49 protein-coding genes, 3 tRNA genes and 1 pseudogene (2 of these 53 running past the window's edge) are annotated in these 57,671 nt (G+C 61.4%); 29 read left to right on the top strand and 24 right to left on the bottom strand.

Annotated elements, in window-relative coordinates; translation table 11 throughout:
• The 8 genes from CFK21_RS11150 to CFK21_RS11120 all read left to right on the top strand — a co-directional run.
• A protein-coding gene (locus tag CFK21_RS11150; protein WP_096366726.1) for a (Fe-S)-binding protein crosses the window boundary here: on the top strand, window positions 1–529 show its end. Its footprint begins 737 nt before the window's first position; 529 of the gene's 1,266 nt are visible here — the last part of the coding sequence; its start codon lies off the left edge, out of view; its stop codon occupies window positions 527–529.
• Window positions 530–730: 201 nt separating this feature from the next.
• Entirely contained in the window at window positions 731–2,503 is a 1,773-nt protein-coding gene (locus CFK21_RS11145) for a nickel-dependent hydrogenase large subunit (protein WP_096366725.1), read from the top strand.
• A gap of 210 nt (window positions 2,504–2,713) precedes the next feature.
• A complete protein-coding gene (locus CFK21_RS15290; RefSeq protein WP_157745630.1) occupies window positions 2,714–2,926 on the top strand; it encodes a hypothetical protein in 213 nt (70 codons plus the stop codon).
• A gap of 6 nt (window positions 2,927–2,932) precedes the next feature.
• On the top strand, window positions 2,933–4,060 hold the full coding sequence (locus tag CFK21_RS11140) for a 4Fe-4S dicluster domain-containing protein (protein WP_096366724.1): 1,128 nt from the start codon (window positions 2,933–2,935) through the stop codon (window positions 4,058–4,060).
• Window positions 4,057–4,893: an FAD/NAD(P)-binding protein gene (locus tag CFK21_RS11135; protein WP_096366723.1), complete on the top strand. Its 837-nt coding sequence runs from the start codon at window positions 4,057–4,059 to the stop codon at window positions 4,891–4,893. Before CFK21_RS11140 ends, CFK21_RS11135 begins: the two co-directional genes overlap by 4 nt.
• 164 nt (window positions 4,894–5,057) lie before the next feature.
• On the top strand, window positions 5,058–5,840 hold the full coding sequence (locus tag CFK21_RS11130) for a sulfhydrogenase subunit delta (RefSeq protein WP_096366722.1): 783 nt from the start codon (window positions 5,058–5,060) through the stop codon (window positions 5,838–5,840).
• Window positions 5,837–7,132 (top strand): Ni/Fe hydrogenase subunit alpha, encoded by a 1,296-nt coding sequence (locus CFK21_RS11125; protein ID WP_096366721.1) that lies wholly within the window; start codon window positions 5,837–5,839, stop codon window positions 7,130–7,132. The genes CFK21_RS11130 and CFK21_RS11125 overlap by 4 nt, the downstream gene beginning before the upstream one ends.
• A 17-nt stretch (window positions 7,133–7,149) precedes the next feature.
• Window positions 7,150–8,127: a patatin-like phospholipase family protein gene (locus CFK21_RS11120; RefSeq protein WP_096366720.1), complete on the top strand. Its 978-nt coding sequence runs from the start codon at window positions 7,150–7,152 to the stop codon at window positions 8,125–8,127.
• A 13-nt stretch (window positions 8,128–8,140) separates the two neighbouring features.
• Here CFK21_RS11120 and CFK21_RS11115 read toward each other — a convergent pair whose 3' ends face one another.
• Window positions 8,141–8,326 carry a PLDc N-terminal domain-containing protein gene (locus CFK21_RS11115; protein WP_096366719.1) on the bottom strand — a complete coding sequence of 62 codons (186 nt, stop codon included), beginning with the start codon at window positions 8,324–8,326 and terminating at the stop codon, window positions 8,141–8,143.
• Between the two features lie 63 nt (window positions 8,327–8,389).
• A complete protein-coding gene (locus CFK21_RS11110) occupies window positions 8,390–9,985 on the bottom strand; it encodes a bifunctional aminoglycoside phosphotransferase/ATP-binding protein (RefSeq protein ID WP_231971501.1) in 1,596 nt (531 codons plus the stop codon).
• Window positions 9,986–10,098: 113 nt separating this feature from the next.
• On the opposite strand from CFK21_RS11110, the gene CFK21_RS11105 reads away from it, so the two are divergent.
• The gene (locus CFK21_RS11105; RefSeq protein ID WP_096366717.1) at window positions 10,099–10,578 is read left to right on the top strand and encodes a hypothetical protein; all 480 of its coding nucleotides are present in this window, start codon (window positions 10,099–10,101) and stop codon (window positions 10,576–10,578) included.
• A gap of 172 nt (window positions 10,579–10,750) precedes the next feature.
• Here the strand turns inward: CFK21_RS11105 and hypE are convergent, their stop codons facing one another.
• From hypE to CFK21_RS11055, 10 genes are all read right to left on the bottom strand, one after another.
• Window positions 10,751–11,758 carry a hydrogenase expression/formation protein HypE gene (hypE, locus tag CFK21_RS11100; RefSeq protein WP_096366716.1) on the bottom strand — a complete coding sequence of 336 codons (1,008 nt, stop codon included), beginning with the start codon at window positions 11,756–11,758 and terminating at the stop codon, window positions 10,751–10,753.
• 100 nt (window positions 11,759–11,858) lie between these two features.
• Window positions 11,859–14,117, bottom strand: coding sequence for a carbamoyltransferase HypF (gene hypF / locus CFK21_RS11095; protein ID WP_096366715.1), 2,259 nt, complete (start codon window positions 14,115–14,117; stop codon window positions 11,859–11,861).
• 146 nt (window positions 14,118–14,263) lie between these two features.
• Complete coding sequence (locus CFK21_RS11090) at window positions 14,264–14,572, bottom strand: hypothetical protein (protein ID WP_096366714.1); 309 nt, start codon at window positions 14,570–14,572, stop codon at window positions 14,264–14,266.
• 239 nt (window positions 14,573–14,811) lie between these two features.
• Entirely contained in the window at window positions 14,812–15,312 is a 501-nt protein-coding gene (locus CFK21_RS11085) for a TlpA disulfide reductase family protein (protein ID WP_096366713.1), read from the bottom strand.
• The gene (locus CFK21_RS11080; RefSeq protein ID WP_096366712.1) at window positions 15,309–16,070 is read right to left on the bottom strand and encodes a hypothetical protein; all 762 of its coding nucleotides are present in this window, start codon (window positions 16,068–16,070) and stop codon (window positions 15,309–15,311) included. The genes CFK21_RS11085 and CFK21_RS11080 overlap by 4 nt, the downstream gene beginning before the upstream one ends.
• Before the next feature lie 175 nt (window positions 16,071–16,245).
• Entirely contained in the window at window positions 16,246–19,146 is a 2,901-nt protein-coding gene (locus CFK21_RS11075) for a bifunctional diguanylate cyclase/phosphodiesterase (protein ID WP_096366711.1), read from the bottom strand.
• A gap of 281 nt (window positions 19,147–19,427) precedes the next feature.
• Entirely contained in the window at window positions 19,428–20,279 is an 852-nt protein-coding gene (locus CFK21_RS11070; protein WP_096366710.1) for a sulfurtransferase, read from the bottom strand.
• 44 nt (window positions 20,280–20,323) lie between these two features.
• A complete protein-coding gene (locus CFK21_RS11065) occupies window positions 20,324–20,860 on the bottom strand; it encodes a hypothetical protein (RefSeq protein ID WP_157745628.1) in 537 nt (178 codons plus the stop codon).
• Window positions 20,857–21,510 carry a hypothetical protein gene (locus CFK21_RS11060; RefSeq protein WP_096366708.1) on the bottom strand — a complete coding sequence of 218 codons (654 nt, stop codon included), beginning with the start codon at window positions 21,508–21,510 and terminating at the stop codon, window positions 20,857–20,859. The genes CFK21_RS11065 and CFK21_RS11060 overlap by 4 nt, the downstream gene beginning before the upstream one ends.
• On the bottom strand, window positions 21,507–22,115 hold the full coding sequence (locus CFK21_RS11055; protein ID WP_157745626.1) for a MotA/TolQ/ExbB proton channel family protein: 609 nt from the start codon (window positions 22,113–22,115) through the stop codon (window positions 21,507–21,509). The genes CFK21_RS11060 and CFK21_RS11055 overlap by 4 nt, the downstream gene beginning before the upstream one ends.
• Before the next feature lie 62 nt (window positions 22,116–22,177).
• Here CFK21_RS11055 and CFK21_RS11050 point away from each other — a divergent pair, with 62 nt between their 5' ends.
• The 3 genes from CFK21_RS11050 to CFK21_RS11040 all read left to right on the top strand — a co-directional run bounded on the left by CFK21_RS11050 (window position 22,178) and on the right by CFK21_RS11040 (window position 25,424).
• Window positions 22,178–23,101 (top strand): zinc-dependent peptidase, encoded by a 924-nt coding sequence (locus CFK21_RS11050; protein WP_369801268.1) that lies wholly within the window; start codon window positions 22,178–22,180, stop codon window positions 23,099–23,101.
• 209 nt (window positions 23,102–23,310) lie between these two features.
• On the top strand, window positions 23,311–23,739 hold the full coding sequence (locus CFK21_RS11045) for a universal stress protein (protein WP_096366705.1): 429 nt from the start codon (window positions 23,311–23,313) through the stop codon (window positions 23,737–23,739).
• 26 nt (window positions 23,740–23,765) lie between these two features.
• Complete coding sequence (locus tag CFK21_RS11040) at window positions 23,766–25,424, top strand: BCCT family transporter (protein WP_096366704.1); 1,659 nt, start codon at window positions 23,766–23,768, stop codon at window positions 25,422–25,424.
• 83 nt (window positions 25,425–25,507) lie between these two features.
• On the opposite strand, the gene CFK21_RS11035 is transcribed toward CFK21_RS11040, so the two are convergent.
• The 3 genes from CFK21_RS11035 to CFK21_RS11025 form a co-directional block, all read right to left on the bottom strand.
• Window positions 25,508–26,230, bottom strand: coding sequence for a 3'-5' exonuclease (locus CFK21_RS11035; protein ID WP_096367594.1), 723 nt, complete (start codon window positions 26,228–26,230; stop codon window positions 25,508–25,510).
• Window positions 26,231–26,235: 5 nt separating this feature from the next.
• Window positions 26,236–28,137 carry a DUF294 nucleotidyltransferase-like domain-containing protein gene (locus tag CFK21_RS11030; protein WP_096366703.1) on the bottom strand — a complete coding sequence of 634 codons (1,902 nt, stop codon included), beginning with the start codon at window positions 28,135–28,137 and terminating at the stop codon, window positions 26,236–26,238.
• Window positions 28,138–28,269: 132 nt separating this feature from the next.
• A tRNA-Val gene (locus tag CFK21_RS11025) sits at window positions 28,270–28,344 on the bottom strand.
• A gap of 202 nt (window positions 28,345–28,546) precedes the next feature.
• Between CFK21_RS11025 and gltX the strand changes: the two genes are divergently transcribed.
• From gltX to CFK21_RS11010, 3 genes are all read left to right on the top strand, one after another.
• Window positions 28,547–29,959: a glutamate--tRNA ligase gene (gene gltX / locus CFK21_RS11020; RefSeq protein WP_096366702.1), complete on the top strand. Its 1,413-nt coding sequence runs from the start codon at window positions 28,547–28,549 to the stop codon at window positions 29,957–29,959.
• 239 nt (window positions 29,960–30,198) lie between these two features.
• Window positions 30,199–30,636 carry a host attachment protein gene (locus CFK21_RS11015; RefSeq protein ID WP_096366701.1) on the top strand — a complete coding sequence of 146 codons (438 nt, stop codon included), beginning with the start codon at window positions 30,199–30,201 and terminating at the stop codon, window positions 30,634–30,636.
• 245 nt (window positions 30,637–30,881) lie between these two features.
• Window positions 30,882–32,060, top strand: coding sequence for a ketose-bisphosphate aldolase (locus CFK21_RS11010; RefSeq protein ID WP_096366700.1), 1,179 nt, complete (start codon window positions 30,882–30,884; stop codon window positions 32,058–32,060).
• 133 nt (window positions 32,061–32,193) lie between these two features.
• Here CFK21_RS11010 and polX read toward each other — a convergent pair whose 3' ends face one another.
• From polX to CFK21_RS10990, 4 genes are all read right to left on the bottom strand, one after another.
• The gene (gene polX / locus CFK21_RS11005) at window positions 32,194–33,921 is read right to left on the bottom strand and encodes a DNA polymerase/3'-5' exonuclease PolX (protein WP_096366699.1); all 1,728 of its coding nucleotides are present in this window, start codon (window positions 33,919–33,921) and stop codon (window positions 32,194–32,196) included.
• A 197-nt stretch (window positions 33,922–34,118) separates the two neighbouring features.
• The gene (locus CFK21_RS11000) at window positions 34,119–35,549 is read right to left on the bottom strand and encodes an RtcB family protein (RefSeq protein ID WP_096366698.1); all 1,431 of its coding nucleotides are present in this window, start codon (window positions 35,547–35,549) and stop codon (window positions 34,119–34,121) included.
• 181 nt (window positions 35,550–35,730) lie between these two features.
• Window positions 35,731–36,168 carry an archease gene (locus CFK21_RS10995; protein ID WP_096366697.1) on the bottom strand — a complete coding sequence of 146 codons (438 nt, stop codon included), beginning with the start codon at window positions 36,166–36,168 and terminating at the stop codon, window positions 35,731–35,733.
• The gene (locus CFK21_RS10990; protein WP_096366696.1) at window positions 36,161–36,862 is read right to left on the bottom strand and encodes a protein-L-isoaspartate(D-aspartate) O-methyltransferase; all 702 of its coding nucleotides are present in this window, start codon (window positions 36,860–36,862) and stop codon (window positions 36,161–36,163) included. Before CFK21_RS10990 ends, CFK21_RS10995 begins: the two co-directional genes overlap by 8 nt.
• Before the next feature lie 143 nt (window positions 36,863–37,005).
• Between CFK21_RS10990 and CFK21_RS10985 the strand changes: the two genes are divergently transcribed.
• The 5 genes from CFK21_RS10985 (at window position 37,006) to CFK21_RS15415 (ending at window position 40,695) form a co-directional block, all read left to right on the top strand.
• Window positions 37,006–39,447 carry a Lon protease family protein gene (locus CFK21_RS10985; protein ID WP_096366695.1) on the top strand — a complete coding sequence of 814 codons (2,442 nt, stop codon included), beginning with the start codon at window positions 37,006–37,008 and terminating at the stop codon, window positions 39,445–39,447.
• Window positions 39,448–39,712: 265 nt separating this feature from the next.
• Window positions 39,713–39,788, top strand: a tRNA-Ala gene (locus CFK21_RS10980).
• A gap of 18 nt (window positions 39,789–39,806) precedes the next feature.
• Window positions 39,807–40,004, top strand: coding sequence for a hypothetical protein (locus CFK21_RS10975; RefSeq protein WP_096366694.1), 198 nt, complete (start codon window positions 39,807–39,809; stop codon window positions 40,002–40,004).
• A 14-nt stretch (window positions 40,005–40,018) separates the two neighbouring features.
• Window positions 40,019–40,094: transfer RNA gene (locus CFK21_RS10970), tRNA-Glu, on the top strand.
• A gap of 295 nt (window positions 40,095–40,389) precedes the next feature.
• On the top strand, window positions 40,390–40,695 hold the full coding sequence (locus tag CFK21_RS15415; RefSeq protein WP_157745624.1) for a hypothetical protein: 306 nt from the start codon (window positions 40,390–40,392) through the stop codon (window positions 40,693–40,695).
• A 111-nt stretch (window positions 40,696–40,806) separates the two neighbouring features.
• On the opposite strand, the pseudogene CFK21_RS15660 reads toward CFK21_RS15415, so the two are convergent.
• Window positions 40,807–41,598, bottom strand: a pseudogene (locus CFK21_RS15660) (recombinase family protein); the annotation flags it as partial.
• Complete coding sequence (locus CFK21_RS15275) at window positions 41,591–41,761, bottom strand: hypothetical protein (protein WP_157745622.1); 171 nt, start codon at window positions 41,759–41,761, stop codon at window positions 41,591–41,593. The pseudogene CFK21_RS15660 and the gene CFK21_RS15275, both read right to left, overlap by 8 nt.
• Window positions 41,762–42,175: 414 nt before the next feature.
• Between CFK21_RS15275 and CFK21_RS15270 the strand changes: the two genes are divergently transcribed.
• Entirely contained in the window at window positions 42,176–42,415 is a 240-nt protein-coding gene (locus CFK21_RS15270; RefSeq protein ID WP_157745620.1) for a hypothetical protein, read from the top strand.
• 18 nt (window positions 42,416–42,433) lie between these two features.
• On the opposite strand, the gene CFK21_RS10960 is transcribed toward CFK21_RS15270, so the two are convergent.
• Window positions 42,434–43,521, bottom strand: a protein-coding gene (locus tag CFK21_RS10960; RefSeq protein WP_369801203.1) for an IS3 family transposase whose coding sequence is annotated in 2 segments (ribosomal slippage) — window positions 42,434–43,272 and window positions 43,272–43,521 — 1,089 coding nt in all. Because the reading frame shifts where the segments join, the coding sequence is not laid out codon by codon here.
• Between the two features lie 356 nt (window positions 43,522–43,877).
• Between CFK21_RS10960 and CFK21_RS10955 the strand changes: the two genes are divergently transcribed.
• From CFK21_RS10955 to CFK21_RS10940, 3 genes are all read left to right on the top strand, one after another.
• Window positions 43,878–44,300 (top strand): helix-turn-helix domain-containing protein, encoded by a 423-nt coding sequence (locus CFK21_RS10955; protein ID WP_096366692.1) that lies wholly within the window; start codon window positions 43,878–43,880, stop codon window positions 44,298–44,300.
• 2,054 nt (window positions 44,301–46,354) lie between these two features.
• Window positions 46,355–47,023 carry a DNA-binding protein gene (locus CFK21_RS10945; protein WP_096366690.1) on the top strand — a complete coding sequence of 223 codons (669 nt, stop codon included), beginning with the start codon at window positions 46,355–46,357 and terminating at the stop codon, window positions 47,021–47,023.
• 184 nt (window positions 47,024–47,207) lie between these two features.
• Window positions 47,208–47,672, top strand: a complete 465-nt coding sequence (locus CFK21_RS10940; protein WP_157745618.1) for a hypothetical protein — start codon at window positions 47,208–47,210, stop codon at window positions 47,670–47,672.
• Between the two features lie 248 nt (window positions 47,673–47,920).
• On the opposite strand, the gene CFK21_RS10935 is transcribed toward CFK21_RS10940, so the two are convergent.
• Together CFK21_RS10935 and CFK21_RS10930 are read right to left on the bottom strand one after the other, a co-directional pair.
• Window positions 47,921–49,195: a three-Cys-motif partner protein TcmP gene (locus CFK21_RS10935; RefSeq protein ID WP_096366688.1), complete on the bottom strand. Its 1,275-nt coding sequence runs from the start codon at window positions 49,193–49,195 to the stop codon at window positions 47,921–47,923.
• A 30-nt stretch (window positions 49,196–49,225) separates the two neighbouring features.
• Window positions 49,226–49,960, bottom strand: a complete 735-nt coding sequence (locus CFK21_RS10930; protein ID WP_096366687.1) for a DUF5131 family protein — start codon at window positions 49,958–49,960, stop codon at window positions 49,226–49,228.
• A 274-nt stretch (window positions 49,961–50,234) separates the two neighbouring features.
• Between CFK21_RS10930 and CFK21_RS10925 the strand changes: the two genes are divergently transcribed.
• The 5 genes in view from CFK21_RS10925 to CFK21_RS10905 are tightly spaced (at most 58 nt apart) and all read left to right on the top strand, a layout consistent with a single transcriptional unit that may run on beyond the window.
• On the top strand, window positions 50,235–50,456 hold the full coding sequence (locus CFK21_RS10925; protein WP_096366686.1) for a helix-turn-helix domain-containing protein: 222 nt from the start codon (window positions 50,235–50,237) through the stop codon (window positions 50,454–50,456).
• Window positions 50,457–50,490: 34 nt separating this feature from the next.
• On the top strand, window positions 50,491–52,842 hold the full coding sequence (hsdR, locus tag CFK21_RS10920) for an EcoAI/FtnUII family type I restriction enzme subunit R (protein WP_096366685.1): 2,352 nt from the start codon (window positions 50,491–50,493) through the stop codon (window positions 52,840–52,842).
• Between the two features lie 26 nt (window positions 52,843–52,868).
• Entirely contained in the window at window positions 52,869–54,347 is a 1,479-nt protein-coding gene (locus CFK21_RS10915; RefSeq protein ID WP_096366684.1) for a type I restriction-modification system subunit M, read from the top strand.
• A complete protein-coding gene (locus CFK21_RS10910) occupies window positions 54,344–56,098 on the top strand; it encodes a restriction endonuclease subunit S (RefSeq protein WP_096366683.1) in 1,755 nt (584 codons plus the stop codon). The genes CFK21_RS10915 and CFK21_RS10910 overlap by 4 nt, the downstream gene beginning before the upstream one ends.
• A 58-nt stretch (window positions 56,099–56,156) precedes the next feature.
• Window positions 56,157–57,671 carry the start of a reverse transcriptase domain-containing protein gene (locus tag CFK21_RS10905; RefSeq protein WP_096366682.1) on the top strand. It continues 2,196 nt past the right edge of the window, so 1,515 of the gene's 3,711 nt are visible here — the first part of the coding sequence; its start codon is at window positions 56,157–56,159; the stop codon falls past the right edge of the window.

The raw sequence follows: 57,671 nt of genomic DNA, 5'->3' as shown, positions 1-57,671 counted from the left end.
GGTCAGGACCGTTATCAGCCCCGAGTGCGGCCACGCCTACACCGCCCTGCGCTGGGAGGGGCCCAACCTCATCGGGCGCAGCTACCCGTTCGAGGTCAAGCATATCCTGGAGGTGCTGGATGAACTGCGCGCCGAGGGCCGGCTGCAGACCAGCGGCAGGGAATCGGCGCGGGTGACCTTCCACGACCCCTGCCAGCTGGTACGCCGCGGCGGCGTGGTGCAGCAGCCGCGCAGTCTGCTCAACATGGTGGCGGAGGACTTCGTCGAGATGCCCGATGCCGGGGTGATGAACTGGTGCTGCGGCGGCGGCGGCGGCGTGAGCGCCAACGAGCGCGCCAACCCGCTGCGGGCCCAGGTGTTCAGCCGCAAGAAGAAGCAACTCGACGGTCTGCAGGTGGAGAAGTTGGTCACGGCCTGTTCCAACTGCCGCAACATGCTCGAGGAAGGCCTGGAGGAGAACCGCATGGAGGATATCGAGGTGGTGGGCCTGACCGAGATGCTGGCGGAGTTTCTGCCGGAGAAGACGTGAAAATCATTAGCCACGGAAAACACGGAAAGCACGGACAATACCCAATACAAATGGGGCACAAACCGGAATCTACCCCGTCATCCCGGCCTGCGCCGGAATGACGGGAAATTCGTCAAGTAGCCAATTAAACCCCAATTCCCCATATGTCCGTGCTTTCCGTGTATTCCATGGCCATTATTCACCAGATAAAAGGACCCTGACATGACAGCAGAACGCGTCGTCGTCGATCCCATCACCCGCATCGAGGGGCATCTGCGCATCGAGGCCGAAACCGATGCTGACGGCAGCATCACCCAGGCCTACAGTTCCGGTACCATGGTGCGTGGCATCGAGATCATCCTGCGCGGGCGCGATCCACGCGATGCTTGGGCCTTCGCCCAGCGCATCTGCGGTGTGTGCACCCTGGTGCACGGCATCGCCTCGGTGCGGGCAGTGGAGGATGCGCTGGATTACAGCATTCCGCCCAATGCCCAGCTGATCCGCAACCTGATGATCGCCGCCCAGTACGTGCACGACCATGTCATGCATTTCTACCACCTGCATGCCCTGGACTGGGTGGACGTGGTCTCCGCACTCAAGGCCGATCCCAGGGCGACCTCGGAACTGGCGCAGTCGATCAGCAACTACGCCAAATCCTCACCCGGCTATTTCAGCGACATCCAGAAGCGGGTGAAGACCTTCGTCGAGTCCGGCCAGCTCGGCATCTTCGCCAACGGCTACTGGGGCCATCCGGCCTACAAACTGCCGCCCGAGGCCAACCTGATGGCGGTGGCGCATTATCTGGAGGCGCTGGAATGGCAGCGTGACGTGGCGCGGCTGCATGCCATCTTCGGCGGCAAGAATCCGCATCCCAATTTCCTGGTCGGTGGCACGCCTTCCGCCATCGCCATCAGCGCCGGCGGCGACGGTGCCGGCCGCCAGCGCCGCTTCCGCGGCGGCGCCGAGGGCACGGCCATCAACACCGTCGGCCTGCAGAAGGTAAAGACCATCATCGAGCGCATGCGCGATTTCGTCGATCAGGTCTACGTGCCCGATACCCTGGCCATCGCCGGTTTCTACAAGGACTGGGCCTTCCAGGGCGAGGGCATCGGCAATTTCATGACCTACGGTGACTTCCCGGAACAGGGCATGGACGATCCCTCCAGCTATCTGATTCCCTCCGGGGTGATCCTGGACCGCGATCTGTCGCGCGTCTACGAGGTGGACCTCAACGCCGAGGACCAGATCCAGGAGTTCGTCTCCCATTCCTGGTACAAATACCGGGACGGCAAGGACGTCGGCCTGCATCCCTACCAGGGCGAAACCGAGCTCGATTACACCGGTCCCAAGCCGCCCTACGACCAGCTCGATGTGGAACAGGACTATTCCTGGATGAAATCCCCCCGCTGGCGCGGCAAGCCGGTGGAGGTCGGGCCGCTGGCCCGGGTGCTGATGCTCTATGCCCGCGGTCATGAGCAGACAAAGGATCTGGTGCACATGACGCTGAACAAGCTGGACCTGCCGGTCGAAGGCCTGTACTCCACCCTCGGCCGCACCGCTGCCCGCACCCTGGAGACCAAGATCATCGCCGATGCCATGGGCACCTGGTACGACAACCTGATCGCCAACATCAAGGCCGGTGACGTGAAGACCTTCAACGAGACCAAATGGGAGCCCTCCACCTGGCCGAAGAAGGCGCAGGGCGTGGGTTTCATGGAGGCGCCGCGCGGGGCGCTGGCGCACTGGATCGTGATCGAGGACGAGAAGATCGCCAACTATCAGGCTGTGGTGCCCAGCACCTGGAACGCCGGCCCGCGTGATGCCGAGGGCAACGACGGTCCCTACGAGGCCGCCCTGGCTGGGCACAAGCTGCATGATCCCAAGCAGCCGATCGAGATCCTGCGCACCATCCACAGCTTCGACCCCTGCATCGCCTGCGCGGTGCATGTCACCGATCCGGAGGGGGAGGAACTGGTCAAGGTGAAAGTAAGGTGACGGCCGGGGGCGGGCGAATGGCCCATACCGGCCGTCATTGCGAGGAACGAAGTGACGCGGCAATCTCCATCAGGTTGCTTCTGCGGTACGAGATTGCCACGCTACGCTCGCAATGACGTGGTTTTATCCAACCCCGGCAGAAACAGGGTTGCAGGCACTGGAATTGCCCGCTATCCCTGTACTGGAATTTTCACGCAACGAGGTGAAACGATGACACGCTCCACGACGCAATGGCTGATCGCGATACTGTCACTGGCAACGGTTACGGGCGCTCATGCCCATGAAGGCCATGCCGTGACGACCACGCCGGGTGACAGCCTGCTGCACTGGCTGACGCATCCGGATCATATCCTGCCCCTGGTCGCTGGCGTTGCCCTGGTGGTCGTTCTGGGCGGTCTGCTGGTCAGGCACTTCAGACGCTAGACGCGGGTGGCTGTCAACGCTACGTCTCCGGTCCGACGCGGCTTCCTGCCACGGGAGGCGTTCGATACGCTGCTGCGGGCCCTCGATGGCGCCGGTTATGACTGCATCGGACCGCGGGTCGACGCTGACGCCATCCTGTATCGCGAGGTGAGCGCCGGCGCCGATCTGCCACAGGGGATGGAGGAGACCCAGGCACCGGGCCAGTATCGCCTCCGGGAAACCGGCACGCCGCGCTGTTTCGCCTGGGCCTGCGGACCGCAGGCGCTCAAGCCGCACCTGTTTGCCCCGCGCGAGCCCTTGTGGCGAAGCGAGCGCGACAGCGAGGGCCGTTTGCAGTTCCGGTCCACCGCGCCCGAGCCGCGGCCGCTGGCCGTGATCGGTGTGCGCGCCTGCGATCTGGCCGCGCTGGCGCTGCAGGACCAGCACTTTCTCCGGGCGGGCAGTACGGACCCTTACTATGCGCGCCGTCGCGAGGGCCTGTTCCTGGTGGCGGTCAATTGCACCCATCCCGCGGCGACCTGTTTCTGCGTATCCACCGGCGACGGCCCTCAGGCCGGCGATGACTGCGACCTGGTGCTGGACGAACTGGATGATGGCTATGCCGTACGCGCCGCCAGCAGTAAAGGCGAGACCATCGCGCAGCAACTGCCGCTGCAGGCAGTGACCGAGGCGCAGCAGGCGCAGATCGACCGCGAGCGCGAGGCGGCCAGCACCGCCCAGTCGCGCGCCATGCCCGCCGGCAATCTGCGCGAGCATCTGTTCAACGCCTGGGAGCATCCGCGCTGGGCGCAGGTGGCCGAACGCTGCCTGAGTTGCGGCAACTGCACCTCGGTGTGTCCCACCTGTTTCTGCCATCAGCAGGTCGACGTCCCGACGCTGGACGGCAGCAGCGCCACCCACTATCGGGAATGGGACTCCTGCTTCACGCAGAATCACAGCTACATCCACGGCATCACCCTGCGGCCGGACACCCGCTCGCGCTACCGCCAGTGGCTGACCCACAAGCTGGGCAGCTGGCATGACCAGTACGGGCGCAGCGGCTGCGTGGGTTGCGGCCGCTGCCTCACCTGGTGCCCGGTGGGCATCGACATCACCGAAGAGGTGAGCGCGCTGTTGAAGGAGGCCGGCACATGAACGCCTCCCTGCAGGTGCCCTGGCAGGCCGAGGTGGTCAGCCGGGTGCAGGAGACCCCCAGCGTATTCACCCTGGGGCTGAAGCTGGATGACCCGGCCGCGCCCGCGCCCTACCGCTTCGCGCCGGGGCAGTTCAACATGCTCTATCTTTACGGGGTGGGCGAGGTGCCTGTCTCGGTGGTCTCCGATCCCGAGCACGACGATGAGATCCAGCACACCGTGCGCGCCGTCGGCCGCGTCACCCACGGACTGGAGGCGCTGCGTCCCGGCGACCGGATCGGCCTGCGCGGACCGTTCGGCCGCGGCTGGCCGCTGGAGGCGGCCGCCGGCCGTGATCTGCTGCTGGTCACCGGCGGACTGGGCTGCGCGCCGGTGGTCTCGGTGATCAATTACGTCATGCAGCGCCGCGAGCGCTTCGGCCGCCTGGCCATCGTCCAGGGCGTGAAGCATATGGACGACCTGATCTGGCGCGAGCGCTACGAGGCCTGGAGCGGCCGGCCGGACACCGAGGTCCAACTCGCGGCCGATGTCGCCGGCAGCGGCTGGAACTGGCACGTCGGCCTGGTCACCGACCTGTTCGACCGGCTCACCATGCCGATCGATCAGGCCCTGGTCATGCTGTGCGGGCCCGAGCCCATGATGATCGCCGCCATCCGCCGGCTGCTGGAACTGGGTGTGACGCCCGAGTCGATCTGGCTCAGCATGGAGCGCAACATGCAGTGCGCCGTGGGCCTGTGCGGCCACTGTCAGTACGGCAAGGATTTCCTCTGTCGCCAGGGACCGGTGTTCAACTACCCCGAGATCAGCGGCCGGCTGGGAGTGAAGGGGTTTTGACAACCGAGTTCAAGAGCGCCACGGAATACACGGAAGACACGGAATGTCTGGGATTGCCATTGCCGTGGCGCTGCGCGCCCGGCAATGGCGACTCGGGTTTCACATGCATATTTTCCGTGCTTTCCGTGTATTCCGTGGCGCTCTTATAAAAAAGGCGTATCGCTATGGATGAATCAACCGCCAAACCGAAAGTCGCCGTGCACAAGTTCAGCTCCTGCGACGGCTGTCAGCTGGCCTTCCTGGACATGGGCGAGGACCTGCTCACTCTGTCCGCCATGGTCGATATCGTCCATTTCGCCGAGGCCGGCATGCTGGACGAGAACACGCCGGTGGATGTCGCCTTCGTCGAGGGCAGCCTCAATACCCGCCATGACCTGGAACGCATCCAGGCCATACGCAAGAACAGCCGCTTCCTCGTCACCATCGGCGCCTGCGCCACCGCCGGCGGGCTGCAGGCGCTGCGCAACTTCACCGACGCCGATGCCTGGCACAGTGCGGTCTACGCCACGCCCGAATACCTGGACAGCCTGACCACGGCCAGCCCGATCAGGTCCGCCGTGCACGTGGATCTGGAATTGTGGGGCTGTCCGGTCAACACCCGCCAGGTGACCGCTGCCGTGCGCGCGCTGCTGAGCGGCGTCACCCCGGCGGCGGAGCAGGACAAGGTATGCATGGAGTGCAAGCGTCGTCAGGCCGTGTGCGTCATGGTGGCGCACGGCACGCCCTGCATGGGCCCGGTGACGCGCACCGGCTGCGGCGCCCTGTGCCCGAGCTTCGAGCGCGGCTGCTATGCCTGCTACGGCCCGGCCGAGAATCCCAATACCGATGCCCTGTCGCACTGGTTCGAGGGGCTCGGGCTGCTGCCCGAACAGCTGCGCGAGCAGTATCACGGCATCAACAGCCAGGCCGAACCCTTCACCGCGGCCGGCAACAGGTACCGCAAATGACAGAATCGAAAAAAATCGCGGTGAAGGTGCCGGTGCTGGCCCGGGTGGAGGGCGAGGGCGCGCTGGATCTGGCCATCGAGAACGGGGCCATCACCGAACTGAAGCTGGAGATCTACGAGCCGCCGCGCCTGTTCGAGAAATTCCTGGAGGGCTGCGAGGCCCAGTCAGTGATAGACCGGGTGGCGCGCATCTGCGGCATCTGTCCGGTGGCCTACCAGATGAGCGCGGTGCACGCCTACGAGAAGGCCTGGGGGGTGGAGGTCGCGCCCTGGGTGCGCGACATGCGCCGGGTGCTGTACTGCGGCGAATGGATCCAGAGCCATGCCCTGCATATTCATTTACTGGCCGCGCCGGATTTCCTCGGCTTCGAGTCGGCCACCGCCATGGCCCGCGACTATCCCGAGCAGGTGCGCCGCGGCCTGCGGCTGCAGGGGCTGGGCAACGAGCTGATCGCCCTGTTCGGCGGCCGTGCCGTGCATCCCATCGGGGTCAGGGTGGGCGGTTTCCACCACGCCCCCGAAGCGCACAAGGTCGCGGCCATGGTCGGTGAGCTGACCGCGGCCCGCGTCGAGGCCGAGGCGCTGCTGGACTGGCTGTTCACCCTGGAACTGCCGGCGGACGAACAGGACTTCGTCAATGTCGCCATGCGCCATCCGCAGGAATACCCGATGAACGCCGGACGCATCGTCTCCAGCGCCCGCCACGACCTGGACCCGGAGGACTTCGAACGGCACTTCCGCGAATTCCAGGCGCCGCATTCCACCGCCCTGCATGCCCACCTGGACGGCCGGCCCTACCTGGTCGGGCCGCTGGCGCGGCTGAACCTCAATGCCGACCAGCTGCCGGGCGAACTCACCCAGCGCCTGGCCGCCGCCGGCATCGAACTGCCCAGCCGCAACATGTATCACAGCATCATCGCCCGCGCGGTGGAACTGCTGTATGCCATCGACGAGGCCCTGCGGCTGCTGCGCGACTACCATCGCCCGGACAAGGCGTATGTGGAATCCACCCCGGGCCCGGGAACGGCGGCCTGGGTGACCGAGGCGCCGCGCGGCATTCTCTGGCACCGCTACCGCCTCGACGACCGGGGCCGGGTGCAGGCCGTTACCATCGTCCCGCCCACCAGCCAGAACCAGGCCCGTATCGAGGAGGACCTGCGGCTGGGCCTGACCCGCGCCGGCCTGGACCGCGACGAGGAGGCCCTGCGACGCCAGGGCGAGATGATCATCCGCAACTATGATCCCTGCATCTCCTGTGCGACCCATTTCCTGCGCCTGAGTGTGCGGCGCTGAGGCGCCGCGCCCTGCCCATGTACCGGTTTGCGCCCGCAACAGTTTCGGGTCGTGCGGTCCGAAGCACCGATCTGTGTTTCGCCCTGTTGTTCGCCTCGGTACTGCTGACCGCTCCCGGGCAGGTGGTGGGTGCGGTCAATGACGCCCCGCCGCCGCCCTGGCCGTCCATCGGCCTGGCGCTGGGATCGGGTGGGGCAGGAGGACTGGCGCACATCGCCATGCTGCAGGTCTTCGATGATCTGTCGATCCGCCCTGATCGCATTGCCGGCACCAGCATCGGGGCGGTGATCGGTGCCCTCTATGCCGCGGGCCTGAGTGCGCAGCAGATCCGTGACATCTTCGCCGAGTTCGGCGGTTCCAGCCTGGATGCCCTGTCCCGGCTGGCCGACCCGGATGCCGGGCTGACATTCGCCGACTTCGTCGAGATCGATATCGACAACGGCGGGCTGATCGACTCAGGCGGCTTTCTCGACTTCCTGGCAGAGAAGATCGAGGCGCGAACCTTTGCGGAGTTGGAAATCCCGCTGGAGATCGTCGCCACGGATTACTGGAGCGGCCAGACGGTGGTGCTGAAGGAGGGTGATCTGTTTGCTGCAATCGGGGCGAGCATGGCGGTGCCCGGCCTGTTTGCGCCGGTGCCGCGTGGCGAGCAGCTGCTGATCGACGGCGGGACCTCGGATCCGCTGCCGTTCGATCTGCTGGAAGGTCGGCATGCCCTGATCGTCGCAATCGATGTCTCCGGTTCACGCCGGGACGGCGGACAGGATGAGGTGGAATGGAATCGCCTGGTCTTCAGTACCTTCGAAATCATGCAGCAGTCCATCATCGCGGCGCGGATGCGTGCCTGGAAGCCGGATATCTACATCAAGCCGGATACGAGTGGCGTGCGGCTGCTGCACTTCAATCGCATCGACAGGATTCTCGAGCAGGCCGGACCGGCAGCGCGCACGTTGAAGCAGCAGCTGCTGGAAGCCCGGAAAGCAATGACTGAATAAACGCCGCCGGGTTCTATCTGGCCGATTTGGGGCCGACCAGCAGCCAGACGATGAAGCCGACCAGCGGCAGGATGAGCAGCACCAGGATCCAGGCCACCTTGGCGCCGGTGGAGGCGGTGCTCTGGACTGTACTGACAATGGCCCAGATGATCAGGATGAGAAGGATCAGGCCAAGCAGGCCGCCGACTTCGATGCCCATGTGAGTTCCCCGCTGGTGGTTGCTGTTTTCCAGACCGCAGGATAACAGGAATCCGGCGCGGTCTCAGCCGGACGGCCGGATCCGGGCCCGCTGCAGGATCTCGCTGACCAGCCGCTCCAGATCCACCTCGGTCGAGGTGTCCACGACTATGCTGATCCGGCGTTCGTCCCCGGTCAGCGGTTCCTGGTGTTCCAGCTGTTGATCGAGTACCGCGAGATCGGCCTCGGAGGGATCGCCGCCGCTGCGGGCGCGGGCCTGGATGCGCTGGCGCAGTACGGGTTCGGGCGCGGCCACGTCGAGGATCACCAGCGGGATGCCGGCCACCTGGGCCAGGCGCTGGAAATTCTGCCGTTGCTCGCGCATGAGGAAGGTGGCGTCGACGAACACCGGCAGGCCGGCGTCGACGATGCCATAGGCCAGTGCCTGGAGGCGCTGGTAGGTCTTGCGCGTGAGCGAGGGGCTGTAGGCGTCGGCGCCCTGCGCATGGGTGGAGTCCAGCGGTGACAGGCCCAGCAGACGCTTGCGTTCCACATCGGAGCGGATGCGGATGCAGTTGCAGGTCTCGGCCAGCTGCTGGGCCAGCCGGCTCTTGCCGGAACCCGACAGCCCGTGCATGAGCACGATGGGGGTGGCGCCGTGGTTCTGGGTATAGGCCCGCGCCAGCTTCAAATGGCGGACTAGCTGGTGACGGGCCGCTTCGGCGCGCTCGGTATCGTCCCGGTGCTGCTCGCACTCGATGGCCGCGACCTTGGCCCGCACCATGGCGCGGTAGACGCGGTAGTCGTTCAGCAGCGACAGCCCCATGTAGTCGTTGGCGTATTCCAGGTATTCGTTCAGAAAGCGCCAGGCCAGGTTATGCTGCCCCTGATAGTCGAGGTCCATCAGCAGGAAGGCGATCTCGCTCAGGGTGTCGATCCAGCGCAGGTCGGGGGAGAACTCCAGACAGTCGAAGATCTCCACCCCGCCGTCGATGTCGACCATGTTGGCCAGGTGCAGGTCGCCGTGGCATTCCCGGATCCAGCCCTCGCGCCGGCGCTGCTCCATGTCGTCCTGATGCTGCTCTAGCTGGGTTTCGGACCATTCCCGCAGCGGTTCAAGCTCGGCCAGCAGGGCCGGTTCATCGATGCGGGCGTCGATCTGATTGAAGTTCTCGCGGATGCGTTCGGCGATGCCCTCGAAGCTGCCGTAGCCGCTGTCCGGCGGCGCCGGCGGCAGGCTGCGGTGAAAGGCCGCCAGGGTCGCGGCCAGCTGGTCGATGTGGTCGGTAGTGAGTTCTTCCCTGGCGGCGAGCCGGTCCAGACGACGCGTATCGTCGAACTGCTTCATCTTGAGCGCATATTCGATCGGCTCCCCGGTGCCGCCGAGTTGCGGGTCTTCCGGTGTGCCGGTCACCGCGACCACATCGAGATACAGCGCCGGGGCCAGGCGACGGTTGAGTTCCAGTTCAACCTCACAGTCCTCGCGGCGTTGTTCGAGGGTGCTGAAATCGAGAAATCCGAGGTCGACCGGCTTCTTGAACTTGTAGGCGATGCCGCCGGTGAGCAGAATATATGAGATATGGGTTTCGATCACGCGGAAGTCGCCGACCGGATGCGGAAAGCGCTCGGCTGACTGCAACGCAGTTATGATAGTCTCCAGTCTGGATGCGGTAGCGCTCATGCAGCGGTCCGGCCCGGCGCCCATGTGCGGACGCGAATATGTGTGTCAACGCTGTTTCTGATATCCAGACATCCTACGTCGCGGCCGGGAGGCCGCATTGACCGGAGTCAAGCTTGGCGCATTTACAGGAGCAGGCAGGGGTTTTCGGCGTCGGTTCCGCCCAGGGCGTGGATGCCCTGGGCTGGGCCGCGATTGATTATCTGCGCACCGCCCTGTCCGGGCATCCGGCCGTCGAGTCTGTCCGCTGGCATGTCTGCCGCACGCCGGCGGACATGCTGCCGCACTGGGACGCTCTGGACCGGGTCATCCTGCTGGATGCCATGCCGGTGACAGGCCCGGACGCCGGCCCGCGCTGGGTGACACTGCAGGCACTGGAAGCGGCCGGCGGCCTTTCCTCACATGGCCTGGGTATCCGCGAGGTGGTCGAACTGGCGGCGGCGCTGGAGTTGCGGCCGCGGCTGTCCATCCTCGGGCTGGTGGTGGATCCGCAGGCCGGTCAGACGCCGGCCGACTGGCTGGCGCAACAGGGGCCGGCGCTGACGCGGATGGTGGCGGCACGGTTGCAGGGTATGGAGTCAGACGAAGCCTTGTAGGTTGGGTTAGCCCGCAGGGCGTAAGCCAACGTTCAGGCCTGTTCGTTGGGTTATGGCGCTGTCGCGCCTAACCCAACCTACGGTGTTCCAGACCTCCTCGTTCCCTGGATGTCAGGCCGGGTTAAGCGCAGCGTTCCCCGCACGCTTCCGGGTATGGCGGTGCAATGAAAAGTCAGCAGATCCGCGGCAGCGGATCGTCCTCGAGCTCCTCCAGCAGCCGTTCGCCGCCGATGCCGGTCTCCAGCAACACCCGGTCGGCGCCGGCCTCCAGGGTGCCGATCAGGCAGGCCTCGCTGCCCTCGGGCAGGGCCTGCCAGCGCGCCAGCAGGGCCTCGGCCTGCGCCGGCGCGACCACCGCCACCACCCGGCCCTCGCAGGCCAGGTACAGCGGGTCATAGCCTAACATTTCGCACACCGACCGTACCGGATCGCGCACCGGCAGCGCGGCCTCACGCAGACGCACACCCAGGCCGGTGGCGCGGCTGATCTCGTGACAGACGCTGGCCAGCCCGCCGCGGGTGGGGTCGCGCATGAAGCGCAGTCCGTCCAGATCACGCGCGGCGCGGGTGAGCGGCAGCACGCTGGCGGCATCCGAGCGCAGATCGCCGCGCAGGCCGAACTGCTCGCGTGCCAGCATGACCGCAATGCCGTGATCGCCCACCGGGCCGCTGACCAGGACCGCATCGCCGGGCCGGATCCGGTCCAGCCCGAGTACCGGGCCGGGCAGGGCCAGGCCGATGCCGGTGGTGGCCAGGTACAGGCCGCCGCCCTCGCCACGACGCAGCACCTTGGTGTCGCCGGCCACCACCTGTACCCCGATGTCCCGCGCCGCCGCGGCCAGGCTGGCGATCAGTCGGTCCAGCAGCGCCAGTTCCAGCCCCTCCTCGATGAAGGCGTTGAGGCTGAGGTACTTCGGTTCGGCGCCGGCCACGGCCAGATCGTTGGTGGTGCCGTGCACGGCCAGGGAGCCGATGTCACCGCCGGGGAATTCCAGCGGCTGGACGGTGAAACCGTCGGTGGTGAACAGGCAGTGCGCATCACCCAGTTGCAGCCTCACGGCATCGGCCTGCACGTCCAGGGCCGGGTTGCCGAGATGACGCTGGAACACGGATTCGATCAGTTCGCGCATGAAGCGGCCGCCGTTGCCGTGGGCCAGAGAGATGTAGGTATCGTCGTTCATAACCCTGTTGGGGAAACGCTGATCAGAAGACCGGAGATATGGCGACGCTGGTACAGCGTCATTCCCGCTTTCGCCGCATGACGGATGGGTCAGGGCGTCCTCAATCTTCTCCGCACCGACTCCCGAGGTAATCATACACCTGTCCCGCACTGATGCCGGCATCATTGCAGGGCAGCTGCCTGCAGAGCAAGACCTGAAAGCCTGCGTCCTGCAACTGGCGTTGCGCCAGCTCGGTCAGCAGACGGTTCTGGAACACCCCGCCGGTGAGACCGACACGGGTGAAGGCATGCACCCCGGCCGCGCGCCGGGCAAGGTCACGGATGGCGGCAGCCAGGCTGGCGTGAAAGTCGGCGGCGCGCTGTGCCGCCGGCCGGCCGGCGTCGCGCAGACGGGGCAGCAGGGGCGCCCAGTCGAGCTGCCAGGGCAGGCTGTCGGTGTTCAGCGGCAGCGCCAGCGCCTCGCCCGGGCAGTTCGCAGCCGCCTGTTCCAGCCACATCGGCCCCTGGCCCTCATAGCTGGCCGTCTCCAGCAGTCCGGTCAGACTGGCGGCGGCATCGAACAAGCGACCGGCGGCGCTGGTGGCCGGTGCGTTCAGGCCGCGCTGCCAGGCCTGGCGCAGCAGATCCGGTGCCGGCACCGGTGGGGTGTAGCCGACGCCGCTTTCCCAGCACAGGGCCGCCGCCGCCCGCCAGGGCTCGCGTCCGCCGCGGTCGCCCCCGGGCAGACGGAACGGGCGCAACCGGGCCAGATGCCGCCAGTCGCCGGGCCGGCCGTAGAGGGCCTCGCCGCCCCACAGGCTGCCGTCGGCGCCGTAGCCGGTGCCGTCCCAGGTAAAGACCAGGCAGGGCTCGTCGATGCCGTGTTCGCCGCACAGGGCGCTGGCATGGGCATGATGATGGAACACCGGCGTGACCGGCAGCTGCGTCTCACAAGCCCAGCGGTGGGTGGTGTAATCGGGATGGGCGTCGCACAGCAGTCGTGCGGCGCGCACGCCATAGAGTGCCTGCAGGTCCGTGACCAGCTGTTCGAACACGCTCAGACTGCGCCGACCACCCATATCGCCGATGTGGGGTGAGACAATCAGGCGCCGGTCCCAGGCCAGCGCCAGGGTGTTTTTCATGTGGGCGCCCACGGCGAGCAGCGGTTCGGGCACGGGCCGGGGGAGTTCCAACTCCAGCGGCGCGTCGCCGCGGCCCAGTCGCAGCGGGCGCACGGCACCGGCGATGGGCCGCTGCACGCTGTCATCGGCCGGGCGCTGGATGGGCCGGTTGTGATGCAGAAAGCCGTCCGCGATCCCGGACAGCCGGGTATCCGCCTCGGCGTTGTCGGTGAGCACCGGCTCGCCGCTGAGATTGCCCGAGGTGGCCACCAGCGGGGCGCCGACCGCCTCCAGCAGCAGGCTGTGCAGCGGCGAGCAGGGCAGCATGACCCCCAGTTCGCGCAGCCCGGGCGCCAGTGCCTCCGGCAGAGTGGCCTGCGGCGCGCGCGGCAGCAGCAGGATCGGCCGCTGCGGGCTGCGCAGACGGGCCAGGGTCTCCCGGCTGCAGCTGACCTCCTGCTGCAACAGGGTGTCGTCATCCGGAAACAGCACGGCCAGCGGTTTGTGCAGCCGCGGTTTGCGCGCCCGCAACCGTTCGATGGCGGCCGGGTCGGCGGCGGCGCACATCAGGTGATAACCGCCGATCCCCTTGACTGCCAGCACGGCGCCGTCGCGCAGCGCGGCTGCCGCGGCCGTCAGCGCCGCTTCACCTTCGGCGGTTGCGGCCGTGGCCATGCCAGGCCGGTAGCTCAGCCAGGGGCCGCAGACGGGACAGGCGATGGGTTCGGCATGAAAGCGCCGGTCGGCCGGCTCGCGGTACTCGGCTGCACAGGCCGGGCACAGGTCGAAGCCGGCCATGGTGGTGTTGGGCCGGTCATAGGGCAGGGTGCGGATGAGGGTGTAGCGCGGCCCGCACTGGGTGCAGTTGTTGAACGGATAGTGGTAGCGGCGGTCGGCCGGATTGCGGATCTCGGCCAGGCACTCGGGGCAGGCGAAGTGATCAGGCGGGATATGGATCCAGGGCCGGGCGTCGGACCGGCTGGGCTTGATGCGGAAGTTCTCCAGCCGCTGCCAGGCAAGCGACTCGCGCGCGGCGATGCGCGGTGCGGCGGCAGGCGGGGCCTGGGCAGTCAGCGCCTGTTCGAACCGGGCCAGCCGACCGGACTCGCCCTGGCCCAGGATCTCGACCTGGCCGGAGCGGTTGCGGATCCAGCCGTGGATGCCGTGTTCGAGCGCCAGACGATAGACGAAGGGACGGAAGCCCACGCCCTGGACGCGACCGGTGAGCAACCAGCGAAGGGTCTGAAGGGATGGGGACACGGGCGATAGTCGCGGCGACCTGCCTCGATCAGTGGCAACCCTGCAACCTTCGCATCGATCAATGCGCCGCGCAAGCGGCGGCCGGAAACGAAAACGCCCCGGCCTGGACCGGGGCGCCACGGTTCTGTCTGCAGACAGCCGCCGTATCAGAGACTGCGGTCCGTCTCCTGCTCCAGCCGGTACTGCTTGACGGCCAACTCGGCCTGTTCGCGGGCCTTGGTGGCCAGCTTCATGGCCTCGTCCTTGTTGCCCTTCTTGGCGGCTTCCTGAGCCTCATTGAAGAATTTCTCGGTATCGCGCCAGATCCAGTCGTTGGACTTGGCCTCGGCGATGGCGGTCGCGGCCTGATCCAGGGCCTTGTCGACCGAGCCGGCGACGGCGGTGAGCGGCAGGGCACTGCCCAGGGCCAGGCCGGCGGCGAGGGCGAAAGCAGAGGTGCTGTGGGTCATGCGCATAGTGTCAACTCCTTGTATTGCTGGTGGTTTTGTGGTGCGTATTGTTGTGGTGCGCGGTGGCGGGCGAGCGCTGCATACCGCGCGGCTTGTAAGGTAGAGACGAATCAGCGGCGGCAGGTATTCCCGCCTCTGTTTCAATCGGGGATGGCGCTGAGACTGCGGCCGCGAATCCCCGGGGCGCCGCCTGCCCGTCTGATTATAGAGCCCGGGCGGCGCTTCATCAGCCCCGCCGGCCCGGCTCAGCGCATCAGCCCGCTCAGGGTGTCGACGATCTCGGGCTTGTCCCACTCCAGGCCGCCGAACAGGCCGTAGCGGATCCTGCCCTCGGGATCGAGAATGAAGGTGGTCGGCACGGCCGTGATCATCCATTGCGAGACCACTGTGCCGTCCGGGTCGAGCAGCACGGGGAAACTGACGTCGATATCGTGCTTGTGCAGAAAGCCCTCGACCTCGTCGCGCGGCTCGGCCATGTTCACCGCCAGGATGGCAAACCGCTCCTCGCCGAGCTTGTCGCTGAGCCGCTGCATGGAAGGCATTTCCTTGATGCAGGGCGGGCAGTAGGTGGCCCAGAAGTTCACCATCACCACCTTGCCCCGGTAGTCCTCCAGGCTGTGGCTATTCCCCTCCAGGTCCTGCAGTGCGAAGGCGGGCAGCGGCTCGCCGCGGTATTCCATCAGTTCGTCGGCCGACAACGGCGGGGCGGTCAGTGCCAGTATCAGGAGGAACAATCGCAGCATCATGGGGCCTCCATCTGCTTGAGTTGTTGCAACGCCTGTTCCACCAGTTCGGGCAGGCGCCGGGCCATGGCGCGTTCCGCCTCGGTGGCGTCCTCGCGGTCGTAGAAGTGACCGCGCACGCCCGGCAGCAGTTCCACCCGCACCCGGCTGCCGCCCTGTGCCAGCGTCTGCCTGAGCTTGTCGACCCAGAAGCGGGCCGGGGTGTTGGTCGGTTGCATGATCACGATCGGCAGCCGGGTCTGATGCACCACCGGCAGGTAGTCCATGGGCTGGCCGGGTTGGGGGTTGCTTGCATTGAGCATCGGGTAGAACAGGATGGCGCCGCCCAGTCGGGTGTCCTCCGGGCGCTCGGCCTGCCAGATGCGCGCGCCGCGCAGCGCCGGCACGGCACCATAGCCGCTGGCGATCAGGATGATGCGTTTGTCGGTGGTTTCCACCGCATGCCGGATCAGCCGGGCCACCTCGCGGCCTTCCAGGCTGCGCATGCTGCTGGGCGCGATGGGCAGGAAATGCGCCCCCAGCAGGTCGGCCATCCAGACCTCGATCCCGCGCCGCGACAGCACCTCACCGGCCTGCGCCTCGGCCCGGCCCAGGCCCAGATCGCAGGGGAAGCCCAGCAGCAGGGTGTCGCCCCCGGCGCTGAAACGGCGCAGGTCCATGTCGATGCCGTCGCCGAGCCGGATGCGCTCGATTTCGGCCTCCGCGTACACCGCGGGTGCGAGCAGGAACAGAGACAACAGCAGGACGAGGCGGCGAAGCAAGACAGACTCCCAATCGCTTGCAGACTGGAGAGCAATATCCTAGCACAACGGTCGCGCACCACGGCGCAATCCGCCCTGAACCGTATTGAGCATGCGAACCATTATCACCACTGCCATCGATCGGCGGTTGATCCGCTGCCGCCCCGGCGGGGATGGCGGCGTCGACCTGACTGCCTCAGGCGTCCCCGGTGTCGGGGCCGTAATGCTGATAGGGGCTGGTATCCAGCCAGGCATCGAATTGATCGGCGGGCAGCGGCCGGCTGATGTAATAGCCCTGGGCAACGTCGCAGTCCAGCCGCTCGAGCTGCTGCAGCATCGCCTGTGACTCAACCCCTTCGGCCACCACCGTCAGGCCCAGATCATGGGCCAGCGCAATGGTGGATCTGACGATGGTCAGGGATTCGCAGCCGTCCAGCATTGCCTGGACGAAGCTCTTGTCGATCTTGAGCGCGCTGACGGGCATCCTCTGCAGATAGCTCAGGGATGAATAGCCGGTACCGAAATCGTCGATCAGCAGCGAGAAGCCTTGTTCATGCAGCTGTCTTAGGGTGTTCAGCGATTTGTCGGGATTGAGCATCAGGGCGCTCTCGGTCAACTCCAGCTTTATCAGATCGACATCGGTATCGCAGGTATTCAGCATCTGTTCGATCTTTTCCAGTAATCTCCCGTCGTGCAGGTTGTTGGCGGAGAGGTTGACCGAGATCGGTACCGGACGGTTCCGGCTGCGCCAGCGGGTGGCCTGACACATGGCCGCGCTCAGCACCCAGTCCGTCAGGGGCTTGATCAGGCCGGTATCCTCGGCCAGCGATATGAACTCACCGGGTGGAATCATGCCGTCGCGGGGATGGTTCCAGCGCACCAGGGCCTCCACGCCCCACAGCCTGTGCGTGCGCAGATCGATCTTGGGCTGGTAATGGAGTACCAGTTCATCCCGGTCGATGGCGTCGCGCAGCTGCCCGGCCAGCGACAGGCGCCGGTGCGCCCGGGCCTCGTCTTCCGGGACATACAGCGCATAATGCGTGCCGGCGCGGCGGGCCTGGCGGACCGCCGAGCCCGCCCGCCGGATCAGTTCCGGGGCCTCCTCGCCATGCTCGGGGAACAGGCTGATGCCGATGGTGACGCTCACGTACAGGCTCAGCCCCTCGATGGTAAAGGGGGCTTCCAGCGTGGTTATGATATCCCGGGCGCATGCCAGCGCCGACTCGGGCCGGTTGTCCGGCAGCAGTATGCCGAATTCCTTGCCGCGCATGCGTGTCAGGATCGCGGTATCGGGCAGGCACTGGCCGAGGCGCGCCCCGATATCATTGAGCAGACTGTCTCCGTGATGAAAGCCGAGCGTTTCGTTGATGGTGTGGAAGCGCTCGACCTCGATCAGCAGCAGGGCCGTGGCCGAGGCTGCCTCCAGGCGTTCATGCAGGCTTTCATCGAAGCTGGCATGATTGGGCAGTTCAGTCAGGGCATCGTAGTATGCCATGTGGGCGATGGTGGCGTGCGCCTGTTCGTGTGCCGCCGATACGCGCAGGGCGCGAACACCGTACACCAGGTCCTCCGCCGCCTCGCCGAGCAGGGCGATTTCGTGGCTGTCGAAGGCGTCCTTCTCGGTGGCATAGATACCCATAACGCCGATAAGACGGTGGTTGAGCTGTAACGGCAGCAGGGCCGCGGCGCGAATCGACTGCTGCCGTGCCGCCTCGGCCCATGTCGCCATCGCTGGATCCGAACATGTATCCCGGCAGATGAAGGTCTCGCCCAGTTCGATGACGTCCCGCAGGGGATGGTTGTCTCCCTGCATGTCCAGCAGTCCCAACGGCTCCCTGTCTGCGGGCGTGTCGGTTTCCTGCATTGCGATTGATTTCAGATGCAGTCGTTCGGGTTCGGTTTCGTCCCTGAAGGCGACCCAGGCGGCGTGGTGGCCGCCGAAGGCGACGATGTTGTCGCATACCCCGCGCAGCAGTTCCGCTTCGCTGGTGGCGCGTACGACGGCGTGATTGCACGCGCTCAGGGTGTGCAGGGCGCGGTTGCTGCGCTGCAGCGAGGCGGCCATGTCATCGAAGGCGCCGGCCAGCTGACCCAGTTCATCGCTGCCACGTGTCAGTCCGGTCCGGCGGGCCAGGTTGCCTCCGGCCAGTTCCCCTGCCGTATCCTTCAGGGCGTTGACCCGCCGCAGTACCAGGATGTCGCTCCCGAACCAGGCGGCGGCGAACACCAGCAGGGAGACGAGCGCCAGCAGGGAGCCGGTGCGATAGAGATAATGGTTGACCTCGGCAAATGCCACCTGCGCGGGGATGCCCAGGCTGACGTAGATGCGTTCGTTGGCGTCGCCGTGCAGCGATTCGAAGGCATACAGTGTCGGTTTCCCGTATGCATCCTTCAGGGTGACCACTGTTCCGTCCGTATGCTGTCCGATGGCCTCGAACAAAGGCTGCTCGCTGATCGAGTCGCCTGCATGGAAGGGGGAATCCGCAGAACGCGCCAGTATCGTACCCCCGCTGTCCATGACCATCAGGCTTGATCCCGGCTGCAGCTCCAGGCCGGACATGAGATCTTCCAGCCAGGACAGGCCGAGGGCGGCGAACACCACTGCGGTGATCCCACCGTTGCTGTCCAGTACCGGATAGCCGAAAACGATGACCGGGGCGCCGGTGATGCGCCCGGACTGGTATTCACCGATACCCAGCCCGCGGTTGCGCACGGCGCGCTGGAAATAACTGCGATCGGCAATGTTCACCGCCCGATCGAAGGGCTGGGCGCTGCAGAATATGTTGCCATCCGGCGTGGCCACGCCGAGGTTGAGATAGGACGGGTTTGGCCGGCGCAGCATGGCCAGGATCTCGTTGCACGCCTGCCTGCGGTCGCTGTCCGGACGCGCGGCCGGCAGCTGTGCCATGCTCATCAGCAACTGTCGGGTCGAGCTTATCAGTTGACGCTCTTCATGGATCGCGGCCTGAACGATGTGCAGTGCCTGTGCCTCGACCGCGGCTTCCACTCCCTGGCGCTGCAGATGTGCGCTGTAGCCGATCAGGGCAAAGGCCGGCATCACGGCCAGCAGCACCAGCAGCAGCAGACGGCTTCGCAATCCCGCTATGGCCTTTCTCACAGTGATTCACCCGACGGTTCTGAGTGTGTTCGCATGGAGCTCGACACCGTGCCCATGCAAATGAGGATAACAGCTTATGTCTGCCTTGCACTTTAGCGGCCGGGCAGGCGTTATCCTGATGCCGGATGGACGGTGACCGGGGGTGGATTCGGGTGGTGGACAGCCGGGCATGCGGGGGAGGAGGGTGGCGCCGGGTTCCAAAAAAAACGGTGGCCACGTGGGCCACCGCCAAGCCGTCGCTGTAGGACATGCGACGACCCTCAGCCGAACACCTCTTCGTTGGCGGGCAGCTGGGGATCGCGCGACCATTCGTTCCAGGAACCGAAATAGTTGCGTACCTTCTGGAAACCGGCTTCCTTCAGTGCCACATAGGTGTTGGAGGCGCGTGCGCCCTTGAAGCAATAGATGATGATGTTGTCCTCGGGGTAGAGTCCGTACTCGGCGCACAGGGCCCGGATCCTGTCGGGCGACTTGAAATACGGGATCTGGCCGTCGCGCTCGAGGAAGCTGTACCACTCCATCCAGCGCGCGCCCGGCAGGCGGCCCTTGCGGGGGGCGAAATCCACGCCATAGGGTGAGGAACTCTTTGCATCCCATTCCACCCGGTCGCGGATGTCCAGGAGCTTGACGTCCGGCTTGTCCAGGCAGTTCAGCACCTCGTCACGCGTCGCCAGCATCTCCGGCTGCGGGTCGATGGCGAATTCGACCGGCGTGGTCGGCACCGGCTCGGCATCGGCGGGCAGGCCTTCCTCCAGCCAGGCGCTGAAGCCGCCGTCCAGCACGCCGGTGCGGGCATGGCCCAGGTAGCGCAGCAGCCAGTAGCCGCGGCAGGAGCCGCCGTAGCGGCTGTCGTAGGCATCCTCGTAGACGATGGCGGTGGTGTCCGGGGTCAGTCCGATCGCGGAGAGCTGCTGGCGGAAATGCTCGTGCAGCTTCTCCAGTCCTTCCGGCGTGGTCTCGGCCAGGTAATAGAAAATGTCCGGAAGATTGACTGCGCCCTGGATGTGGCTCTCGGCATAGTCGTCGCTGTCCCGGATATCGATCAGCATGACCTTGTCCGTTTTCATCAGTTCCATGGCCTCGCCCGGGGTATACAGGATCTTGTCTTTCATTGTTTTCCTCCAGTGTGGTTTGGTCTGATACTGCGCATGGATATTCACTGCGGCCGCTCGAACCGCTGCGCGGCAGGCGCACCGCTGGTCTCGCCTTCCTTCAGCGGCGGACGCGGCGGCACTGCGGGAAAGAAGATGCGCTCCTCTTCCTCGGCCCGCAGGCCATGGCGACGGTCCTGGTTGAAGGGCCCGTTCATCACCACTCTGCCGCCGTGTTCGCGCGCCTCGCGCTGCGAGATTTCCAGTTCCTCGGCGGCCTGACCGGACCAGGGCATGACGTAGTAGGCCGGCTGCGGGCTGCCCGGCAGCTGCAGCCAGAGATAGATGGCCTCGCCGCTGCGCGGGTGGGTGGCCAGCACCACGGCCTCCTCGGCGTTGTTGAAGAATTCCTGGCTGAGTGGGCGGGGCTGCGACAGCAGCTGGTTGTAGAGATACAGCGCCAGGCCGACCGAGACGCCCAGGTACATCAGGCTGATTCCCCGAAACAGTGAGCTGCGCGTGGTCTTGAGCGAGAACAGGGCATAGCCCAGGCACAGCAGCAGGTAGGCGACGAGCAGGGCAGTGAGGTGAGAATTCATCATTGTTTGTAGGCATCGAAGTTGTAGCCGCCGGTGGGCGCGGTGACCAGTTTTCTCGGTGCTGAACCGACGCTTCCGTCCACCAGTTCGCCGTCCGCATCCAGCTGAAAGTTGAACACCGTCAACTCTTCGCCCAGCCGACGCAACTCCACCTCGCTGACCAGGATCTGGCGGGTGGTACGGGTGGTGCCGGAGGGTTTCACTGTCGAGACCAGCACCGTGACCGGAACCGGCCAGCTGTCGGCGCGGTTGAAGTACATGTGCAGGTTGACCGTGTATTCGCCCTCCACGATGCCGCGCGAGTAGGCGTTTTCGTAATTCAGCTGCGAGACGTCATTGCGAAAGCCGATGTCGTCGCGCAGCAGGTTGAAGACCTCCCCGGCCAGGTTGGAGTAACCGACGGGCCGGTCCTGCGGGCCCTGCACCCAGAGATCGACATCGGCGTCGATGTCGTCATCCCAGCGGGCCTCGATCATCACGTTGCCGGGGGCGGCCACCTCCTGCTCCGTGCGTTTCTTCTCCGGCGGGTTGATGTGCGGCAGGAGGATGATCACCAGGGCGATGAAACCCAGCAGGGCCAGGGTGATGACATCACGGAAGACGACGTCGGAATCGTCCTCGGCCTCGGCGGCGAAGGAGAAGTGCTTGCTCATGCGGCTGCTTCCGGCTCGGCCGACTCCAGGATGGCCGCGATCAGGTTGATGACGCCGGTGCGCAGCATGGTGTAGTTGGCGTTCAGCCACAGATTGGTCACCGCGCCGACCAGGGTGGTATACAGCGCCACGCCCATGCCGTTGGTGAGCACCGCCACCAGCTTGCCCACCTGGGAACTGTCGCCCACGGCGTTGGCCGGCACCTGGGTCAGGACCAGGATGAAGCCGATGACCGTGCCCAGCAGGCCCAGCGTCACCAGGCTGGTGGCGATGTACTTGACGAAGGCGATGCGCGCGAGCAACTTGATTTCGAAGGCCTCCTTCACGCTTTCGCGGTCGGTATGCGCGCTGAGGTCGATGAAATCGCGCAGCTTGCCCTTGCCGCCCTGCTTGACGGCGTCGATCTCGCGGCTGGTCTTCCATACCCGGTAGCCGCACAGCACCATGCCGTAGACGAACAGGGCGGCGATGACATAGGTCAGGCGGGAACTGTCGGAACTGAATACCGGCGCCACCAGGCCCTGCACGCTGAACACCAGCAGCAGCGCGGCCCCGACCAGATTGAAGGCAATCCAGCGGTAAAACAGCAGATGGTTCCAGGCCATGGGTCCCCCTTGCCGATGGCCATGCATCGGTAGTCGTTGTTGTGTCGAATACAAAGCTCCCGATGCCAGGGCAAGGCCCGTGCCAGCCGATTATCCAGTTGATAATCAAGAGAGGAGAGGACACAATCGAACGGCTCGCGGTGTTTGTGTTCCGAACCGGAACAGGGGCTGTAACATTTTGGAAAGGCGGGTGGATGCTGCAGCAATTGAAAAGCTGGAGGCGCCGGCGGGTCCTCCGGCGTCATGCGATCGCGGATCCGCTATGGGATGAGCTCGCCGCTGCGCTGCCCGTGCTGCAGGGACTGGACGCCGGCGAGCGGGAGAGGCTGCGCGAACTGACCACCCTGTTCCTGCATGACAAGGAGTTCTATGGCGCCCGCGGTTTCGAGGTGACGCCGGCCATGGCATTGCACGTCGCGGTACAGGCCTGCCTGCTGATCCTGAATCTGGAACTGGATCTGTATCGTGACTGGTCCACCGTCATCCTCTATCCCGATACCTTCGTTGCCCCGCGCGAGGAGACGGATGAGGCCGGGCTGGTGCACAGCAGCCGGCATGAACTGGCGGGCGAGTCCTGGGACGGCGGTCCGGTCGTGCTGTCCTGGGCGGATGCCGCGCCGGGGGCTTCGCCCCACGGCCCCGGCACCAATGTCGTCATCCATGAGTTTGCGCACAAGCTGGATATGCGGACCGGAAGCGCCAACGGACTGCCGCCGCTGCATCGCGGTATGGCCGTGGAGGCATGGTCGGAAATCTTCACAGCGGCTTTCGAGCAGCTGCTGCGCCAGGTCGGGCAGGGACGGGAGACGCTTGTCGACCCCTATGCGGCGGAGGACCCGGCGGAGTTCTTCGCCGTTGCCAGTGAGTATTTCTTCGAGGCCCCGGCTGTTTTGCGACATGAATTCCCACAGGTGTATCGGCAACTCGCGCTCTACTACCGGCAGGATCCGGCGCTCAGGGCTGAGCCGCCCGAGGGGGCGGCGTGATCCCGACCGACCTACCGGCACCCGGTACGTACTGTTGACCGGCTGCTGAAGAATATTTATGTTTCGGGATCACCTGCTACACTTTCGATCAATAACAATCGTTAAACTGCGATTTGCAATCTCTCGAACGCGTCCATGCTGGCAGGTTTCAAGGGAGAGCCGTCCGGCCGACAATTCATAACCTGAATAACTGCAAGAGGAGCCCCTTCATGTTCAACAGGATCATGGTGCCGGTGGATCTTGCGCATCTGAATGCGTTGGAAAAATCACTGACTGTCGCCGCCGATCTGGCGCGGCACTACCAGGCGGCGCTCAGCTATGTCGGCGTGACGACCTCCCAGCCCAGTTCGGTGGCGCGCACTCCCGATGAATACGAGCAGAAGCTCAGGGAGTTCGCCCACCAGCATGCCCCGGACAACGGGCATGAGCCCAGCGCCCGCGTTTACAACAGCCACGATCCGGTGACCGATCTGGACGATATTCTGATCCAGGCGATCGGGGATACCGGTGCCGACCTTGTGGTCATGGCCACGCACCTGCCCAGGCATCTCGATGCGATCATGCCGGCCAACGGCAGCAAGATCGCTGCACATACCCAGGCATCCGTGTTTCTCGTCCGGCCGGATGCAGTGGAATAACAAACCGATATTCAAGGGAGAGTTCCGTGGCCAATACACCCGAAGAATCCCCGGAGAAGCTGAGCGAATCCACCGGCGTACCCGCCCCCGAGGGCGCGGCCAACCTGATCGACACCGATTACCAGATCGGTCAGGACAACTACCAGGCCAGCCCGCTCGGGGTGAACATCGACATCCACGGTGCGGTCTTCGCCGTCTCCTCGCTGGTGATCCTCGCCTTCGTCGTGCTCACCCTGGCCCTGCCCGAGCAGTCGACCACGGTCTTCGACGGGATCAAGAACTGGATCAACAGTCACATGACCTGGTTGTTCCTGCTCGCCGGCAATATCTTCGTGCTCCTGTGCCTGGGCCTGATCCTGTCGCCACTGGGCAGCATCCGCATCGGCGGGGCGAAGGCGACCCCGGATTTCTCCCGGCCGTCCTGGTTCGCCATGCTGTTCGCCGCGGGCATGGGTATCGGCCTGATGTTCTACGGCGTGTCCGAACCGCTCAGTCATTACGGCACCGCGTTCGGCGGCATCAGCGTCGGCGAGGACGGCGTGCGTACCGATTGGGCCCCGCTGGGGGCGGCGGCCGATGACCCGGCCGGTTCCACCCGGCTGGCGATGGCCGCCACCATCTTCCACTGGGGTCTGCATCCGTGGGCGATCTACGCCATCGTGGCGCTGTCGTTGTCGATCTTCGCCTACAACAAGGGCCTGCCGCTGACTGTGCGTTCCATCTTCTATCCGCTGCTGGGCGAGCGCATCTGGGGCTGGCCGGGGCATGTCATCGATATCCTGGCGGTGTTCGCCACCCTGTTCGGGCTGGCCACCTCGCTGGGGATCGGCGCCCAGCAGGCCGCCTCCGGGCTGAATCATCTGTTCGGGTTCGGCAGCGGCGACACCGTGCTGGTGCTGCTGATCACGGGGATTACCGCCATCGCGGTCTTCTCCATCGTGGCCGGCGTGGACAAGGGCGTGAAGCGCCTGTCCGAGATCAACATGGTCCTGGCCTTCCTGCTGCTGATGTTCGTGGTCTTAGTCGGACCGACGCTCATGATCGCCACCGGCTTCTTCGCCAATCTGGGCAGTTACCTGATGGAGTTGCCGTTTCTGGCCAATCCCTTCGGTCGGGAGGATGCCAATTTCAGCCAGGGCTGGACCACCTTCTACTGGGCCTGGTGGATCAGCTGGTCGCCCTTCGTGGGCATGTTCATCGCCCGCGTGAGCCGGGGGCGCACGGTGCGCGAATTTCTGGTGTCGGTGCTGCTGATACCGTCGATCGTGTCGGTGTTCTGGATGACGGCCTTCGGTACTACGGCAATCAAGCAGCTCCAGGAAGGTTTCGAGGGCGCCGTAAATGCGGAGTTGCAGCTGCAGCTGTTCATGATGCTCGAGCAGCTGCCGCTGGCGGATATCACCTCCTTCATCGGCATCGTGCTGGTGATCGTGTTCTTCGTCACCTCCTCGGACTCGGGATCGCTGGTGATCGATACCATCACGGCCGGCGGCAAGATCGATGCACCCAAGCCGCAGCGTGTGTTCTGGGGCGTGATCGAGGGCGCCATCGCCATCGCGCTGCTGCTCGGCGGTGGACTGGCGGCGCTGCAGGCCGCCGCAGTCTCCGCCGGACTTCCCTTCACCCTGGTGCTGCTGGTGGGCTGCTTTGCCATCGTCATGGGGCTGAGAAGCGAGCCGCGCTAGCGATGCGCATGCGCGGGTATTCCTGACCCGGTGAAAAAAGGCGGCCGCGGCCGCCTTTTTCATGTCCCTCCGGTTGTCAGGGGCTACAGCCAGAGTTCGGAGACCGGCGTGTCCGGCGAGTAGTGGCGCGCGATCTGGGCCTGGAACAGTTCGGCCGTGGCCATCGCATCCACCTTGGCATGATGGGAGGAGTAGGCCGGCAGACCATAGCGTTCGCGGCTGTCGGCCAGGCGGATGGAGGTGGGCTGAACGCCGAGGAAGCGTTTGAGGCGCCGCCAGCGGTCGATGCGTTCGTGCCGGGCCTCGAGCGCCATGGTATCGATGAGCGGGAACAGGCAGTGTTCGCCGAGTGCGGCCATCACTGCGGCATCCAGGAACGGGCGTTCGATGTTGCGGTAATGCACGACCACCAGATGTCCGGCAAGGCTGGCCAGAATGTCGTCGAGCACGGCCTCGAAGGGCGGGGCGTGCTCGACTTCCGAGTGCGTAATGCGATGGAAGGCGATGGATTCCTCCCGCAACGGCCGCTGCGGCTTGATGACCCAGTAGCGCCCTGCGGCCGGGCGGATGCTGCGCAGATTGAACGGCACCATGCCGATGCTGACGATGGCGTGCCGATGGGGATCCAGTCCGGTGGTCTCGAAATCCAGTGCCAGCAGGGAGGCGTTGGCGATCGGGGTATCTGCAGCCGGTAGTCCGGCAGCGTAAAAGCGTTTGAGCGCAGGGGTTCTGCAGGCCTGTGTCTGGCGGGCGAAATACTCGGGCCAACTCGGTGCTTCGCCCTGACCCCGGGCGTCATCCGACATGGCGATCACCGCCCGGGACTGGGATAGCGGAAGCGCAGAAACTTCTGGGCGTTGCTCAGTACCTGGAAAGCCTCCTTGAGATTGTGGCGGTCGACATCCGAGACCTGCTCCGGATCGATGGAATTGTCGGGCGGGTGCTCGTGCTTGATCTCATGGGCCTGGTGGCGCAGGCGTACGCTGGAAAGAAACTCCAGTGCATAGCGCAGCTTCTCAGTCTGCCCGGAGGGCAGGGCGCCGGCCTGTTCGATGTCATCGAGCCGTTCAAAGCAGTTCTGGGAGCGTGAGCCCACACCCAGCGCATGTACCCGGATCACGTCGTTCATCGGTGCCACGCCCCGGCGCTTGATGTTGATGGAATTGTTGTGCTTGCCGTCCTGTTCCAGCACGAAGGTGCGGAACAGTCCCAGCGGCGGGGTGCGGCTGAGTGCGTTGCGCGCCAGCGCGGCGAGGAACAGCGGACTGGCCTGGGCGCGGGTGGCAATCAGATCCTGGAGTTCCTCGACGAAACGCTCCTCGCCATAGACGGCATCCAGATCGAAGAAGATCGAACTGTGCAGCAGCCGTTGCGGGTCGGGTTTGGCGATCCAGGTCTCGAAGTAGCGCTTCCACTGTGACAGCGGCTGGCGCCACTGCTCGTTGGTGGCCATGATCCCGCCCTTGCAGTAGGGGTAGCCGCAGGCATCGAGTCCGTCGCTGACGCGTTGGGCGAGTTCCCTGAAATAGGCATCGTGCTGCTCCGGATTGAAGGAGTCGTGCAGCACCATCGCATTGTCCTGATCGGTGGTGATGGACTGGTCATTGCGCGCCAGCGAGCCATGCACCATGAAGCAGTAGGGAATGGGTGGCTCCCCGAGTTCGGTCTCGGCGAGTTCGATCAGGCGCCGCATCAGGCTGCGGCCCACACTCGACATGGCGATGCCGATCATCTGCGAGGTCGCGCCTTCATCCACCAGCCGCACGAAGGCGGCCCGGATCTCCGGGGTAAGGCGCGCCAGGGCGTTGACCGAACTCCGGTTGAAGATGTTGCTGACCAGGTAGGCGCTGTTGTTGGTCTCGTAGCGCACGATGTCGGACAGGTGCACCACGCCCACCGGGCGCCGCCGGTGCAGGATGGGAAGGCGCTGGATATTGTTGCGCAGCATCACCAGCATCGCTTCATTCACCGATTCATCGGACTGGACCGTGATCAGCCGGCCATGGGTGATGGCAGACAGCGGGGTCCGGGCCGGGGCGCCTTCGGCGAGAACGCGCACACGCAGATCCTTGTCCGTCACCATGCCGGCCAGGCGCCATTGCCGGTTTTCGGTATCGGTGAATACCCGGTCGGAATCCTCATCGTTGCCCGGTGCCAGCACCAGGACCGAGGAGACGTCATGTTCGGTCATCAGCCGTGCGGCGTCCTGCACGGAGGCGGATTCCTCGATCATGACCGGCATGCGGGTGATGAGCCGGCGCACGCGCGTGGCGATCATGTCGTTGTCGCGCAGCCTCTGTTCCACCGTGCTCTTCAGACGGGAGCCCGTGAGTTCGACGAAGTCCGCGAAGTTCTCGTCCTCTTCGCACAGGTGCTCGAACACGGGTTCGGGAATCAGGTACAGCAGGGTGTCCTCGATGGCCTTGACCGGAAAGCGCGCACGATGATTACGCAACAGTCCGAACTGGCCGAAGATGTCGCCCTCGCCCAGCTGGTTGTACAGTTGGCCGTTGTGCAGATAGACCTCGACGGCACCGCTGCGAATGTAATAAAGCGTATGGGTCGGCGCGTCGCGCTCGAGGATGGTGGTGCCGGCCTTGAAGTAGCTGATCTCGACTGAGCCGGCCACCTGGTCGAGCAATCCATCGCTCAGGTTGTCAAAGGGGGGATACTGGGCGAAGTGATCACGGATTTCCCTGAGTTCCGCTTCCATGTCAGTCCCTGCAAAATCAACCGGATGGGGATGCGGCCAAGTTCAGCATGGAACCGGCCGGGATTGCAACGCGCAGACCGGGGGCAGAAATAGAAAAGGACCTGACCGGTTCCGGTCAAGTCCTTGATTTCATGGTGGGCGGTACTGGGATTGAACCAGTGACCCCTGCCGTGTGAAGGCAGTGCTCTCCCGCTGAGCTAACCGCCCGGGAAGGCGGCAAATAGTAGCGGAGTCAGGGATATAAAATCAACTGCACCAGCCGCGACCCTCCCCGGTCCCGCCTTGCGACTGACTAAGCCTCTGTATTCAGGGCGGATGCTGCGCATCCGGCCGTGGCGTACCGGCATCGCGCCGTCCGGGCGCGATTTGCTAGAATGCGCGCCTGCTTACCTCACTGGGTGGGATATCCATGACCGTACGTACCCGTTTCGCCCCCAGCCCGACCGGCTATCTGCACATCGGCGGCGCCCGCACGGCGCTCTTTTCCTGGCTCTACGCCCGCAAGCACGGCGGCAGCTTCGTGCTGCGCATCGAGGATACCGACCTCGAGCGCTCCACCCGCGAGTCGGTCAACGCCATCCTCGAGGGCATGACCTGGCTGGGGCTGGAGTACGACGAGGGGCCCTTCTATCAGACCGAGCGCTTCGACCGTTACAAGGTCATTGTCGATCAGCTGCTGGAATCCGGCCACGCCTATAAATGTTATTGCAGCAAGGAGCGCCTGGAGAAGCTGCGTGAAGAGCAGATGGCGCGCAAGGAGAAGCCGCGCTACGACGGTCATTGCCGCGCGCTCACCGCGCCGCCGTCGCCGGATGCGCCCCATGTGATCCGTTTCCGCAACCCGCAGGATGGCCAGGTGGTGGTCGATGACCTGATCCGCGGCCGGGTGGTGTTCAACAACAGCGAACTGGACGATCTGATCATCGCCCGCACCGACGGCTCGCCGACCTACAATCTGACCGTGGTGGTGGATGACTCCGACATGGATATCACCCATGTCATTCGCGGCGACGATCACCTGAACAACACGCCGCGCCAGATCAACATCCTGCGCGCGCTCGGGGTGGAGCCGCCGGTCTATGCCCATGTGCCCATGATCCTGGGTCACGACGGCAAGCGTCTGTCCAAGCGTCATGGCGCGGTGAGCGTGATGCAGTACCGGGAAGAGGGCTACTTGCCCGAGGCGCTGATCAACTACCTGGTGCGTCTGGGCTGGTCCCACGGCGACCAGGAGATCTTTTCCGTGGAGGAGATGATCGAGCTGTTTGACGTTCCTGACATCAACAAGGCCGCCTCCAGCTTCAATCCGGACAAGCTGCTGTGGCTGAATCAGCACTACATCAAGAGCAGCGAGCCGCAGCACGTGGCGCGCCACCTGAGTTATCACTTCAGCAAGCTGGATGTGGACCCGGCGCCGGCGCCGGAGCTGAGCGAGGTGGTGGTGGCCCAGCAGGAACGGGCCCGGACCCTGGTGGAAATGGCGCAAAACAGCGTCTTCTTCTACCGCGACATCGAGGGTTACGACGAGAAGGCGGCGAAGAAGAACCTCAAGGCCGAGGCCCGGGAGCCGCTGGCGCAGCTGCGTCAGCGCCTGGCGGCGCTGGAACCCTGGGAGCAGGAGACGATCCATCAGGCAGTGAGCGAAGTGGGCGAGGCGCTGGACCTGAAGCTGGGCAAGGTGGCCCAGCCGCTGCGCGTGGCCGTCTCCGGCGGGCCGGTCTCGCCGCCCATCGATGTCACCCTCTACCTGCTCGGCCGCGAGCGTACCCTTGCGCGCATCGACCGGGCGCTGGAATACATCGATACCCACGACGTTAGCTGATCCAGATCATGACGGCCGGCGCCGGCCTGTTCTATAAAGGGATGAAGGGAGGGTGTTGCTTGGTTAGCCTGCATTCTTCCGTCATTGCGCGGAACGAAGTGACGCGGCAATCTCCCAATACCTGGTCTGCGGTACGAGATTGCCGCGCTTTCTCATAGAATCCCTTCGGGTCAGGGCATCGCAATGACGGTTAACCAAGTGCCATCTGGAGCAGGGAACAAAGACGGGAGGGCAGGAGCATGAGTCGAACCTGGATAGTGGTGGCCGAGAGCAGCCGGGCGAAGATCTACGAGGCCGCGAACGCGGGGGCGGATCTGGTCGAGCGCGAGGACCTGGTGCATCCGGAAGGCCGGCTGCATGAACGCGATCTGGTGAGCGACCGGCCCGGCCATGACAGCGGTACGGCCGGCAGTGGACCGCATGTGCTGGACGAGTCCACATCGGCGCATGTCGAGGAGATGCAGAAGTTCGCCCGCGAGATCGCCGCCAGGCTGGAGCAGGGTCTGAACGACAAGGCCTATGACCGGCTGGTGCTGGTCGCACCGCCGAAGTTCCTCGGCGTACTGCGGGATGTACTCGCACAGGGCGTAGCGGCTACCGTAGCCGAGACCCTGCACAAGAATCTGGTGCAGCATGGCGCCGAAGAGGTGCGTGAGCACGTCCAGGCACTACTGTAAGGATAAGCTTCCAGTCATTCCCGCGCAGGCGGGAATCCAGTGACCGCGTGGTATCTGGATCCCCGCCTGCGCGGGGATGACGATGGCGGTTATAGTAACCGCAATCTATGTAATGATGGTGACTTATCCATTCCATAAGTTAAAGCTTATGGCCCATATCTCGGATATTTATTTATTCTGATCGTTCACCTGGGGCAGAATAGCGGACTGAGTTTTCCGTCAAGCCGCTACAGGAGGGTGCCTCCATGGCCCTGGTGAACATGAAAGACATGCTCGTGCATGCCCACCGCAACGGCTATGCCGTCGGTGCCTTCGACCTGGTCAGCCTGGACTTTCTGCAGGGGATCCTCGACGGGGCCGAGCGCTGCGAGGCCCCGGTGATCCTGAGCCTGGCCGAATCCCACTTCGAGTATTTCGACTTCGAGATCATCATGCCCGCGGTCGAGGCCGCGGCGCGGCGCGCCAACGTGCCCGTGGCCATCCATCTGGATCACGGCGCCTCGCTGGAGAGCGCCATTGCCGGCATCCGCCTGGGCTGCAACGGCGTCATGGTGGATGCCTCCACCCAGCCGTTCGAGGACAACGTCAACTATACCCGCCGGATCGTCGACATGGCGCACGGTTGCGGGGTGCCGGTGGAGGGCGAACTGGGCTATGTCGCCGGGGTGGAAGGCGAGGACGCCGAGCGCCACCCGGGCGAGGTGATCTACACCTCGGTGGAGGAGGCCAGCGAATACGTCGAGCGCAGCGGGGTGGACTTCCTGGCCGTGTCCATCGGCACCGTGCACGGCCGCATGCGCGGCGAGCCGCAGCTGGACATCGAGCGTCTGGGCCGGATCAATCAGGCCCTGGGCATCCCCCTGGTGATCCACGGCGGCACCGGGCTGAGCGACGCCCAGTTCACTGCCCTGATCGAGAACGGTGTGACCAAGATCAATTATTACACTGCCCTGTCCGATGCCGCCGCCCGCCGCATCCGCGCCAATGCCGATGCCGACAGTGGCTGCGGCTACACCGGTCTGGTCAAGGGGGCGGCCGCGGCCATCCAGGAGGAGGTCGAGCGCTGCATCCGGCTGTGGGGCAGCGCCGGCCGCGCCGAGGCCGTGCTGGCCGAGGCCGCCCCCTGGCAGGAGGTCGAGCATGTGATCGTGTACAACACCGAGGGTGCCGATGCCCAGCAGGTCGATGAACTGATGGCCATCGGCCGCGACACCCTGGGGCAGATTCCCGGTGTGCGGCGGGTGTTCACCGGCCACGCCCTGGCCGAGGACGCGAAATACCGCCACTGCTGGGTGGTGCGTTTCGCCCATGCCGAGGTGGTGGACAGCTACAGGCACCACCCCGACCACCAGGCCTATGCCGACACCCATTTCCGCCCCGTGGCGGGCGACCGCATCAGCATCGATTTCGAGGATGCGGGCTGAGGTTCAGGAGCGCCACGGAATACACGGAAGGCACGGACGATATAACGCAGTTGTAGGATGGGTGGAGCGCAGCGCAACCCATCGTCGCGTCCGGGGCATGATGGGTTACGGCGCCGGGGCGCCTGCCCCCATCCTACTGTCTGGTTTGTTTGAGCAGCTTGCGCAATGCGGTCAATGACCGGGTGTTGAGCACGTCGTCCTTCTCCAGCCAGCCGCGCCGGGCCTGGCCGATGCCGAAGCGCAGGTGCTCGAAGGCCGCCGGGCTGTGCGCGTCCGAGTTGATGCTCACCAGCACCCCTTCCTCCTTCGCCAGCCGGCAGTGGCTGTCGAGCAGATCCAACCGGTCCGGGTTGGCATTCAGTTCCAGGTAGCAGCCGCGCTGGGCGGCCTGGTGGATGATGCGTTCCATGTCCACGGCGTAGGGTTCGCGTTTGTCGATCAGCCGGCCGCTGGGGTGCGCGAGCAGGGTGAAGTGCGGGCTGTCCATGGCGCGCAGGATGCGTTCGGTCTGTTGTTTCCGGCTCAGGTTGAACTGGCTGTGCACGGCACCGATCACCAGATCCAGTCTGTCCAGTACCTCATCCGGCAGGTCCAGGCTGCCGTCCTCCAGGATGTCCACCTCGATGCCGCTGAGCAGGGTGATGCCGTCGAGGATGTCGTTCAACTCGGCGATGGCGTCGACCTGTTTCAGCAGCCGGTCGCTGTCCAGGCCATGGGCGACGGCGAGGTGCTTGGAGTGCTCGGTGATGGCCAGGTAGTCCAGGCCCCGGTCGCGTGCGGCCTCGGCCATGGCCCTGAGCGAGCCCTGACCGTCGCTGGCGCGGGTGTGACAGTGCAGGTCGCCGCGCAGGTCGGTGAGTTTGATCAGCTTCGGTAATTTATCCTCGCGCGCGGCCTCGATCTCGCCGCGGTTCTCGCGCAGTTCGGGCTCGATATACGCCAGCCCCAGCTGCTTGAACAGACTGGCCTCGGTTTCACCGGCGATGCGTTTGTCGCCCTCGTACAGGCCGTATTCGTTGATCTTCCAACCCTTCTTCTGGGCGATGCGCCGCACGGCGATGTTGTGCGCCTTGCTGCCGGTGAAGTAGTGCAGGGCCGCGCCGTAGCTGACCTTCGGCACCACCCGCAGGTCCACCTGCAGGCCGTTGCTGAGAATGACGGTGGCGCGGGTGCTGCCGCTGGAGACGACGGTGTCGACATCCTCATAGTGGGTGAAGTGCTGAATGGCCTGCCTGCCGTCGCGGGCGATCACCAGGATATCCAGATCGCCGACCGTCTCCTTCGCCCGCCGGTAGCTGCCGGCGATGACCACCTGCTCGATGTTCTTGCCACCCTCCAGCCAGGCCTGGAGCGGTTCGGCGTAACGCGCCGCCTCGGCCAGCTTGAAGCGGCGTTCGCTGTCGCGGTGCTTTTCCACCGCCTCCAGGAGGCGCGCCTCGGTCTTGGGGCCGAAGCCCGACAATTCGCGGATCTCGCCGTCACGGGCGGCGCGCTGCAGCTGCTCCAGGTTCTGGATATCGAGCTCGTGGTACAGGGCATGGACCCGCTTCGGACCGATACCGGGCAGGCGCAGCAACTCACCCAGATCGGGCGGCACCTTCCTGCGCAGCTTCTCCAGGGCGCGGCAGCGGCCGGTGTCCAGGATCTCCTCGATCTTGGCGGCCAGGTCCTTGCCGATGCCGGGGAAGTCGGTCAGGTCCTCGCCGGCCTCGCGCATCCGGCGCACGTCCTTGTTCAGCGCGCGCAGGTTGCGGGCGGCAGTGCGGTAGGCGCGGATACGGAAGGGGTTGTCGCCCTCGATCTCCAGCAGGTCGGCGATTTCGTCGAAGATTTCCGCGATCTGTTCGTTGTCGGAGGGCATGTATCACCTTTGTAAAGAGCGCCACGGAATACACGGAAAACACGGACAAAATCATATTGTAATAAAACGGCCAATCACCCGTTACCGTTACCCGTCATTCCCGCGAAGGCGGGAATGACGATGAAAATTTCATTCATCCACCTAACACAACATATGTTGTCCGTGCCTTCCGTGTATTCCGTGGCGCTCTTGATCTTCTAGCCCTTGATACAGATCAACGGCCGCAGCCGTGCCACCTTGCGTGCCAGGCCGGCCTGCTCGGCGGCCTCGACCACGGCGCTGACATCCTTGTAGGCGCCCGGGGCCTCCTCGGCCACGCCGCGGTAGGAGTGGCTGCGAATGATAATCCCCCGGCCGGCCAGTTCGTCGATCAGGTCTTCGCCGCGCCAGCGCTTGGTGGCCTGGTGCCGACTCATGGCGCGGCCGGCGCCGTGGCAGGCGGAGGCGAAGGACCTGCCCTCGCTGGTCGCCATGCCGGCCAGTACATAGGAGGCGGTGCCCATGGAGCCGCCGATCAGCACCGGCTGGCCGCTGTCCAGAAACGCCTCCGGCAGGTCGGGGTGACCGGGCCCCAGCGCCCGGGTCGCGCCCTTGCGGTGCACGAACAGGCGGCGCTTTTCACCGCCGACCGTGTGCGTCTCCTCCTTGCAGGTATTGTGGGAGACGTCATAGATCAGCTGCAGATCGGCCTCGGGCAGCACGTGCGCGAACACGTCGCGGGTGAGGTGGGTGAGTATCTGGCGGTTGGCCAGGGCGCAGTTGATGCCGGCGCGCATCGCGCCCAGGTAGCGTTCCCCCAGCGGCGAGTTCAGCGGGGCGCAGGCTAGTTCCCGGTCGGGCAGGCGGATGTGATACTGCTGGGCGCTCAAGGCCATTTCACGCAGGAACTCGGTGCCGATCTGGTGGCCCAGCCCGCGCGAGCCGCAGTGGATGCTGACCACCACGGCATCAGGCTGCAGCCCGAAGGCCGTGGCCGCCTCGGGGTCGTAGATCTCACTCACCGCCTGCACTTCCAGGTAGTGATTGCCCGAGCCCAGGGTGCCCATCTCGTCGCGCTGGCGCTTGCGGGCGCGTTCGGAGACGGCCTCGGGCACGGCGCCGGCCATGCGGCCGTGTTCCTCTATCCGCTCCAGGTCCTCGCGCCGGCCGTAGCCCTGGCGTACCGCCCAGTCGGCGCCGCCTTCGAGCATGGCGGTCATCTCCGCGTCCTTGAGCCGGATGCGGCCGGTGCTGCCCACGCCGGCGGGGATGCGGTAGAGCAGGAAGTCGGCCAGGGTCTCGCGGTGCGGCTGCAGTTCGTCCACGCTCAGGCCGGTGGTCAGGGTGCGCACGCCGCAGGAGATGTCGAAGCCCACGCCGCCGGCCGAGACCACGCCGCCCTGGTCGGGATCGAAGGCGGCCACGCCGCCGATGGGAAAGCCGTAGCCCCAGTGCGCGTCCGGCATGGCGTAGGCGGCCTGCACGATGCCGGGCAGGGCGGCGACATTGGTCAGCTGTTCCCAGACCTTGGCGTCCATGTCGCTGATGAGCTGCCGGTCGGCATACAGAATGCCCGGCACCCGCATGTTGCCCTGCTGCGGGATCTGCCAGGTGGTGGCGTCGAGTTGGGTGAAGCGGTCGGGGTCCATGGCGTCGGTTTCTCTTGAGCCATTCACATTCTTCGTCATTGCGAGGCGCGTAGCGCCGCGGCAATCTTTAACAGGCAGGATATGCGTTACGGGATTGCCACGCTACGCTCGCAATGACGTGGGGACACGGGGTCACTGGAATTTTTCCCCTACTGGTTCATGCGCATCTTACTGACCAAGCCTAGACATCCACCACGCACTGCGCCAGCCAGCGGCCGTCGGCAAGCTGCCGCACCTCCAGCGCGGTCAGGGTCGCGCCCTTGACCTCCACCGCGGGCTGGTGCCGGGCCCGGTCCACCGGCTCGCCCCAGGCCGTGGCCTGCAGCCTGCCGTTGTCGATGGCGACCTCGTAGCGGGCGAACAGCAGCCCTTCGGTGGCCATGGCATAGACCAGGGCGTTGATCCAGTCCAGGAACAGAAAGTCCAGGTCCGGGGCCTGGCAGGCGAGGGTGAGTGACTGCCTCGCCTGCACGGTTTCGGGCCGGGTGATCACGGCGGTCAGGGCGAGCCCCGCCATGCTGAAGGCCGCGGCCGGGGTGGCGCCGACGCCGCGGATGCCGATGTCGGCGCCATGCTGGAAATGTTCCCAGGCGGCGTCGACAGTGCTGCTGTCAGTCATCGGCAGCCGCCCCCTGCGGTTCGCCGCCATCCCGGTCGACCAGCGGCACGAACATCACCGGCAGCAGGTCCTCGCTGCTGATCCGGCCATCGGCGGCCTTCCGATAGAGCATCAGTTCCTGGCTGAAGGTCCCGCCTATCGGCGCAATCAGGCGTCCCGCCGGGGCCAGCTGTTCCAGCAGGGCAGGCGGCACGCGCTCGCAGGCGGCGGTGATCATGACGCCGTCGAAGGGCGCGGCCTCCGGCCAGCCCAGACGGCCGTTGCCGATGCGGGTGTGCACATTGTCCAGGCCGAGCGCCTGCAGTCGCTCCTGTGCCAGGCGGCCGAGCGCGGCGACCGTCTCCACGCTGTACACCTGCGCGGCCAGCCGGGCCAGGATGGCGGCCTGGTAGCCGGAGCCGGTGCCGATCTCCAGCACCCGGGAGTGCGGCGTCAGGGCCAGGCACTGACTCATCAGGGCGACGATGTAGGGCTGGGAAATGGTCTGGCCGTCGCCGATCGGCAGCGGGTGGTTGCCGTAGGCCTGGTGGCGCAGGTGGGCGGGGATGAAATGTTCGCGCGGCACCGCCTCCAGCGCGGCCCGCACCCGCGGGTCCAGCTGCGGGCAGCCGGTCATTGCGCCGGTATAGGCGAACTCCTGCTCGATCTCGCGCAGCAGCCGGGCCCGGGCCTGATTCAGGGCGGTGTCTGTCATCGTTTCAAGTATAGGCGCGCCGCTGCGCACGCGGCCACGAATGCGGCCGGGCCTGACCCAACTCAAGCCGGCGCGATCCGGACTTCGGCCGCGGGCGCAGGATTTGCTAGCATAGGCAGTTCACCCAATGCTACGGACCCGCCATGACGACAAGCCCGACGCCCCTGCCCGCCGCGCAGCTGTGTGCCCTGTGTGATCCGCAGCAGTTCGACTTCCACACCACGGACGACCTGGAGCCGCTCAGCGGTATGGTCGGTCAGACGCGGGCGCTGGAGGCGATCCGCTTCGGCGTGGGCATCGACAACCATGGCTACAACCTGTTCGTGCTGGGCCCGCCCGGCGTGGGCAAGCAGACGGCCGTGCACAATTTCCTGCGCGAAGCGGCCGCTGCCGCGCCGGACCCGCAGGACATCTGCTACGTCAACAATTTCACCGACAGCTACCAGCCGCACCTGATCCGGCTGCCGGCCGGCATGGGCGCGCGCTTTCGTCGCGAGATGCTGCACCTGCTCGAGGAGTTGCGCGGGGCCCTGCCCTCGGCCTTCGAGAGCGAGGAGTACCAGCATGCGCTCAAGCGCATCGAGGACGAGTTCGATCAGCGTGAGCAGCGCGCCATGCGCGAATTCGCCGCGCGCAGCGAGTCGCAGCAGGTCAAGCTGATCCAGCGCCCGGGCGAGTTCACCTTCGCGCCGATCTACGAGGACAGGATCCTCGATGCCGAGGGCTTCTCCAAGCTGCCCAGGGACGAGCAGCAGCGCATCGAGCGCATCATCCGGCGACTGGAACAGGAACTGCAGGACCTGCTGCAGAGCACCCTGCCGCAATGGCGGCGCGAGCGGCGTGAACGCCTGCGCCAGCTCAATTACGAGTTCACCCGCCAGGCCGTGGGCGGCTACATCGATTCCATCCGCAATACCTACAAGAGCTTCCCCGCCATCCAGGCCCACCTGGACGCAGTCGAGCAGGACGTGATCGAGAACGTCGGCCTGTTCCTGCGCCAGGAGGACGGGGGCATGACGCCCGAGGAGTTCATGCACGGGCCGCTCAAGCGCTATGGCGTGAACCTGCTGGTCGAGCACGAGGAGGGGCAGGGCGCGCCGGTGGTCTATGCCGACAATCCCACCTATGGCCAGCTGTTCGGGCGCATCGAGCATGTGGCCCAGATGGGCGCGCTGATGACGGATTTCACCCTCATCCGTGCCGGCGATCTGCACCGGGCCAACGGCGGCTATCTCGTGATCGACGCCCGCCGGCTGCTGCTGCAGCCCTTCGCCTGGGAGACCCTCAAACGGGTGCTGGAGACCCATGAACTGAAGATCGAATCCCTCGGGCAGTCCCTGAACCTGATCAGCACCGTCTCGCTGGAGCCCGAACCGGTGCCGGTGAATCTCAAGATCGTGCTGCTGGGCGACCGGCTGCTGTACTACCTGCTGTATGAATACGATCCCGACTTCGGGGAGCTGTTCAAGGTCGCGGCCGATTTCGAGGACGACATCGAGCGCAGCCCGGAGAACTTTGAGTTGTTCGCGCGGCTGATCGCCACCCTGGCGCGCAAGCACCAGCTGCGGCCGCTCGATCGCGAAGCGGTGGCGGCGATGATCGACTACAGTGCGCGCGAGGCCGCCGATCACGCGCGCCTGTCCATGCACATGCGCAGCATCGCCGATCTGATGCAGGAGGCCGCCTACTTCACCGCCCGGCGCAACGCCGACACCGTCAGCGCCGAGGATGTGCGTACCGCGTTCACTGCCCGCATCGAGCGCGTGGACCGGCTGCGCGACCGCATGCTGGAGGAGATCCGCAAGGGCGTGGTGCATATCGATACCGAGGGCAGCCAGGTGGGCCAGGTCAACGGCCTGACCGTGCTGGAGCCGGGCAACTTCCGTTTCAGCCTGCCGGTGCGCATCACCGCGGTGACCCGCCTGGGCGAGGGCGAGGTGGTGAACATCGAACGCGAGGTCGAGATGAGCGGGCCGATCCATTCCAAGGGCGTGTTCATCCTGTCCAGCTATGTGGGCATGCGCTTTCTGCCGGACCAGCCGCTGTCGCTGACCGCCAGCCTGGCCTTCGAGCAGTCCTACGCCGGCATCGAGGGCGACAGCGCCTCCCTGGCCGAACTGTGCGCACTGCTGTCCTCGCTGGCCCGGCTCGGCCTGCGTCAGGACCTGGCCCTGACCGGCTCGGTGGACCAGTACGGCAACGTCCAGGCCATCGGCGCCGTGAACGAGAAGATCGAGGGCTTCTTCGACCTGTGCCAGGCCCGCGGCCTGACCGGGCGCCAGGGCGTGATCATCCCGGCCAGCAACGTGGCGCACCTGATGCTCAAGCCCGAGGTGGTGGCCGCGGCCGAACGCGGCGAGTTCGCCGTCTATCCGGTCGCGCATGTGGATGCCGCCCTGGAACTGCTCACCGGCCTGCCTGCCGGCACGGCCGATGACAACGGCCTGTTCGCCGAGGGCAGTGTGAACCGCGCTATCCAGGAACGGCTGGCCGAGTTCGTCGCCATCCGCCAGGCCTTCGGCCAGCACAGGGACGAACCCGAGCCGGAGGTGCCCAGCCTCCCCTCCGGGGCCGACAACGACTGATCCCGCGAAAGTCCCTCTTCCCACCGGGGAGAGGGGAAAATGCCTGTACAGCTCCGAATGGCACTTACATAAGCCGGACTTCACTCTCTCCGTCATTCCCGCGAAGGCGGGAATCCAGGGCCTGGGAGGGCAAACAAATGCTGGATCCCCGCCTTCGCGGGGATGACGCAGCTAAAGTAAGTGCCATTCGGTACAGTTGCCGGTTTGCGAGCGCCCCAGTATTGACACCCTGCCACCGCTGGCGTAAAGTTCGCGCTTCGTTTTCGGGGCTATAGCTCAGCTGGGAGAGCGCCTGCATGGCATGCAGGAGGTCGGCGGTTCGATCCCGCCTAGCTCCACCAAATACCACGAGTGGTTTCATGCACCGATTCGGTCGCTTCCTGGCCTGGCTGGGTGCCGTACTGGTCGCGGTCGGACTGATCGGAGGCTTCACCGCCCTGTTCATGGATGCCGACAGTAACGCCGTACGGCTGCTGACCCTGGTTCCACTCGGCTTTGCCGGACTGCTGACGGGGATCGTCATCACCCAGCTGCACCGGCCGGCAGACGGCAACTAGCGCCACCAAGTTCCGTCCCCTTCGTCTAGAGGCCTAGGACACCGCCCTTTCACGGCGGCGACAGGGGTTCGACTCCCCTAGGGGACGCCATACATAGCCTGTTTGTGATCGCAACGCGATAATGAATTTGGCAGCCCAAGCTTTCCGGGTCTAGCTCGATCTTCTCGACTAGGCCCTGGATAAGCTCTTTCCATTTTTCTCTTGGAAGTTCTTCAAAGTTCTTTGATAGGGTTTTCAACACGTTGCGGACCATTTCGTCGGTGACTTGTGACATCATGAGCCGGGCTTGGTGGTCCTTCTCGGTGCGCGCAACTTCCTCTTGAAGTAACTTTCGTTTCGCCTCCAACTCGTTGATTTTACGCATCATGGGCCCTGGATCTTCCAATTGAAGCGCCAGATCGCTTGCTTTGCTGATCTGCGCGGTAAAGGTATTGATTTGCTGGCGCAGGTCCTTGGCCGGGTCATTTTCCACTGCATTGAGCCGCTTTGCCTCTGCTGTCAGGGCGCTCACGAAGGCGTCGGAGTGGATATCCTCCATAAGTTTGCCGGTTACTGCCTCATCCACATCTTTCATCCTCAGCCAGCGTCCCTTTGCCTCTCCCAGTGCTTTCAGCCGGTAATGGCGTTTCCCATCCCCGAGCCAGTCGCGCCCGTCAGGAGCCTTCAGAAGGCCTGTCAGCAGGTAGCTTGAATTGCCGGATTTGGCCTCAGACACAGCCTTGCCAATGAGACCGCTTTCTAGCGCTTCGAGGAGCCTATAGGCCTCGACGGAAGTGATTAGGGCAGGGTGGGTATTTTCCTTTACGACCCACTCACTCCTGGGTTTGCGTTTGGACTTTCCTTTATAGCCGCCAGCAGGGTCCGTCTCGTTACGTACGTTCCACACCGTCGAACCGGCATAGGTCAGAGCTGACCATTCCATATCGATCATACTCGATGCGCTCCAAGGAATGCTCAAGTCGCGAATAACCTTCGCTCGTGGAACTCCTGCCGCCCTGGCCTTCAGATAGCGGGCGATCAGGGGGGCATCTTCAGAGGGTTCTAGAACAGATTTCGTGACCGGGGCTCCATCGCGTATGGTGCCAGTCTCAATGTGTTTCAGCTTGTAGCCGCGTGGCGCTCGCCCTCCGGCGCGATACCCTTGATGCACATTCTCTTTCATTCCGTCTATGCCTTTTTGCTTGGATAGGAGGCTGTGCACGACGGACATTGATTCCATTACCGCATCCAGTACGACCTTCGAGACTGTATCCATTTCGGGGGCCGTAGCAAAAATCACGTCAATACCTTTGCGCCGAGCCTCGTATCTAAAAACAGGTCCGATGAACTGCTCGCGAGATAGGCGCGAATGATCGTGCATCAGGAGTATCGTCCAGTTGCGTCGTGGAGAATCTATGTCTCGCAGCAGCGCTTGGAAACCAGGCCGATGAGCTGACTTCGCAGACTCCACGGCGTCAGTGTATTCGTTGACGATGGTTAGGCCACGCTCGGTTGCAACCTCATTGAGCTTTCGGCGTTGTGCAGCGATCGAAACATCGGACCTATCTTTCGATGATCTTAGATAAATCACCGCATTCTGTTTCGGCTTAGTCATAGATATCCTCATGATGTTCTTCAAGGACGATGGGCAGCAAGACCTTAACGGCTTCTTTGAGTGGAGGGGTTCCTTTTGAAGGTTTCATCCGAATCGTGGGGGATGTTCCTCTCTTGATATTTTGCTCAGACCCATTTCGTCTGGTTTTCTTTTTGGTGGACATGAATCTGCCTCCAGGACGGAGGCCCGCGCCGTTTCATTCGCATATGTCCTGGTTTGTTGACCAACGTATTTACCTCTATGGCATGGGGCCGGTTTAAAGAAAATTTCTCTCTTTTAATAGAGAAAAAATTTTCTTCGGATGACCGTACCCATATAAAAAAACGCAATAACTTTACGTCAACAATGCGCTTGTAGCCTGCTGAAGGCAGTGCGTTATTCCGCCCGGATGGCACTCCAGACTCGTTGAATGACACCATGCCGTATCAGTTCGATTTGCACGTGAGCCAATTGTTTCGTATTGGTGATCTGCACTTCATGCCCCAGTGCGAGGGCTATCTGGCGTTCGATACGCGACGGAACCCGGACTTGATCTGTGTCAGTATCTCGTAGATGCGGTATCACTGGTGGTTGGCTCATGATGGTTCTTGCAGGTCAAAAGACCCTGCCGCAGGGGCAGGGCCTCCTGATATCAGATTCGGTATTTGGTAGCTCGCCTTTGGCGGATATTACGTTGCTGCTGGTGCAGCATTCGATATTCGTGGATTCTTTGAGTCGTCCACTCACTGTGCAGATCCGCGAGTACTTCACGCAGCATTTCTTTGTGCTTCTTCGTATCCTTGACCTGCCCCCAAGATTACTACCACGTCTTTCTTAGTTCAGCCTGCATGGTTGGTTAAGATCGTAACTCTTCAGCTGCCTCAGCCGGGGTCCGGTAGCCGAGCATGGAGTGAGGCCGCTGCTCGTTGTAATCGGTTCGCCACTGCTGGATCACAACCCGGGCATGACTCAGGGTATGGAACCAGTGCTCGTTCAGGCATTCGTCCCGGAATCGACCGTTGAAGCTTTCGATAAACGCATTCTGGGTCGGTTTGCCGGGCTGGATCAGCTTCAGCTGAATGCCATGCTCATAGGCCCATTGGTCCAGTGCCCGGCCGGTAAACTCCGGCCCCTGGTCGGTGCGGATGGCCTTCGGATAGCCTCGAAACCGCGCCGCCTGATCCAGGATGCGGGTGACATACTCGCCCGAGATCCCGAAATCCACCGCCAGATCGATGGCCTCCTTGGTGCAATCGTCGACCACAGTCAGGATCTTGATCCGCCGCCCGTTGGCCAACGCATCCATGACAAAATCCATCGACCAGACCTCGTTGCGCCGCGTCGGCAGCACCAGAGACTCTCGGGGTACCATCACCCCTTTGCGCCGCTTACGACGCTTTACCGCCAGGTTGGCCGCGCTGTAGAGCCGGTAGACGCGCTTGTGGTTGACCTCATGGCCCTCCCGGCGCAACAGCGCATGGATGCGTCGATAGCCGAACCGGCGCCGCTCCTGGGCCAACTCGATGATGCGCGCCTTCAGCGTAGTCGTCTCGGCTGCCTGCCGGGGTTCATAGCGCAACGTGCTGCGGTAGATCCCCGCCAGGGCACAGGCGCGTCGCTCGGAGATGGCGGTCTCGGCCCGCATCACCGCCACGGCCTCTCGCTGTGCCTGCGGGGTCAATACTTTTTTCGCAGCGCGGCCTCCAGCGCCTCCTTGTCGAGCAGCGACTCGGCCAGCAGCTTCTTCAGCCGGGCGTTCTCCTGCTCCAGGCCCTTGAGCCGCTTGGCCTCGGTGACCTCCAGGCCGCCATACTTGGCCCGCCAGGTGTAGAAGGAGGCATCACTGAAGCCGTGCTTGCGGCACAGCTCCTTGACCGGCACCCCGGCCTCGGCCTCCTTCAGAAATCCAATGATCTGCGCTTCGGTAAACCGCTTCTTCTTCATGTCCGCTTTCTCCTCTGAAAACAGACTGTACTAAGTTCACCGTGGTAGTCAAAATGGGGAGCAGGTCATCCTCACGCTGCCCCCAGACGACCAGAATTATCGATATAAGCAGTAGGGCAACCTGAATTACTGGGATACCGACCGTCGCGGCAGTGTCCGCCATGGCATGTAAAGCGGGGGTCGCTGCCGTCGCGCTCAGTCCCAAGCTTAGTCCGTGCCATGAAGGAGGCCGCAAAGGGCCACCAAAATTTGCATTGATAACGTGTGTCATACTAACCTCTTTTCATGTTGCTCCGTTGTCGTTAATGTATGCATAGTGTACAATATGTACACTTCTGTGTCAATAGGAATCCACTGTGGAACTCTCCGAAAAGAGCGAGGACCGCGATATTGAGGGGTGGGCGGATCGTGCCCGCACGATGCTCGACCGGCGTGGCCTCACCTATGATCAAATTGCGTCTGCTCTGGACGTTGCTACTCGCAGCGCGGTGGGGCACTACCTCTCAGGACGGCGCCAACTTTCAGCCATGCAGGCCGTTGCTCTGGCCCAGCGATTAGGATGCAGGGTGGGTTGGCTGCTCACTGGTGAGCAACCTATCGAACCGGTAGAGAATGCAAGCGACACGAATGTCTCGCCCGAGGACCTTCTTGCTCCTCTCAAGGCGCTTCCTGCGGACACGTTCAGCGCCGTAGCGAATCTGGTGTTGTCGGTTTCCAGTGCTTCGCACTACCAAGGTGCTGTCCGGAAATCTAAACAGCAGAAGAAAAGTGAGAGCTGAAGGGAAGAGCTAGTCTTATTGCCCATCCATCCATACGGACGCTCGATCCGACAAATTGTAAGAACTCCCCACCCAAACGGGTGGGGAGAATGGGCTGGCCAAACCCAAATCAAAAAATAGCCACGTGCAGTTTGTCCTCCTTTCCACGCTACGGTTGAACACAATTGTTGAGATGCCGGGTACCACCCCGACATACGTTCCAGATCTGCGGCACCATCCGTTCAGCTAGAACGCGCTCACACACCACATGGGGTTCCACCCCCAGTCTCTTTTCACGTACGCTGAGTGTTTTCGACACCGGGATACCACTCCCGACTGGCTTTGCCTCCCTCACGGCTTCGACTGAATCGCCTATGAGGTTTATTGTCTACTCACACTCGCTCCCGGCCGTAGAACTCCCACAGTACCACCCGTGGTTCGTCGTTCCGTAGGCCTTCCCGCGTTAGCACACAAACGTCGATTTCTAGCCAGCACCTCATGTTCATGACGTGGTGTTTTCCACCTGGCCTGTCGGTTTTCGGGGGGCAGAGATTCCAAAGCGCCTCCCTTACCGGCATGAACACTTCCGGTTTCAGTCATCCAGCCACTACAGGGCTGGCACTGGCATCGTCCTCTTACCCGACAGCGACCTCTGCGGCCGCCGTTACTGGCTTGAGCTATTCAGCGATCCACCCAGGTTGCCCCAGGTGGTACCAGCCGTTCCAGGTTTCCCCTAACGGCCTCACTGCCTTTCGAACAGTGCGTGCAGCCTACCAGTCGGGACCGAGTTGTACCCTTTCGAGCACCCCTCGGTGGGGATTTTCAGCCCACTTCGTCTGCGGCAGGATTCCGCCGGTTTCAGGAACATTCGTCCATCCGCCATTGGTCCGTTTCCGCGTCGCCCAATCTCACCAAAGGTGCGGATTGGGTCGAACAGGGCATTGCAGCCCTGAGCGCCCGTTGCAGCGCAGCGAGCGGAATTACCCGCACTGCGCTACGGCGTACGTTCGGCCGGGATCGGTAGGTCCAGGCCTGGTCAGTTGGTTAAGCTGACCGCGACGCTCTCGCGTCAGAGACAGTGGTGTCGGGGGCTGGTGAGGCCCCCATGTGGTGGTGAGCCCGGCCCCCGGTTTGTGTGCGTCGTGCGACGTCCACATACCAGTGTCCTGTCTATTAATAGCGAATGTAGGGGTCCCATGAGACCCCTACATTGGAATCTCCTGTAGTTTCTTATGAATTCATCCCCGATGAATTCATAAGAAGTTTTTGCATCAATAACTTAGCGCTGATGTACCACCTGCGCTCAACATTACATCCTCGATGCGCCTCCCTGATTCCTATATGTACCAGTCCCATGACGGAGAGATTGGTATGTATGACCCTCAGATTTACCTTCACAAGTCGATTGTGATGCAGCGCCTCCTCGACGCCGTGTGCCGGGGTTATGTGCGGCACACTGCCGGTGTCGTCCCCGCACACAAAGCGCCGCGCCTGGCAGAGAAGTTCGCGCAGTGCTACTCCGTTCACCGAAATGCGAATCAAAGGGCGTACGCCCGCCGTAAGGGGCAAGCCAACGCGAGGTTGTTTATTCTGGTCAACTCCGAGGCGCCTACGCAGCTGCTCTGGTGGCTTCTCGCAACAGAGGGGGAGGGGGCGGTACATGGGCTGGAACGACTCAGGCATGCCCGGAATGCCCGAGGACGGGTGCGGGTCGGCGATGACTATGAACTCATCCGTCGTACTCGTAGACGTGACAAAGGCGGTGGCGCAGTCTGGAGTTGGCGTATGACCCGCGAATGCTACAGCCAGTGGCGCGAGCGCATCATCCAGGCTAGTCGAAGATCTGTGTCAACAGAGATTAACCGGGCGGTACGCTCCCTGTACCGTACCCCAGGATATTCGGGTGTCCGTGACCAAGTGGGCAAACTGATCGCCCTGGCACGCAGCGAATGGCGCCGCCGTCACGGAAACGCTGATGCGTTGATGCTGGCACCCAAGCTCGGATACGTAGACCGGCTCCCGGACAGCACGGTGCTGCTAAGCGATTGGTGTCGGGGGATGAGTGATACCTGAATATGTCACTTCATGCAGATTTTTCCCCTATACCCCTTACCCCGATGGTTACCATCGGAGTAAACCCTTTACGTAACGAGAAGAGATCGACCATGCCGAGATCAGGAATCAAACTCGATGATGTTAAATCCGCAGTATCGGAATTGGAAAGAAGAGGCGAGGCTGTTACGCAGCTGGCTGTACGTCAGGCCCTTGGAGATACCGGGTCCTTAACAACGATAGGTGCTCATCTACGTACTCTGCGTGAGGGGCGAGCCGAAGTGCAGGGCCCACCTCGCCAAATTCCCTCCGAGCTAACGCAGGCCATGGAGCAGAGCGTAACAAGCCTTTGGACTCGGGCGCAGGAACTCGCACGCGCGGATATTGAGGCGATCCGTCAGGCAGCCCAAGGTCGAGTGGAAGCCGCCGAGAAGGAGCTGGAGGCGTTGAGCGCGGCCTTTGACAAGCAGCAGGATCATGTTGATCAAATGCAGACTGCCCTGGATCAGCTCTCTGTGCAACTCCGATCGGCCGAACAGGTGCGTGCTGCTCTGGAGGCAGAAAACACAAGCCTCAAGCATATCAACGAGTCGCTGTTTGGGAGACTCGACAGTCACACGCATGCAGTGGAAACCCTAATGTCCAAAGTAAGTCGAGAAGTGACTTCAAGTGACCTCGAAGAGTCTTCCTGAGATTCGCATGGGGTTTATATCGATACGTAATATGTAATACGTATTGTCAAGGCAATCGTATTGCAAAACTCAACACAATCGATCATCAGATTACTCTCAAGGAAAAAAGATCTAAATGTGTGTCATGTTTCGGTTCGATTGTACCTATACCATATACCACTAACTAACGAATAGGAGAAACAGTATGAACTGTGATGACACTGAATTTTCAATTCAGGTAAAAGAACTACATCAGTCGCTCGTCGAAAGAGAGCTGGCACGTCTAGGGTATGATCCCAGCGATATATGGGTTGATTGGGATATGCACCAAGACGGTATCCCATATATTTTCGGCTTTTTTGGGGCGATTTATAATTTGGGGGAATTGGTTAAGCGGCATATACCTGAAGATGAAGTGGAGATGCTCATAAAGTACATCAGTATGCGGGGACTTTACCTGTTTCGTGGCGACATGGATATCCGGTTTGAAATCGAATCGGATGGAGTGTCGGGATATGGATTTGATCCCAATATGTTGCGCAGTGAGTATTTATTGAGGAAATTCCATGCGAGCATTACCTATGAGATAAATGTCCTTGCAGAGGAACTGTCGAAAAAAGTATTTCTCATGGAATTAGACGAGATGATGCCCGTCAAAAAGTTGCAGTAAGGGTGTGGTCCGCTGAGCAGGCGCTTTTCTCGAATCGCTACGCAATCGTATAAGTGCCGTGCTGGAAGGTTGCGGATTACTACAGGGTATGTTCCTCGCGCCCCCCATGTCGCAATAGAACCGTGGCCGGGATTGCGGTTGTCGCTGGTGCCTGCGTGCAAAAGGGGCGTGAGGATAGCCTAGCTATCCCGATGATATTATCGGATATTACATACTCTGGTAAGGTGTCAGCACTCTATAAACTATTTTTAGCCAAGCAAGAGCGTTAATTGCCTTGATGGTATAAGTCTGTCGCCGTCTTTAATTGTTGTTGATTTTAGTCTCCTATTTCCTTCGGGAGAAAAGATTTCAATTTCTTTCAGCTCTGCCAATGATGCAATAGCTTGTTTGTATCTTGTGCTGTCTGCGGGTGAAGAGTTGCACGTTGTGGCGAAAAGTTCACCAAAGGAAATTCCTTCATCATGGGAAAAGACATGATGCGGGATTTGTTCCATGAGCATGGCTATCGATCTATCCTGTGCTGGGTCATCGAAACAGAATCCAAGCTCGAGCTGATTAGAGATGCTGCTGTCTGATGCCGGGTCATAGCCGAGCACATGATACATGTCTAAACCAGGGCCTCCATAATGTATAAAGTGATTATTTACTGACCAATGGACAGTAGTCATTACATCTCTAGCTCGGTGGTGTTGTGAGAGGTGGACAAGCCAATATACCCCATGGCCTTCTGTTCTAATAAAAAATGTTGTGTAGTATCTGGCTCCGCATGATTGGACTAGCTGTTGATGTAAGCAGCTTTGGATGTAAAGTCGGAAATCCTTCTCTTTGCTCTTGATGTCGTCTATTGAGCGCCCTTTCAGGGCGTCAGGAATCTCAGCTTTTTCGAGTAAATTCTTTGTTACGGGGTTGTCTGAGGCATAATTGATAAAAGAGTCGACATTGAAAGTAAGGATGATTTCGGCAGAAGGTAATGTCTTCAGTATGTTTCTGATAAGCGATGTAGGAACATCGGTATAGCCGTATTGGTCAAGAAGAAATATTGATCGACCATTTTTTGGGTTCTTCTTGCGAATGAATTCGGTGACAGGTTTGACTTGTTCTGCAAAGGAGCCGTTGATAAGTTTTATATCTTTATCAATCCTATCCTTGTACCCCTCGTGTTTTAGTGTGTTCTCCAAAAGAGAGAATGCGCCTTTGTCCTTTTCTATAAAAAAGAAGTCGATATTCATCCTGAGCGGTTTGTGGCGATCTTTATTGAGCAGGAAATCCGCCTCTTTTGCAGCTCCAAGGAAAACAAATGGAGAGCCGTATACGATCTCACGTGTTAGCGAATGTGTATAAAGGCCGCCACCGGCGAAACCGTCGACAATTGTCAGTTTGAGTTCTTCTTGCTGATGCGAGGGTGCAAGAGTTCGGAAATAAGCGCTAAGGTACGAGCGGAGGACTTCATGTTTGGCGGTACTGTGCTGATGAATTTCCGGTAAGGGGCCGTTTGGGGTGAAATTATAGTGTGCTCTCGGCATTTTCTGGTCCTTTGTTATTGGTGTTATTGGCTATTTTCTTGGTATGTCTGGCATTTCATCCCATGTCTTACCGTGGAGCGTTCTACCATTTTTGCTCTTGGCTCTCTTGATTCCATCGGCACCCCATCCGCCCCATTGCTTAAAGAAAAAGGATACCTTTTGGGAATGGCATTGCCTGCGGATCCTTTCTACCCATTCCTCTTTCATCGGCCTCGACTTGGGTCCTGACTCTCCTCCAACAATGACCCAGTGGATTCCCCTCAGGTTAAGTGAGCCTAAATCCTCTAGCAGGGGTTCAATTGATAGGAATCGGATTTTTGCGCTAACAGAACGTAATATATCAATTCTGGGCAGCCCATGCTTTTGATTTTCTACACTTGTGCCAAGCCAGCAGTTATCAGGAACATTCCGGTGTTTAAAGAAACGAGCCATTCGTTCGGGGCGCTTGGTAAGGATCTGGAAATTATGTTGCGGGCAATCTGAGATGACCTTGAAAACATCTTCAATAAAATCGTGGGGGACCTGCTGATGAAAAAGGTCACTCATTGAATTTACAAAATAAATTGTCGGTTTTTTTCTTTTTCGCGGTTCTTCTAGCCTATGGCGGTGAGTGGATAGCTTAAAGCCATCCTCATAGCCCGGTGTTCCCATGGCCTGAAGCCGCCGTGACATTGTCTCTGCATAACAATATTTGCAGCCTGGCGAAATCTTGGTGCAGCCGGTTACTGGGTTCCAAGTTCGTTCTGTCCATTCAATCCGGCTCATAGAAAGGCCTATCTGTTATGTTCTCTATTTGTTCTCTATGTGAACTTTAGGGGGGATTGGTGTTTTTGTCAATATGACCAATAGGTTACTTATGCATCCTCGTGGCGGAGCGCCCCTCTGGTTTATTTTGAATGCCACAGCGAACTTAACGCAACTGCCTGAACGCTGAACCTATTGCCTGCCATCTGTGGGGACAGCTTTTATTGCCCCTTTAGCCCAATAGCAAGTAATGTTATTCTGTATAACATCCTGCTTTTCAGGAGCGCAGAGTCAAATGATCCGCTGCCATCTCTCCCGTATGATGGGGGAGCGTAAAATGAAAATAATGGACGTCGCCCGCCAAACCGGGCTCAACAGGAGCACTGTCACGCGCCTCTACAACGAAACCGCCCAGCGGGTAGAACTGGATGCGGTGGAGAAATTGTGCCACCTGTTTGACTGCGAAGTGGGTGAATTATTTGAGCTCGTGACCGGAGATCAGCCCGGACCACATTAAATAGCCCGCTATCGACTCCCAGAAAGCGATATAAATGGATAATAAAGAAAAAAAATCTCTCAGTGAGACCGATATCTGCGACCTGTTCATCTCCCCGGCCATAAAGGATGCGGGCTGGGAACCTGTCAGACAGATTCGGCGCGAAGTCACCCTGACGCCGGGCCCGGTCATCGTCCGGGGCAACATGTCCTCACGTAACAAGAAGAAGAAAAAATTCGCTGACTATGTGCTCTCCTGGGAGCCGGGTATTCCCATCGCCGTGGTGGAAGCCAAAGACAACAACCATACCGTCAGCCAGGGTATGCAGCAGGCATTGGGCTATGCTGAGATCCTGGAAGTCCCCAGCGCCTTCAGCTCCAATGGCGATGCCTTCGCCGTGCACAACAAGGTACCCGCGCCAGGCGAAGAGATCGAAACCGAGTTGCCCCTTGAGGCTTTCCCCACGCCGGATGCCCTCTGGCAAAGGTACAAGACCTTTCGCGGTATTGACGATCAGGCCGAGCCGCTGGTCGTTCAGCCCTACCATGAAGACATGTCGGGCAAAGGACCACGTTATTACCAGGTGGAGGCAATCAACCGCACGATCGAGGCGGTGGCCAGTGGTAAAAGGCGCGTGTTGCTTGTTATGGCCACCGGCACCGGCAAGACCTACACGACCTTCCAGATCATCTGGCGGCTATGGAAAGCCAGGAAAGTTAAACGCGTCCTGTTCCTCGCCGACCGCAACATCCTCGTCGATCAGACTCTGGTCAACGACTTCAGGCCCTTTGGCGCAGTGATGACCAAGATCAAAAACCGCAAGATCGACCCGTCCTATGAAGTCTACCTTGGCCTGTATCAGGCGATCACCGGGCCGGACGAGGAAGACAAGATTTTCAAGAATATTTCACGTGACTTCTTCGATATGATCGTCATCGATGAATGTCACCGTGGCAGTGCGGCGGATGATTCCGCCTGGCGGGAAATCCTTGAGTATTTTTCTGATTCAATTCAAGTCGGCCTGACCGCTACCCCCAAGGAGACCAAATACGTCTCCAGTAGCACCTATTTCGGCGAGCCGGTATACACCTACAGCCTCAAGCAGGGCATCGAGGATGGCTTCCTCGCGCCGTACAAGGTCGTGCGCATCGACATCGACAAGGACGTCCTCGGCTGGACGCCCCCGCCCGGTATGGTGGACGACCTGGGCCAGGCAATTGACGAACGTGAATACAATCAGAAAGACATGGACCGTATCCTGGTCCTGAACCAGCGTACCAAGCTGGTCGCCAAACGAGTCATGAAATATCTCAACGCCACCGATCCCTATGCCAAGACTATCGTCTTCTGCGAAGACATCGACCATGCCGAACGCATGCGAGCCGCCATCGTCAATGCCGCAGGCCAAATCGCCATCGAAAACCCCAAGTACGTCATGCGCATCACCGGGGACAGCGTCGAGGGCAAGGCCGAGCTGGATAACTTTATCGACCCCGAAAGCAGGTTTCCCGTCATCGCCACCACCTCGGAGCTGCTCACCACCGGCGTCGATGCCAGGACGTGCAAGCTCATCGTGCTGGACAAGACCATCACCTCGATGACTATCTTCAAGCAGATCATCGGCCGTGGCACCCGCATCGACGAAGACAACAACAAGTGGTTCTTCACCATCATGGACTTCAAGAAGGCCACCCAACTGTTCCGCGACCCGGACTTCGATGGCGAGGCGGCCGTGGTCTATGAACCCGGCGATGACGACGATCCCGTACCACCGGACCCGCCGCCAGAGGAGGGTGATGACGAGGGAGGCGGCATCGAAGAAGAACCCGGCACCTACAAGGTTCGCGTCAGCGGCGTCGATGCCCGCATCATCTCCGAGCGTATTGAATACATTGGCCCGGACGGCAATTTGATCACCGAGTCCTACAAGGACTTTAGCCGCAAGCAAATCCAGTCGGAATACGCCTCGCTAGACGAGTTCCTCAACCGCTGGCATAGCGCGAAGAAAAAACAGGCCATCCTCGACGAGCTGGAAGAGCACGGGATCGTACTGGATAATCTCGCCGCTGAAATTGGCAAGGACTATGGCGACTTCGATCTCATTTGCCATATCGCTTATGATCAGCCACCACTCACGCGGAAGGAGCGGGCCAACAAGGTCAAAAAGCGCAACTACTTCACCAAATACGGCGAGCAGGTCCGCGCCGTGCTCACCGCGCTGCTGGACAAGTACGCTGATGAGGGCATCAGCACCCTGGAAAGTGCCAAGGTGCTGAAACTGAAACCGTTCAGTGACATAGGCACCCCAGTGGAAATTATCAATGACGTCTTTGGCGGCAAGAACAGCTTTGACCACGCCATCGAAGAGCTCGAGCAGGAGCTGTTTAAACCGGATGAATCTGCATGACCAGAATTGAGGCGAGTAAGGACTAAATGAGCAACGTTAGCGGCATTATCAAATCCATCCAGGACATCATGCGCAAGGATGTCGGCGTTGACGGCGATGCACAGCGCATCAGTCAGTTGGTGTGGATGTTCTTCCTCAAGATCTTCGACGACCGCGAGGCCGAGCTGGAGCTGCTGGAAGACAACTACAAATCGCCGCTACCCAAGCATTTGCGCTGGCGCGCCTGGGCCGCTGACCCCGAAGGCATGACTGGCGAGGAGCTGGCCGATTTCGTCAACGTGCAACTGTTCCCCTATCTGAAGGAAAAGCTGCCCACCAGCGGCGCCCAGGGCAAGCGCGCCCAGGTGGTACGGGGAGTGTTCGAAGACGCCTACAACTACATGAAGTCCGGCACACTGATCCGCCAGGTAATCAACAAGATCAGCGAAATCAACTTCAACAATACGAGTGATCGTCACACCTTCGGCAGTATCTACGAGCAAATCCTCAAAGATCTGCAAAGCGCTGGGAACGCCGGAGAGTTCTACACGCCACGAGCCGTCACTCGCTTCATCGTCAACCGCGTTGACCCCAAACTGGACGAGAAAGTGCTCGATCCCGCATGTGGTACCGGCGGTTTTCTTACCTGCACCATCGATCACAAGCGTGAGAATTATGTAAAAAGCCACGCGGACGAAGATACCCTGCAAGCATCGATTCACGGTGTGGAGAAAAAGGCCTTGCCGCACATGCTGGCCGTCACCAACATGATCCTGCACGGCATCGATACCCCTACCAATATCAGACACGACAACACCCTGAGCCGCCCTTACAAGGACTACGGCAACGCCGACCGCGTCAACGTCATCGTCACCAACCCGCCCTTCGGCGGCATGGAAGAAGACGGCATCGAAAACAACTTCCCGTCCCACTTCCGCACCCGCGAAACCGCCGACCTATTCATGGCGCTCATTATCAAGCTGCTCAAGGACGGCGGCCGTGCCGCTGTAGTGCTGCCAGATGGCTTCCTGTTCGGCGAAGGTATGAAAACCCGTCTCAAACAGACCCTGCTGGAAGAGTGCAACCTACACACCATCGTGCGCCTGCCCAACGGTGTGTTCAATCCCTACACCGGCATCAAGACCAACCTGCTGTTCTTCACCAAGGGCACGCCTACGAAACAGGTCTGGTACTACGAACACCCCTATCCCGAAGGCGTCAAGAGCTACAACAAAACCAAGCCCATGCGTTTCGAGGAATTTGAGGCCGAAATCAAATGGTGGGGCGAAGAGGCCAATGGATTCAAGAAACGCAAACAGACCGAACAGGCCTGGAAGGTCGGCATCGATGAGATCATCGCCCGCAACTACAACCTCGACATCAAAAACCCTCACGTCGGCGAGCAGGTCAGCCACGACCCGGACGAACTGTTGCAGAAATATGAAAAGCAACAGGCCGAAATCAGCGATCTGCGCAACCAGCTCAAGCACATTCTGCAACAGGCATTGAGTGGGGAGAGGGTATGAACGAAAAGCGTCATCCCCGCACAGGCGTGAATCCGGAATACAATCAGCCTTGTCATTCCGGCAAAAGCCGGAATCCAGTCACCGATAACCTTGACCTCTGGACCTCGGCCATCCTCACAAAGTCCATCACCGGGCGTGGCAGCAACGGCAAGCAGCAAGGCTACGGCATCAAGAAACTCCGCGAGCTGATCCTTGAACTGGCCGTACGCGGCAAGCTGGTGTCGCAGGACCCCAACGACGAACCGGCAAGCGTGTTGCTGGAAAAGATCGCGGACGAAAAGACGCGGTTGATAAAAGAAGGAAAAATTAAAAAACCGCAACCACTTTCTAAAATTTCTAAAGATGAAATTCCATATGCATTGCCTGTCGGATGGGAGTGGGCTCGATTTGGAAATATTTTCGAACTTGAATATGGTAACAATTTACCCCAAGTAAAAAGAAGTAATACCGGAGAATATCCTGTATATGGTTCAAATGGTGTAGTAGGCACGCACAACGAATACAGTATAGAGAGCCCGTGCATAGTGGTTGGTAGAAAAGGATCTGCTGGGGCTTTGAATTTATGTCTAAGTGATGGCTGCTGGGTAACTGATGTTGCTTACAGTGTCGTTCCACCTAGTGCAATGGATTTGGAGTTCACATTTAAACTCTTTCATACACTTGGGCTAGATAATTTAGGAAAAGGAATAAAGCCAGGTCTAAGTCGTAACGAAGCATATATACTGCCTGTGGTAATTCCTCCGTTAGCAGAACAACACCGCATCGTCTCCAAAGTCGACGAACTCATGGCTCTGTGCGACCAACTGGAACAACAACAGACCCACAGCCTCGAAGCCCACCAAGCCCTGGTCGAGACCCTGCTCGCCACGCTGACGAGCGTCGAATCGGCAGACGACCTCGACGAAGCCTGGAGCCGCATCGCCAGCCACTTCGACACCCTGTTCGCCACCGAGCACAGTATCGACCAACTCAAACAAACCATCCTCCAACTCGCCATCATGGGCAAGCTTGTCCCCCAGGACCCTAACGACGAACCAGCGAGTGTGTTGCTGGAAAAGATTGCCAAAGAAAAAACGCGGTTGGTTAAAGAGAAAAAGATAAGGAAAGAGAAAAAGTTGCCCGAGATAGGCGAGGATGAAAAGCCATTTGAGCAAAAGAACGGATGGGAATGGGTAAGGCTTGGTCAGGTGGTTCACATTCGAGGGGGTAAGCGTGTATCGAACGGCTACCAACTTTTGTCTAATCCAACCCCTTATATTTACATACGCGTTAGCGATATGAAAGATGGGGCAATTGATGATTCGGATTTAAGGTACATCGACGAAGCGATGTACTCGAAGATTAGTCAGTACATCATTACTAAAAACGACATCTACATGACTATTGTTGGCGCGACCATTGGAAAGTGCGGCCTTGTGCCGGATAAATTTGATGGAATGAACTTAACAGAAAATGCCGCACGGCTTACTCCATTCTTCGTTTCAAAAATTTATCTATACAAGGCGCTTTCTACCGCATTTTGCCAGGAACAATTTATAGATAAGACCAAGCAAGTCGGCGTACAAAAAATGGCACTAAATCGCCTGGCTAGTACTATTTTTCCGTTGCCACCGCTTGCAGAACAACACCGCATCGTCGCCAAAGTCGATGAACTCATGTTCCTGTGCGACGCGCTCAAGTCGCGCCTCGCCGACGCCCAAAACACCCAAAGGCATTTCGCCGACGCCATCGTAGAGCAAGCTGTGGCCTAAGGTACGCAAAACGAGCGGTAATAATGACGCATGAAGCGCCATAAGGAATTATGCGGCCGTGAAACTCATTGCAGACAAGTATAGAAAACTAAAGCCAACGCTTGAACATCTTGCAGACAGTGTGGTAATGGCGCAGGCATGGAAGAAGACCCACGCCTATATGCGTACGCACAATTGGTACGCCGATACTTTGGCTCTCGATATATCTGCGCTCGGTTTGGAAGCCAACGCCAAGAGTTGGGCCGACGATATTCGTTTGGTCGATGTATGTCCGTATCCGGTAGAGCTTATCCCCGCTGCGAAGAGTGAAAAATGGGTTATTGATGAGAAACATGGCTGGTTAGCGGAAAGTCGTTTAGATGATGAGGCCGCTAAGGTTCGTCTTAATAAACCACCGATCAGGCCCCTGGCACACTTGAGTATTCGAGACCAAACGTGGGCCACAGCCGCTATGCTTTGCTTGGCTGATGTTGTAGAAACCGCCCAAGGTGATTGTGATAATTCCAATCCATTCGAAGCCAGAAATAATAAGGTATATAGCTATGGCAACCGACTTATGTGTGATTGGAGAGACGATCAGGCCTGGTTCCGGTGGGGGAACGGTGAAACTTATAGGAAGTTCTTTACAGACTATCAGGCATTTCTCAAACGCCCTGTAGCTATTGGGCGCTCGGTTGCGTTGAACCAGACTGATGAAGAGCATGTATTTATCGTCAGTCTCGATCTGTCGAAATTCTACGATTGCATTGATCGGAAGCTTCTTAGTGAACGATTGCAAAAGCTCGCTCGGGAATTTTATGAGGAAGAGCTAGATTCGGAATTCTGGTCAGCTTTGGGTCGAATATTCGATTGGCGCTGGCGTGACAAAGATCATCAGGTCGCGGAGAGTTTATCTGTCAAACTCGGAAACGGTTTGCCGCAGGGTCTGGTTGCAGCGGGATTTTTCGCCAATGCCTATCTTCATGAGTTTGATGCCGCTATTGGAAAGCAGATCGGAAAGTCGCTTCCGAATAACACCGGAGTTGTTCTACATGATTATTGCCGTTATGTGGACGATATTCGGCTTGTTTTCAGTTTGGATGTAGATATTGACAGCGAGTTTTTGGGGGATAAGGTAAACCATTGGGTTTGCGAAAAGCTACACAAGTTCGGTGGTGAATCTCTTGAGTTAAATGAAGGAAAAACTCAGGTTACCACGTTGTCTGATCTCGATAACAAGGGAACACTATCGGAACGAATTAGGAGTCTTCAAGAGGATATTAGCGGCCCTGCTGACAGAGATACTCTCGATAGCGTCATGGGTGTACTTGAGGGATTGTTGACACTGAAAACTGATGATATCCCTGTAATGACAGAGATGACGAAGGATAACGCGCTGCTCAAATTGGCGAAATTTGATCACGATGTTCGTCATGACACGTTGAAGCGCTTTGCAGCAAACCGACTTGAGGCTGTGATGCGTAACAAGCGCAAGATCGCGGGTGAGGTATTGGATACAGGCGTTACTCCCCTTGATAATGAAAGTGAGCTGCTCGCGAAGAAGCTTATTTGGGCGTGGATGCAAGATCCATCG

The sequence above is a fragment of the Thiohalobacter thiocyanaticus genome (assembly GCF_002356355.1).
Lineage (GTDB): Bacteria > Pseudomonadota > Gammaproteobacteria > Thiohalobacterales > Thiohalobacteraceae > Thiohalobacter > Thiohalobacter thiocyanaticus_A.
The sequence above is the reverse complement of the archived record's forward strand: the minus strand, read 5'-3'. Positions and strand labels throughout refer to the sequence as shown.

Excerpts from the sequence above, each read along its gene's own strand:
- CFK21_RS11145 (WP_096366725.1), top strand. The coding sequence starts at position 731 with ATGACAGCAGAACGCGTCGTCGTCGATCCCATCACCCGCATCGAGGGG.
- CFK21_RS15290 (WP_157745630.1), top strand. The coding sequence starts at position 2,714 with ATGACACGCTCCACGACGCAATGGCTGATCGCGATACTGTCACTGGCA.
- CFK21_RS11135 (WP_096366723.1), top strand. The coding sequence starts at position 4,057 with ATGAACGCCTCCCTGCAGGTGCCCTGGCAGGCCGAGGTGGTCAGCCGG.
- CFK21_RS11130 (WP_096366722.1), top strand. The coding sequence starts at position 5,058 with ATGGATGAATCAACCGCCAAACCGAAAGTCGCCGTGCACAAGTTCAGC.
- CFK21_RS11125 (WP_096366721.1), top strand. The coding sequence starts at position 5,837 with ATGACAGAATCGAAAAAAATCGCGGTGAAGGTGCCGGTGCTGGCCCGG.
- CFK21_RS11120 (WP_096366720.1), top strand. The coding sequence starts at position 7,150 with ATGTACCGGTTTGCGCCCGCAACAGTTTCGGGTCGTGCGGTCCGAAGC.
- CFK21_RS11115 (WP_096366719.1), bottom strand. The coding sequence starts at position 8,326 with ATGGGCATCGAAGTCGGCGGCCTGCTTGGCCTGATCCTTCTCATCCTG.
- CFK21_RS11110 (WP_231971501.1), bottom strand. The coding sequence starts at position 9,985 with ATGAGCGCTACCGCATCCAGACTGGAGACTATCATAACTGCGTTGCAG.
- hypE (WP_096366716.1), bottom strand. The coding sequence starts at position 11,758 with ATGAACGACGATACCTACATCTCTCTGGCCCACGGCAACGGCGGCCGC.
- CFK21_RS11090 (WP_096366714.1), bottom strand. The coding sequence starts at position 14,572 with ATGCGCATGACCCACAGCACCTCTGCTTTCGCCCTCGCCGCCGGCCTG.
- CFK21_RS11085 (WP_096366713.1), bottom strand. The coding sequence starts at position 15,312 with ATGATGCTGCGATTGTTCCTCCTGATACTGGCACTGACCGCCCCGCCG.
- CFK21_RS11070 (WP_096366710.1), bottom strand. The coding sequence starts at position 20,279 with ATGAAAGACAAGATCCTGTATACCCCGGGCGAGGCCATGGAACTGATG.
- CFK21_RS11065 (WP_157745628.1), bottom strand. The coding sequence starts at position 20,860 with ATGATGAATTCTCACCTCACTGCCCTGCTCGTCGCCTACCTGCTGCTG.
- CFK21_RS11060 (WP_096366708.1), bottom strand. The coding sequence starts at position 21,510 with ATGAGCAAGCACTTCTCCTTCGCCGCCGAGGCCGAGGACGATTCCGAC.
- CFK21_RS11055 (WP_157745626.1), bottom strand. The coding sequence starts at position 22,115 with ATGGCCTGGAACCATCTGCTGTTTTACCGCTGGATTGCCTTCAATCTG.
- CFK21_RS11050 (WP_369801268.1), top strand. The coding sequence starts at position 22,178 with ATGCCAGGGCAAGGCCCGTGCCAGCCGATTATCCAGTTGATAATCAAG.
- CFK21_RS11045 (WP_096366705.1), top strand. The coding sequence starts at position 23,311 with ATGTTCAACAGGATCATGGTGCCGGTGGATCTTGCGCATCTGAATGCG.
- CFK21_RS11035 (WP_096367594.1), bottom strand. The coding sequence starts at position 26,230 with ATGTCGGATGACGCCCGGGGTCAGGGCGAAGCACCGAGTTGGCCCGAG.
- CFK21_RS11030 (WP_096366703.1), bottom strand. The coding sequence starts at position 28,137 with ATGGAAGCGGAACTCAGGGAAATCCGTGATCACTTCGCCCAGTATCCC.
- gltX (WP_096366702.1), top strand. The coding sequence starts at position 28,547 with ATGACCGTACGTACCCGTTTCGCCCCCAGCCCGACCGGCTATCTGCAC.
- CFK21_RS11015 (WP_096366701.1), top strand. The coding sequence starts at position 30,199 with ATGAGTCGAACCTGGATAGTGGTGGCCGAGAGCAGCCGGGCGAAGATC.
- CFK21_RS11010 (WP_096366700.1), top strand. The coding sequence starts at position 30,882 with ATGGCCCTGGTGAACATGAAAGACATGCTCGTGCATGCCCACCGCAAC.
- polX (WP_096366699.1), bottom strand. The coding sequence starts at position 33,921 with ATGCCCTCCGACAACGAACAGATCGCGGAAATCTTCGACGAAATCGCC.
- CFK21_RS11000 (WP_096366698.1), bottom strand. The coding sequence starts at position 35,549 with ATGGACCCCGACCGCTTCACCCAACTCGACGCCACCACCTGGCAGATC.
- CFK21_RS10995 (WP_096366697.1), bottom strand. The coding sequence starts at position 36,168 with ATGACTGACAGCAGCACTGTCGACGCCGCCTGGGAACATTTCCAGCAT.
- CFK21_RS10990 (WP_096366696.1), bottom strand. The coding sequence starts at position 36,862 with ATGACAGACACCGCCCTGAATCAGGCCCGGGCCCGGCTGCTGCGCGAG.
- CFK21_RS10985 (WP_096366695.1), top strand. The coding sequence starts at position 37,006 with ATGACGACAAGCCCGACGCCCCTGCCCGCCGCGCAGCTGTGTGCCCTG.
- CFK21_RS10975 (WP_096366694.1), top strand. The coding sequence starts at position 39,807 with ATGCACCGATTCGGTCGCTTCCTGGCCTGGCTGGGTGCCGTACTGGTC.
- CFK21_RS15275 (WP_157745622.1), bottom strand. The coding sequence starts at position 41,761 with ATGTCCACCAAAAAGAAAACCAGACGAAATGGGTCTGAGCAAAATATC.
- CFK21_RS15270 (WP_157745620.1), top strand. The coding sequence starts at position 42,176 with ATGATGGTTCTTGCAGGTCAAAAGACCCTGCCGCAGGGGCAGGGCCTC.
- CFK21_RS10945 (WP_096366690.1), top strand. The coding sequence starts at position 46,355 with ATGTCACTTCATGCAGATTTTTCCCCTATACCCCTTACCCCGATGGTT.
- CFK21_RS10940 (WP_157745618.1), top strand. The coding sequence starts at position 47,208 with ATGAACTGTGATGACACTGAATTTTCAATTCAGGTAAAAGAACTACAT.
- CFK21_RS10935 (WP_096366688.1), bottom strand. The coding sequence starts at position 49,195 with ATGCCGAGAGCACACTATAATTTCACCCCAAACGGCCCCTTACCGGAA.
- CFK21_RS10930 (WP_096366687.1), bottom strand. The coding sequence starts at position 49,960 with ATGAGCCGGATTGAATGGACAGAACGAACTTGGAACCCAGTAACCGGC.
- CFK21_RS10925 (WP_096366686.1), top strand. The coding sequence starts at position 50,235 with ATGATCCGCTGCCATCTCTCCCGTATGATGGGGGAGCGTAAAATGAAA.
- hsdR (WP_096366685.1), top strand. The coding sequence starts at position 50,491 with ATGGATAATAAAGAAAAAAAATCTCTCAGTGAGACCGATATCTGCGAC.
- CFK21_RS10915 (WP_096366684.1), top strand. The coding sequence starts at position 52,869 with ATGAGCAACGTTAGCGGCATTATCAAATCCATCCAGGACATCATGCGC.
- CFK21_RS10910 (WP_096366683.1), top strand. The coding sequence starts at position 54,344 with ATGAACGAAAAGCGTCATCCCCGCACAGGCGTGAATCCGGAATACAAT.